Origin of the sequence: Nonomuraea sp. SBT364, assembly GCF_001083785.1 — a bacterium.
In the GTDB taxonomy this organism is placed as follows: domain Bacteria; phylum Actinomycetota; class Actinomycetes; order Streptosporangiales; family Streptosporangiaceae; genus Nonomuraea.
In genome coordinates this window covers 110,083-160,343 of the sequence record NZ_LAVL01000005.1, presented here as the reverse complement: position 1 = coordinate 160,343, position 50,261 = coordinate 110,083, and the positions used below count along the sequence as shown (strand labels likewise).

52 protein-coding genes, 2 tRNA genes and 1 riboswitch are annotated in these 50,261 nt (G+C 71.0%); of the genes, 25 read left to right on the top strand and 29 right to left on the bottom strand.

Annotation, left to right across the window (positions count from 1 at the left end; all coding sequences use genetic code 11):
- On the bottom strand, positions 1-1,560 hold a 1,560-nt coding region (locus ADY59_RS04800), incomplete at its 3' end, for an AAA family ATPase (RefSeq protein ID WP_156325299.1).
- 133 nt (positions 1,561-1,693) lie between these two features.
- Positions 1,694-2,131: a hypothetical protein gene (locus ADY59_RS04795; RefSeq protein ID WP_156325298.1), complete on the bottom strand. Its 438-nt coding sequence runs from the start codon at positions 2,129-2,131 to the stop codon at positions 1,694-1,696.
- 219 nt (positions 2,132-2,350) lie between these two features.
- On the opposite strand from ADY59_RS04795, the gene ADY59_RS04790 reads away from it, so the two are divergent.
- Positions 2,351-2,887 carry a peptidylprolyl isomerase gene (locus ADY59_RS04790; protein WP_049558074.1) on the top strand — a complete coding sequence of 179 codons (537 nt, stop codon included), beginning with the start codon at positions 2,351-2,353 and terminating at the stop codon, positions 2,885-2,887.
- 98 nt (positions 2,888-2,985) lie between these two features.
- Entirely contained in the window at positions 2,986-3,855 is an 870-nt protein-coding gene (locus ADY59_RS04785; RefSeq protein WP_082309857.1) for a rhomboid family intramembrane serine protease, read from the top strand.
- 36 nt (positions 3,856-3,891) lie between these two features.
- On the opposite strand, the gene ADY59_RS04780 is transcribed toward ADY59_RS04785, so the two are convergent.
- On the bottom strand, positions 3,892-4,137 hold the full coding sequence (locus tag ADY59_RS04780) for a cell division protein CrgA (RefSeq protein WP_049558072.1): 246 nt from the start codon (positions 4,135-4,137) through the stop codon (positions 3,892-3,894).
- A 147-nt stretch (positions 4,138-4,284) separates the two neighbouring features.
- Between ADY59_RS04780 and ADY59_RS04775 the strand changes: the two genes are divergently transcribed.
- From ADY59_RS04775 to ADY59_RS04770, 3 genes are read left to right on the top strand one after another with little or no spacing between them, the layout of a single operon-like run.
- Positions 4,285-4,887, top strand: a complete 603-nt coding sequence (locus tag ADY59_RS04775) for a class E sortase (protein ID WP_063780557.1) — start codon at positions 4,285-4,287, stop codon at positions 4,885-4,887.
- 1 nt (position 4,888) lies between these two features.
- On the top strand, positions 4,889-5,047 hold the full coding sequence (locus tag ADY59_RS51065; protein WP_197093434.1) for a hypothetical protein: 159 nt from the start codon (positions 4,889-4,891) through the stop codon (positions 5,045-5,047).
- Positions 5,044-5,616 (top strand): anthranilate synthase component II, encoded by a 573-nt coding sequence (locus ADY59_RS04770; protein ID WP_049558070.1) that lies wholly within the window; start codon positions 5,044-5,046, stop codon positions 5,614-5,616. The genes ADY59_RS51065 and ADY59_RS04770 overlap by 4 nt, the downstream gene beginning before the upstream one ends.
- A 121-nt stretch (positions 5,617-5,737) precedes the next feature.
- Here ADY59_RS04770 and pknB read toward each other — a convergent pair whose 3' ends face one another.
- The 7 genes from pknB to ADY59_RS04735 all read right to left on the bottom strand — a co-directional run bounded on the left by pknB (position 5,738) and on the right by ADY59_RS04735 (position 14,444).
- Positions 5,738-7,606: a Stk1 family PASTA domain-containing Ser/Thr kinase gene (pknB, locus tag ADY59_RS04765; protein WP_049558068.1), complete on the bottom strand. Its 1,869-nt coding sequence runs from the start codon at positions 7,604-7,606 to the stop codon at positions 5,738-5,740.
- Positions 7,607-7,691: 85 nt separating this feature from the next.
- Positions 7,692-9,059: a serine/threonine-protein kinase gene (locus ADY59_RS04760; RefSeq protein WP_049558063.1), complete on the bottom strand. Its 1,368-nt coding sequence runs from the start codon at positions 9,057-9,059 to the stop codon at positions 7,692-7,694.
- A gap of 24 nt (positions 9,060-9,083) precedes the next feature.
- On the bottom strand, positions 9,084-10,544 hold the full coding sequence (locus ADY59_RS04755; protein ID WP_049558061.1) for a peptidoglycan D,D-transpeptidase FtsI family protein: 1,461 nt from the start codon (positions 10,542-10,544) through the stop codon (positions 9,084-9,086).
- Positions 10,541-11,935 (bottom strand): FtsW/RodA/SpoVE family cell cycle protein, encoded by a 1,395-nt coding sequence (locus tag ADY59_RS04750; protein ID WP_049558057.1) that lies wholly within the window; start codon positions 11,933-11,935, stop codon positions 10,541-10,543. The genes ADY59_RS04755 and ADY59_RS04750 overlap by 4 nt, the downstream gene beginning before the upstream one ends.
- The gene (locus tag ADY59_RS04745) at positions 11,936-13,219 is read right to left on the bottom strand and encodes a Stp1/IreP family PP2C-type Ser/Thr phosphatase (RefSeq protein ID WP_049558055.1); all 1,284 of its coding nucleotides are present in this window, start codon (positions 13,217-13,219) and stop codon (positions 11,936-11,938) included.
- The gene (locus ADY59_RS04740; protein ID WP_049558051.1) at positions 13,216-13,686 is read right to left on the bottom strand and encodes an FHA domain-containing protein FhaB/FipA; all 471 of its coding nucleotides are present in this window, start codon (positions 13,684-13,686) and stop codon (positions 13,216-13,218) included. Before ADY59_RS04740 ends, ADY59_RS04745 begins: the two co-directional genes overlap by 4 nt.
- A 17-nt stretch (positions 13,687-13,703) precedes the next feature.
- The gene (locus tag ADY59_RS04735) at positions 13,704-14,444 is read right to left on the bottom strand and encodes an FhaA domain-containing protein (RefSeq protein WP_049558150.1); all 741 of its coding nucleotides are present in this window, start codon (positions 14,442-14,444) and stop codon (positions 13,704-13,706) included.
- Positions 14,445-14,643: 199 nt separating this feature from the next.
- Here ADY59_RS04735 and ADY59_RS04730 point away from each other — a divergent pair.
- Positions 14,644-14,726 (top strand) — tRNA-Leu (locus ADY59_RS04730).
- 326 nt (positions 14,727-15,052) lie between these two features.
- Here ADY59_RS04730 and ADY59_RS49625 read toward each other — a convergent pair.
- From ADY59_RS49625 to ADY59_RS04715, 3 genes are all read right to left on the bottom strand, one after another.
- A complete protein-coding gene (locus ADY59_RS49625; RefSeq protein ID WP_197093433.1) occupies positions 15,053-15,733 on the bottom strand; it encodes a TetR/AcrR family transcriptional regulator in 681 nt (226 codons plus the stop codon).
- Positions 15,734-15,813: 80 nt separating this feature from the next.
- A complete protein-coding gene (locus ADY59_RS04720; RefSeq protein ID WP_049558049.1) occupies positions 15,814-16,830 on the bottom strand; it encodes a hemolysin family protein in 1,017 nt (338 codons plus the stop codon).
- Complete coding sequence (locus ADY59_RS04715) at positions 16,827-18,173, bottom strand: hemolysin family protein (RefSeq protein ID WP_049558044.1); 1,347 nt, start codon at positions 18,171-18,173, stop codon at positions 16,827-16,829. The genes ADY59_RS04720 and ADY59_RS04715 overlap by 4 nt, the downstream gene beginning before the upstream one ends.
- 247 nt (positions 18,174-18,420) lie before the next feature.
- On the opposite strand from ADY59_RS04715, the gene ADY59_RS04710 reads away from it, so the two are divergent.
- Positions 18,421-19,713: an LCP family protein gene (locus tag ADY59_RS04710; protein WP_231618546.1), complete on the top strand. Its 1,293-nt coding sequence runs from the start codon at positions 18,421-18,423 to the stop codon at positions 19,711-19,713.
- A gap of 4 nt (positions 19,714-19,717) precedes the next feature.
- On the opposite strand, the gene ADY59_RS04705 is transcribed toward ADY59_RS04710, so the two are convergent.
- Entirely contained in the window at positions 19,718-20,353 is a 636-nt protein-coding gene (locus tag ADY59_RS04705) for a GOLPH3/VPS74 family protein (protein ID WP_231618545.1), read from the bottom strand.
- Positions 20,354-20,382: 29 nt separating this feature from the next.
- On the opposite strand from ADY59_RS04705, the gene ADY59_RS04700 reads away from it, so the two are divergent.
- Positions 20,383-20,988 carry a TenA family protein gene (locus ADY59_RS04700; protein WP_049558034.1) on the top strand — a complete coding sequence of 202 codons (606 nt, stop codon included), beginning with the start codon at positions 20,383-20,385 and terminating at the stop codon, positions 20,986-20,988.
- A gap of 39 nt (positions 20,989-21,027) precedes the next feature.
- Complete coding sequence (locus ADY59_RS04695) at positions 21,028-21,906, top strand: Fpg/Nei family DNA glycosylase (protein ID WP_049558032.1); 879 nt, start codon at positions 21,028-21,030, stop codon at positions 21,904-21,906.
- A 1-nt stretch (position 21,907) separates the two neighbouring features.
- On the opposite strand, the gene ADY59_RS04690 is transcribed toward ADY59_RS04695, so the two are convergent.
- On the bottom strand, positions 21,908-23,305 hold the full coding sequence (locus tag ADY59_RS04690; protein ID WP_049558026.1) for an MFS transporter: 1,398 nt from the start codon (positions 23,303-23,305) through the stop codon (positions 21,908-21,910).
- Positions 23,306-23,385: 80 nt separating this feature from the next.
- On the opposite strand from ADY59_RS04690, the gene ADY59_RS04685 reads away from it, so the two are divergent.
- Together ADY59_RS04685 and ADY59_RS04680 are read left to right on the top strand one after the other, a co-directional pair.
- Positions 23,386-23,817 (top strand): winged helix-turn-helix transcriptional regulator, encoded by a 432-nt coding sequence (locus ADY59_RS04685; protein WP_049558024.1) that lies wholly within the window; start codon positions 23,386-23,388, stop codon positions 23,815-23,817.
- Positions 23,814-24,137, top strand: coding sequence for a rhodanese-like domain-containing protein (locus ADY59_RS04680; RefSeq protein WP_049558020.1), 324 nt, complete (start codon positions 23,814-23,816; stop codon positions 24,135-24,137). The genes ADY59_RS04685 and ADY59_RS04680 overlap by 4 nt, the downstream gene beginning before the upstream one ends.
- A gap of 3 nt (positions 24,138-24,140) precedes the next feature.
- On the opposite strand, the gene ADY59_RS04675 is transcribed toward ADY59_RS04680, so the two are convergent.
- Positions 24,141-24,917 (bottom strand): hypothetical protein, encoded by a 777-nt coding sequence (locus ADY59_RS04675; protein ID WP_049558018.1) that lies wholly within the window; start codon positions 24,915-24,917, stop codon positions 24,141-24,143.
- Between the two features lie 588 nt (positions 24,918-25,505).
- Positions 25,506-25,618, top strand: a riboswitch (TPP riboswitch).
- Here ADY59_RS04675 and ADY59_RS04670 point away from each other — a divergent pair.
- The gene (locus tag ADY59_RS04670) at positions 25,609-26,952 is read left to right on the top strand and encodes a purine-cytosine permease family protein (protein WP_049558013.1); all 1,344 of its coding nucleotides are present in this window, start codon (positions 25,609-25,611) and stop codon (positions 26,950-26,952) included. (Overlaps the previous riboswitch by 10 nt.)
- Here the strand turns inward: ADY59_RS04670 and ADY59_RS04665 are convergent.
- Positions 26,927-27,487, bottom strand: a complete 561-nt coding sequence (locus ADY59_RS04665) for a methylated-DNA--[protein]-cysteine S-methyltransferase (protein WP_049558010.1) — start codon at positions 27,485-27,487, stop codon at positions 26,927-26,929. The two genes, ADY59_RS04670 and ADY59_RS04665, sit on opposite strands and share 26 nt — an antisense overlap.
- Positions 27,488-27,620: 133 nt before the next feature.
- Here ADY59_RS04665 and ADY59_RS04660 point away from each other — a divergent pair, with 133 nt between their 5' ends.
- Positions 27,621-29,444 (top strand): ATP-binding protein, encoded by a 1,824-nt coding sequence (locus tag ADY59_RS04660; protein ID WP_231618544.1) that lies wholly within the window; start codon positions 27,621-27,623, stop codon positions 29,442-29,444.
- Positions 29,445-29,586: 142 nt separating this feature from the next.
- Positions 29,587-30,021 (top strand): ATP-binding protein, encoded by a 435-nt coding sequence (locus ADY59_RS04655; protein ID WP_231618543.1) that lies wholly within the window; start codon positions 29,587-29,589, stop codon positions 30,019-30,021.
- On the opposite strand, the gene yidC is transcribed toward ADY59_RS04655, so the two are convergent.
- From yidC to ADY59_RS49620, 3 genes are read right to left on the bottom strand one after another with little or no spacing between them, the layout of a single operon-like run.
- A complete protein-coding gene (gene yidC / locus ADY59_RS04650; RefSeq protein ID WP_049558005.1) occupies positions 30,005-30,652 on the bottom strand; it encodes a membrane protein insertase YidC in 648 nt (215 codons plus the stop codon). The genes ADY59_RS04655 and yidC overlap by 17 nt on opposite strands.
- Positions 30,653-30,698: 46 nt before the next feature.
- Entirely contained in the window at positions 30,699-30,920 is a 222-nt protein-coding gene (locus ADY59_RS04645) for a DUF6412 domain-containing protein (protein WP_049558002.1), read from the bottom strand.
- Positions 30,917-31,090 carry a hypothetical protein gene (locus ADY59_RS49620; protein WP_156325295.1) on the bottom strand — a complete coding sequence of 58 codons (174 nt, stop codon included), beginning with the start codon at positions 31,088-31,090 and terminating at the stop codon, positions 30,917-30,919. The genes ADY59_RS04645 and ADY59_RS49620 overlap by 4 nt, the downstream gene beginning before the upstream one ends.
- 94 nt (positions 31,091-31,184) lie before the next feature.
- On the opposite strand from ADY59_RS49620, the gene ADY59_RS04640 reads away from it, so the two are divergent.
- Both ADY59_RS04640 and ADY59_RS04635 read left to right on the top strand, forming a co-directional pair.
- Positions 31,185-31,874, top strand: coding sequence for a response regulator transcription factor (locus ADY59_RS04640; RefSeq protein WP_049558142.1), 690 nt, complete (start codon positions 31,185-31,187; stop codon positions 31,872-31,874).
- A complete protein-coding gene (locus ADY59_RS04635) occupies positions 31,871-33,022 on the top strand; it encodes a sensor histidine kinase (RefSeq protein WP_231618542.1) in 1,152 nt (383 codons plus the stop codon). Before ADY59_RS04640 ends, ADY59_RS04635 begins: the two co-directional genes overlap by 4 nt.
- On the opposite strand, the gene ADY59_RS04630 is transcribed toward ADY59_RS04635, so the two are convergent.
- Positions 32,982-33,383, bottom strand: a complete 402-nt coding sequence (locus ADY59_RS04630) for a hypothetical protein (RefSeq protein WP_049557999.1) — start codon at positions 33,381-33,383, stop codon at positions 32,982-32,984. The two genes, ADY59_RS04635 and ADY59_RS04630, sit on opposite strands and share 41 nt — an antisense overlap.
- A 274-nt stretch (positions 33,384-33,657) precedes the next feature.
- On the opposite strand from ADY59_RS04630, the gene ADY59_RS04625 reads away from it, so the two are divergent.
- The 3 genes from ADY59_RS04625 (at position 33,658) to ADY59_RS48355 (ending at position 36,301) form a co-directional block, all read left to right on the top strand.
- Complete coding sequence (locus ADY59_RS04625; RefSeq protein ID WP_082309855.1) at positions 33,658-34,005, top strand: STAS domain-containing protein; 348 nt, start codon at positions 33,658-33,660, stop codon at positions 34,003-34,005.
- Positions 34,002-34,721 (top strand): glycosyltransferase family 2 protein, encoded by a 720-nt coding sequence (locus tag ADY59_RS04620; RefSeq protein WP_049557996.1) that lies wholly within the window; start codon positions 34,002-34,004, stop codon positions 34,719-34,721. Before ADY59_RS04625 ends, ADY59_RS04620 begins: the two co-directional genes overlap by 4 nt.
- 68 nt (positions 34,722-34,789) lie before the next feature.
- On the top strand, positions 34,790-36,301 hold the full coding sequence (locus ADY59_RS48355; RefSeq protein ID WP_156325294.1) for a hypothetical protein: 1,512 nt from the start codon (positions 34,790-34,792) through the stop codon (positions 36,299-36,301).
- Here ADY59_RS48355 and ADY59_RS51060 read toward each other — a convergent pair.
- Positions 36,189-38,930, bottom strand: coding sequence for a hypothetical protein (locus ADY59_RS51060; protein WP_197093432.1), 2,742 nt, complete (start codon positions 38,928-38,930; stop codon positions 36,189-36,191). The genes ADY59_RS48355 and ADY59_RS51060 overlap by 113 nt on opposite strands.
- Before the next feature lie 60 nt (positions 38,931-38,990).
- Between ADY59_RS51060 and ADY59_RS04605 the strand changes: the two genes are divergently transcribed.
- The 3 genes from ADY59_RS04605 to serS are packed head-to-tail and all read left to right on the top strand — an operon-like array spanning position 38,991 to position 42,441.
- Positions 38,991-40,214 (top strand): glycosyltransferase 87 family protein, encoded by a 1,224-nt coding sequence (locus ADY59_RS04605; RefSeq protein ID WP_049557990.1) that lies wholly within the window; start codon positions 38,991-38,993, stop codon positions 40,212-40,214.
- Between the two features lie 2 nt (positions 40,215-40,216).
- Positions 40,217-41,137 (top strand): prephenate dehydratase, encoded by a 921-nt coding sequence (gene pheA, locus ADY59_RS04600; RefSeq protein ID WP_049557987.1) that lies wholly within the window; start codon positions 40,217-40,219, stop codon positions 41,135-41,137.
- A gap of 41 nt (positions 41,138-41,178) precedes the next feature.
- Positions 41,179-42,441, top strand: a complete 1,263-nt coding sequence (serS, locus tag ADY59_RS04595; RefSeq protein ID WP_049557984.1) for a serine--tRNA ligase — start codon at positions 41,179-41,181, stop codon at positions 42,439-42,441.
- 30 nt (positions 42,442-42,471) lie between these two features.
- Here the strand turns inward: serS and ADY59_RS04590 are convergent, their stop codons facing one another.
- The 3 genes from ADY59_RS04590 to ADY59_RS04585 all read right to left on the bottom strand — a co-directional run bounded on the left by ADY59_RS04590 (position 42,472) and on the right by ADY59_RS04585 (position 44,227).
- Positions 42,472-43,251, bottom strand: a complete 780-nt coding sequence (locus tag ADY59_RS04590; RefSeq protein ID WP_049557981.1) for a hypothetical protein — start codon at positions 43,249-43,251, stop codon at positions 42,472-42,474.
- 444 nt (positions 43,252-43,695) lie between these two features.
- Entirely contained in the window at positions 43,696-43,863 is a 168-nt protein-coding gene (locus ADY59_RS49615) for a hypothetical protein (RefSeq protein WP_156325293.1), read from the bottom strand.
- Positions 43,864-44,023: 160 nt separating this feature from the next.
- Positions 44,024-44,227 (bottom strand): cold-shock protein, encoded by a 204-nt coding sequence (locus tag ADY59_RS04585; RefSeq protein WP_043619750.1) that lies wholly within the window; start codon positions 44,225-44,227, stop codon positions 44,024-44,026.
- A 222-nt stretch (positions 44,228-44,449) separates the two neighbouring features.
- Between ADY59_RS04585 and ADY59_RS04580 the strand changes: the two genes are divergently transcribed.
- A complete protein-coding gene (locus ADY59_RS04580) occupies positions 44,450-45,256 on the top strand; it encodes an HAD family hydrolase (RefSeq protein WP_049557977.1) in 807 nt (268 codons plus the stop codon).
- Here the strand turns inward: ADY59_RS04580 and ADY59_RS04575 are convergent.
- Positions 45,247-45,759 (bottom strand): bacterial proteasome activator family protein, encoded by a 513-nt coding sequence (locus tag ADY59_RS04575; protein ID WP_049557975.1) that lies wholly within the window; start codon positions 45,757-45,759, stop codon positions 45,247-45,249. The genes ADY59_RS04580 and ADY59_RS04575 overlap by 10 nt on opposite strands.
- Positions 45,760-45,764: 5 nt before the next feature.
- Positions 45,765-46,721 carry an NAD(P)H-quinone oxidoreductase gene (locus ADY59_RS04570; RefSeq protein WP_049557972.1) on the bottom strand — a complete coding sequence of 319 codons (957 nt, stop codon included), beginning with the start codon at positions 46,719-46,721 and terminating at the stop codon, positions 45,765-45,767.
- A gap of 111 nt (positions 46,722-46,832) precedes the next feature.
- Between ADY59_RS04570 and ADY59_RS48350 the strand changes: the two genes are divergently transcribed.
- The gene (locus tag ADY59_RS48350) at positions 46,833-48,746 is read left to right on the top strand and encodes a MinD/ParA family ATP-binding protein (RefSeq protein ID WP_231618541.1); all 1,914 of its coding nucleotides are present in this window, start codon (positions 46,833-46,835) and stop codon (positions 48,744-48,746) included.
- 1 nt (position 48,747) lies between these two features.
- On the opposite strand, the gene ADY59_RS04560 is transcribed toward ADY59_RS48350, so the two are convergent.
- Positions 48,748-48,834 (bottom strand) — tRNA-Ser (locus ADY59_RS04560).
- Positions 48,835-48,885: 51 nt separating this feature from the next.
- On the opposite strand from ADY59_RS04560, the gene ADY59_RS04555 reads away from it, so the two are divergent.
- A complete protein-coding gene (locus ADY59_RS04555; RefSeq protein ID WP_197093431.1) occupies positions 48,886-49,212 on the top strand; it encodes an STAS domain-containing protein in 327 nt (108 codons plus the stop codon).
- Here the strand turns inward: ADY59_RS04555 and ADY59_RS04550 are convergent.
- On the bottom strand, positions 49,195-50,040 hold the full coding sequence (locus ADY59_RS04550; protein WP_049557965.1) for an NUDIX hydrolase: 846 nt from the start codon (positions 50,038-50,040) through the stop codon (positions 49,195-49,197). The genes ADY59_RS04555 and ADY59_RS04550 overlap by 18 nt on opposite strands.
- Positions 50,041-50,261 lie beyond the last annotated feature (221 nt).

The following is a 50,261-nucleotide window of genomic DNA, read 5'->3' as shown; positions in this document are numbered from 1 at the left end:
TAAGAGCCAGACCAACCCCCCGCCAGCGCCCCCTTCCGGGGTCCACGCCCCCTCCGGGACGCGCGGCCCTTCAGCAGCGCCCGGCCCTTGCGGGAGATGCGGCCCCTCTGCGCCCCGCGAACCCCCCGAGGTAAGTCGCCCCTCGGAGGCGCGCGGGCCTGCAGGGGGGTGCCGCGCTTCAGGGGGACGCGGCGCCTCGGAGGCGCGCGGGGTGTCCGATTCGGTGGGTGTGGTCGGTAGGAGGCTTTCCTCGGTGGGGGCGTGCGCTTCTGCCAGCGTGCGGGCCTCTGCCAGGTAGGTCTGCGCCTGGCCCGGGCGGCCGCCGAGCCAGGCCGCCTCGGCCGCTTCCTTGTAGCGGAGCGCGCGGGTGAGCGACTCGGGGGTGAGCTCCGCCGCCCTCGCCAGAGCGGTGGCCGCGTCCCCGTACCCGCCCCTGGCCTGCGCCCGGGCGGCCGCCGCCGCCAGCGCGCCGGCCACCGACTCGTCCCGCCCCACGGCTGCGGCGGCCAGGTGCCATGCCCGGCGATCCGCGTCCACCAGCCCTGCCAGTACGCCGTGCGCCCGTCGCGATTCGGCGGGCCCGGCGGCGGCGTGCACCGCCGACCGGACCAGCGGGTGCCGGAACCGGACGACACCTCCGGACGCCACCACCAGCCCGGCCGCCTCCGCCTCGTGCAGCCCCGCCTCGTGCGCTGCCCTGGCGTGCGCTCCGCGGTCTTCGGCGACCGGTGTGGCGAGGGCCTCGGCGGCGTTCAGGATGAGCGAAAGGTCGCTCTCCAGGGCGGCCACGAGCAGGACCCGCCGGGCCGCCGCCGAGAGACGCGCCACCTGGTCACCGAAAAGCTGCTCACCCCCGGGCAGCGGGTCGGGCAGCGGCGCCCGCCCGGCGAGCTGGTCCGCCGTGAGCACCGCCACGGCCTCACCGAGCACGAGCGGGTTCCCGCCGGTGAGCGACACGAGCCGCGACCGTACCCCGGGCGCCACCACGGCCCGGGCGTCCAGCAGCGCGTCCGCGCTGTCGGCGTCCAGCCCGCCCACCGGCAGCTCGGGCAGTCCCTTGACCGCCGCGTCCCCGCGTACCGCCAGCACCATCCCGACCCGCTCGGTACGCAGCCGCCTGGCCGCGAACAGCAGCGCGTCGGCCGACGCCCGATCCACCCACTGGAAGTCGTCCACCAGGCAGACCAGCCCGCCCTCCGCCGCCGCCTCCACGAGCAGCGAGAGCACCCCGGCCGACACCAGGAACCGGTCCTCGCTGGGCGCCGCCATCCCGAACGCGCCCGCCACGGCGTCACGCTGCGGCCCCGGCAACGCGTCCAGCAGCCCGATCACCGGCCACACGAGCTGGTGCAAAGCCGCGTACGCCAGATCCGCCTCGCCCTCGACACCCCCGGCACGCAACACCGTCGCGTCCCCGGCGCGGGACGCCGCCTGGTCCAGCAGGGCGGACTTGCCCACCCCCGCCACACCGCGCAACACCAGTGCCCGCCCGTCACCGGCCAGCGTCGATCCGATCAGTTCGTCGATCGCGGCAGTCTCCGCGGCTCTGCCGTACAGCATGCTCGTGACCATATAGGGCCCTCAACCACCCGAAACCCACCCACCCTGACCCCGGCGAGCGCTCCGCCGTACGCGGGTGGGCGGGAACGCGAAAGCGCGCCCCCGGATGTCGGGGGCGCGCTTTCGGCGCCGATCACGGCCTCTTGCGAGAGACCTCGTCCGCCTTGTCGGACACCTTCGCGCCCGTGTGGTGCACGGTGTCCGCAGCCCTGTCGGACTTCTCGCCGACCCAACGCGACGCGTCGGAGGCGGAGTCCTTCATGTGCTCGGTCCACTGCTGGGCGTTGCGGCGATAGACCATGTAGCCCACCGCCCCCACAGCCAGACCGGTCATCAGGACGAGCATCGGCCAGCGCCGCGACTTCGGCTGCGCGGGATTCACCTTGTAGGCGGCCGAGTTGAGCATCGAGCTCACGGCCGGGGCGAGTTGGTCCTCGACCCGGTGCGCGGCGTTCTCTAGTCTTGGAGCAGCCCAATAGCGGGCGTCTTCGACTCGCCGGTTGGCGACCAGTTTTGCCTGGTCGGCCATCGGCGCCATACTGCGGCCGGTCTTCACGGCCTGGGCCTTCATCCGGCCCATCCACGTGGTGGGAACTTCTATGGCCACGCGGCGTCTTCCTAGTGTCAGGGACACGACTACCTCCCCTGTCGTTGGGGCCCCGCGCCTGACCTTCCCGGTACAAGGCGGCTCAATCATGACGAGCCGTGGGAGGATGGCACCGGAGGCCGTACGGCCATAGTCAACAAACACCACAAACCAACCCGGTGCATAGAGGAAGGCAGCTGTCTCGTGGCTGAGAAGCTGATCGCTAACCTGCAGACCAATCACGGCAATATCAAAGTAGAGCTCTTCCCCAACAAGGCTCCCAAAACGGTCCGAAACTTCGTCGAGCTCGCCGAGGGCAGCCGCGAGTGGACCCACCCGGGCACCGGTGAGAAGAGCACCAACCGCTACTACGACGGCACGATCTTCCACCGCATCATCCCGGACTTCATGATCCAGGGCGGTGACCCGCTGGGCCAGGGCATCGGCGGCCCCGGCTACGAGTTCGACGACGAGATCCACCCGGACCTCTACTTCAACCGGCCGTACCTGCTGGCGATGGCCAACGCGGGCATCCGGTTCGGCAAGGGGACCAACGGGTCGCAGTTCTTCATCACCTCGGTCGTGACGCCGCACCTCAACGGCAAGCACACGATCTTCGGCGAGGTCGTGGAGGGGCAGGACGTGGTCGACGCGATCTCCAAGGTCCGCACCGGGCGCAACAACCGGCCGGTCGAGGACGTCGTCCTGGAGAGCGTCACCATCGAGAGCATCCAGGCGTAGGCCCTTCGGGGGGTTGCGGTAGTTACGGCGCCGGGACGACGGCCCACGGGCGTGAGCTGGGGGGCGCGGTGGGGGCGGGGAGGTCATAGGCTGCGGTCATGACCGCCCAGCCGCCCAGCACGCCTCCGCAGCCCGAGCAGCCCGCCGAGGCGGTGCCGACGTGTTACCGGCATCCCGACCGTGAGACGTGGGTGCGCTGCCAGCGCTGCGAGCGGCCCATCTGCCCTGACTGCATGAGGGATGCCGCCGTCGGGTTCCAGTGTCCCGAATGCGTGGCCGAGGGAAACCGGGGGATCCGGCAGGCCAGGTCGGCCTTCGGCGGGGCGGTGGTGCGCACGCCGTACGTGACGTGGACCCTGCTGGCCGTCAACGTGCTGGTGTTCGGGGCGCAGTTCCTGACCGGGACGACCGTCACGAGCATGCTGGGCATGCATCCCGGTGTGGTGATCGTGAACGGCGACTACTACAGGCTGCTGTCCGCGGCGTTCGTGCACGACGGGCCGTTCCACATCCTGTTCAACTGCTGGGCCCTGTACGCGGTCGGCCCGTATCTGGAGCGGGCGTTCGGGCATGTCCGGTTCGTGGCGCTCTATCTGGTCAGCGCGTTCGGCGGGTCGGTGCTGGGGTTCTGGTTCGATCCGCTCGACACCTTCACCGTGGGCGCGTCCGGAGCGATCTTCGGGCTGTTCGGCGCCGTGTTCGTGGTGGGGCGCAGGCTGAACCTGGACGTGCGCGGCATCGCCGTGCTGCTCGTGATCAACCTGGCCATCACGTTCATCGTGCCCAACATCAGCTGGACAGGGCACATCGGCGGGCTGATCACGGGGGCGGCGCTGGCTGCCGCGCTGGCCTACGCCCCCAAGAACAACCGGACCCTGTGGCAGGTGCTGGCGATCGCGGCAATGGTGGTGCTGCTCGTGGCGCTCGTGGTGACCAGAACGGTCACCGTGCTCAGCGCGCTGAACTGACGTCGTCCCCAGGTGTGGAAAAGACTGTGGAAAGAACTAACGCCAGCGAGTGGAAAGCACCACACCGAAGATGATGAAAACAAACCCGATCAGCAGATTCCAGTTCTGCAGATCGCCGATGAAGGGCGCCCGGGGGGCCACGTAGTAGGTGGCGATCCACAGGATGCCGATGAGCCAGGCGGCGACCATCGTCGGCGCGAGCCAGCGCGGGCTGACCTTCACCTGCTGAGACTTCTGCGGCGGGGTGTAAACCGCCTTCTTGCGGGCCTTCGACTTGGGCACTGGGTTAACTCCTGCTGAGGGCCTGGGCTTCCGGATCGTCCGCAGGCTCTTCGTTTAGGTTAGTGCCCCAGGATAGTCGCCACGCGCACGACATGGCGATCCCCCGGGTCACGGTTCGTACCTGCTTACTCTGGGGCGGTGCGGGCCATGCTGCGGGCCGTGGGGGAGCTGAGCGTCACCGCGGGCCTGATCCTGATGCTGTTCTGCGCCTACCTGCTCTGGGGTACGGGCGCGTACACCCAGAGCCAGCAACTGGCGCTCCAGCGCGAGCTGGCTGACAGGAGCACCGGCCGGCTGGCGAGAATCGAGCTGGGCGAGGCCGTGGCGCTGCTGCGCATCCCGAAGCTGGGTCGCGGCTACCGCTACGCGGTGGTGGAGGGGGTGGACGCCGAGCACCTCAAGAAGGGGCCGGGCCACTACCCGGACAGCGCCATGCCCGGCAAAGTGGGAAATTTCGTGGTCTCGGGTCACCGCACCACGTACGCGGCCCCGTTCAACCGTCTGGACGAGCTCGAACGCGACGACGAGATCGTCGTGGAGGCCCGCGAGGCCCGCTATACCTACCGGGTGACCTCGCAGGACATCGTGGAGCCCGACGAGGTCGAGGTGCTCGCCCCAGTGCCCGGCAAGCCCGACATCCGGCCCATCCGTGCCTTCATCACCCTGTCGACCTGCCACCCCGAATACTCCGCCGCCCAGCGTCTCATCGTGTACGGGGTGCTCAAGGAGACCGAGCCCAGGAAGGAATGACATGTACGGCTGGATCTGGCGCAAGCTCCCCGGCAGTCGAGGCGCCAAGCTGGCGGGGGCCGTGGTGCTGGCGGCGGTCGCGGTGGCCGTACTCTGGTATGCCGTGTTCCCGCTCCTGGAGCCGGCGGTGACGCTCGACGAGGTGACCGTACGCCGATGACCCGTGTCCTCGTGGTGGACAACCACGACAGCTTCGTCCACAACATCGTCCAGTACCTCAAGGAACTGGGCGCCGAGTGTGACGTGCGCCCGCGCGACGAGGTGCGGGTGGACGACGCCGACGGGTTCGACGGCGTCCTGATCAGCCCGGGGCCCGGCACGCCGGAGGCGGCCGGGGTGAGCGTCCCGCTCGTTCACCACGCGAGGCTGACCGGGCGGCCGCTGCTCGGCGTCTGCCTCGGCCACCAGGCCATCGCCCGCGCGTTCGGCGCCGCCGTCGGCCGTGCTCCCGAGCCGGTGCACGGCAGGACCAGCGCCGTCGAGCACGACGGCCGGGGGGTCTTCGAGGGGCTGCCCACGCCCGTGCGGATGACCCGCTACCACTCCCTGGCCGTGCTGCCCGGCACGGTCCCGGACGTGCTGGAGGTGACCTCTCGCACCGGCGACGGCGTGATCATGGGCCTGCGGCACCGTGAGGCGCCCATCGAGGGCATCCAGTTCCACCCCGAATCGGTGCTTTCGGAGTACGGCCACCAGCTCCTTATGAACTGGTTGCGTGGATTCGTGTAACAAACGCCGGCCAGCGAGCGACTCCTAGATGAGCGTCCCCGCCGTTGCCCCCGAGCGGCGGGGGCGCTTCTTCATGCGAAGGCCGCCACCCCGCGGGGGATGGCGGCCCTTTCACGCCTGGTCAGCCGTTGAGGCCGCCGTCGAGCGGACCGTCGTCGCCCGGCGGCTCGTCCTCGGTCGGGAAGTCGTCCGTCGGCGTGTCGGTCGGGAAGTCGTCGGTCGGGAAGTCGTCCGTCGGTGTGTCGGTGGGCGTCGCGGCCGGGCCCTCCGAGACCACGATGGTGACCGTCATCTTCGGTGCGAGCTTGGCGCCCTCACCCGGGTTCTGCTGGATGACGGTGCCCGCGGCCTGCTCACTGGGCTGCGGGACGCTCTTGACCTTGAAGCCCTCGGACTCCAGCAGGCCCTTGGCCTCCTGCTCGGTCATGCCGAGCACGCTGGGCACGGTGGCCAGGGCCCTGGGGATGAAGAGCTTGACCGTGCCGCCCTTCTCCACCTCGGCGCCGGCCTTCGGGTCGGTCTGGAAGATCTTGCCCTGGGCCTTGGCGGACGACTTGGTCTCGACCACGCCCTTGAGCCCGAGCTCGCCGAGCAACTGGTTGGCCTCGTCGACACCCAGGCCGACGAGCCCGTCCGGCACCGCGACCTTCTCCGTACCCTTGGACACGAACAGCGTGACCGTGGCGCCCTCGTCGACCTTGGCGTTGGCGGCCGGGTCGGTCTTGATGACCGTGCCCTTGTCGAACTCGGCGCTGAACTCCTCGACCACCTTGGGGGTGAGCCCGGCGTTCTTCAGCTGGGTCTCGGCGTAGTCCTGCTCGGTGGAGACCAACTCGGGCACGGTGATCTGGGCGTCGGTGGGGGTCTGGCCGCCGCCGCCGCTGAGCACCACGTAGCCGATGGTGATGAAGGCGCCGATGATCAGCAACGGAATGACGATCCACAGAGCCGTCTTGACCGCGTTGTTGCCGCCGCCGTTGCTCGCCCGGCGCCGCCCCCGGCCTCCGCCGCCGCCACCCTCTTCGTAGTCGTAGGGCGGGATCGTGCTGGACCGCTGGGTGGCCGGGCCCTGCGCGGCCTGGGTGGCCGTCATCATGCGGGTGCCCTGGCCGTAGTTGCCGGTCACCGTCATCGTCTGCGCGTCGACGGGCATGCCCGACATGGCGCGCTGGATGTCGGCCCGCATCTCGCCCGCGCTCTGGTAGCGGTGGGCGGGGTCCTTGGCCATGGCCTTGAGCACGATGGCGTCGGCCCACGCCGGGATCTCCGGGTCGATCTGCGACGGCGGGATCGGCTCCTCGCGCACGTGCTGGTAGGCGATCGCGACGGGCGAGTCACCGGTGAACGGCGGCTGACCGGTCAGCAGCTCGTAGAGCAGGCACCCGGTGGAGTAGATGTCGCTGCGCGCGTCGACCCGCTCGCCGCGGGCCTGCTCCGGCGACAGGTACTGGGCGGTCCCTATCACCTGCGCGGTCTGCGTCATCGTCGCGGCGGAGTCGGCCATCGCGCGGGCGATGCCGAAGTCCATCACCTTGACGTCGCCCGCCCGCGTGATCATCACGTTGGCCGGCTTGATGTCGCGGTGCACGATGCCGCCGCGGTGGCTGTAGTCGAGGGCGCGCAGGATGCCGTCGACCAGCTCGACCGCGCGCTCCGGGAGCAGCCGGCGATCGGCGCGCAGTAGGTCGCGCAGCGTCCGCCCGTCGACGTACTCCATGACGATGTAGGGCACGGGAGTGCCGTCGGTGACGTCCTCGCCGGTGTCGTAGACGGCGACGACCGCGGGGTGGTTCAGCGACGCCGCCGACTGCGCCTCACGGCGGAAACGGGCTTGGAAGGTGTGGTCACGAGCCAGATCCGACCGGAGGGTTTTGATCGCGACGACCCGGTCAAGCCGGATGTCCCGGGCGCGATACACCTCGGCCATGCCGCCGCGTCCGACGACACCGTCGAGCTCGTAACGACCTCCGAGTTGCCGAGGCTGAGTCATTTCCTGCACTGTCCCTTACCGTTCATCTTGGTGCCGGCCTGCGCGGGGGGCGGCCGCCGGTGTCCATCATCGACCCGTTGGCACGTCACGTCTGCTCCTTCGTCGGGCTCGTCTCACCCGGGTCCGGTGTGGCCGACGTCGTCGGTGTCGGCGTGGGCGTCGGCGTCGGGGTCGGTGTGGGGGTCGGGGTACGGGTGGTGGTCGGGGTGGGTTTCGGCGTCGGCGATTTCGTCGGTGTTGCTGACTTGCTTACCGTAGCCGACCGCGAGGGTACCGGCTTAGTCGACTTCACCGTAACAACCGGGGGCCGACGGGTCTCCTTCTTGCCGGGCGACGGTTTGGGCTTCACGGGCCCAGCGGTCCGGGAGGCGGGCTCGGTGACCGGGGGCGGCGCCTGGACCGGGGCCCGGGCCGGCGCGAACGCGAACGCCCCGATCCCGACCGCCGCCGCGCATCCGGCCCCCGCGACCAGCGCCAGCGCGCGGCCACGCCGCCGCCGTCGCGCCGCGGGGACGGGCTGGTGCAGCACCGTCGAGGGGCCGTCGCCCAGGCTGTCGGTGGTCCGCTCGTCCTCAGGGTCGGGCGGGCGCACCTTGAAGCCGGACGGGTCGGTGAACATGCTCAGCTCGGCGCCCCCGTCGCCGCCGCCCGCCAGCGACTCCCGCAGCACGTACGCCCGGTCCGCGATCTCCAGCGCCGAGCCGGGCCGCTGCGCGGGGTCCTTGGCCAGCAGGGCCATGACCAGCTCGCGCACCGGGGCCGGCACGTCGACGCCGAGCGGCGGCGGCGTCTCGTTCAGGTGCAGCAGCGCGATCGCGACCGCGCTGTCGGCCCGGAACGGGGTGCGCCCGGACAGGCACTCGTAGGCCACCACGCCCAGCGAGTAGAGGTCGGTCGCGGGCGTCAGCGGCAGGCCCTGCGCCTGCTCGGGGCTGACGTACTGGGCGGTGCCGAGCACGGTGCCGGTCTGCGTGACCGGCGCGGCCTCCAGCGCGCGGGCGATGCCGAAGTCGGTCACCTTGATGGCGCCCTCGGGCGTGACGAGCAGGTTGCCCGGCTTCACGTCGCGGTGGATGATCCCCGACGCGTGCGCCACGTGCAGCGCCCTGGCCGTCTGGTGCAGCACGTCGAGCGTCACCTCGGGGCCGAGCGAGCCGTTGCGCGCCAGGATGGCCGACAGCGGCTCACCGTGCACCAGCTCCATCACCAGGTAGGCAAGGTCGCTGTGCTCGCCGTAGTCGAAGATCTGGGCGATGCCGGTGTCGGCCAGCCCCGCCGTGATGCGGGCCTCGTTGCGGAAGCGCTCACGGAAGGTGTGGTCGGCGTAGACGTGGCTGCGCAGCACCTTGACGGCCACCTCGCGGCCCAGCAGCTCATCGCGGGCACGCCAGACCTCCCCCATGCCACCGGCGGCGATGCGGGAGATCAGCAGGTAGCGGTTACCGAGCCGCATGGTCCTGCACGTTACAGTCCCTCACTACTTCAGCACCGCCTCCATCACGGTCCGCGCGATCGGGGCGGCGGTGCCGCCGCCCGTCGCCTCGGCGCCGACCCGGGCGGCGCCGGACTCCACCAGCACCGCCATCGCGATCTGCGGGTCGTTCGCCGGCGCGAAGGAGATGAACCACGCGTGCGGCGCCTGCCCCTCCGCCGTCTCGGCGGTGCCGGTCTTGCCCGCTACTTGGACGCCCGCGACCTGAGCTTGGTTCGCGGTTCCGTTCTGGACGACGCTGACCATCATGTCGCGCAGCTTGCCCGCCGTCTCCGGGCTGACCGCCTCGGTCAGCTCGTCGGGCTCGGCCTCGTCGATCGTGTCACCCTTGGAGTCGGTGATCTTGTTCACCAGGTACGGCTTCATCACCGTGCCATCGTTGGCGATGCCCGCCGCGATCATGGCCATCTGCAGCGGCGTCATCTGGTTGCTGCGCTGGCCGATCGAGGCCATGGCGACGGCCGACTGGTCCTCGCGGGGGCCGAAGTCGCTCTTGGCCGCCGGCATGGGAACGGCCAACGGCACGCCCATGCCGAACCGCTCCGTCTGCTCGCGCATCTTGTCGTAGCCGAGGTCCATGCCGATCGAGCCGAACGGCGTGTTGCAGGACCTCTCCAGCGCGTACACGAGCGTGACCTGGCCGGAGCCGCAGGCCGCGCCGCCGTAGTTGGGCAGGCCCACGGTGGTGTTGGGCAGCTTGAGCACCTGCGGCGCGTCGACCACGGTCTGCGGCGTGCGGCTGGGGTCGTCCTCCAGGAACGCCGCCGCCGTGACCACCTTGAACGTCGAGCCCGGCGGGTAGGTGCGGTCGATGTTGCGGTTGAGCAGCGGCTGGCTCTTGTCCTTGGCCAGCTCGTCATAGCGGCTGAACACCGAGCCCTTGTCGGTGCCCGACAGCTCGACCGGGTCGTAGGTGGGCAGCGAGACCATCGCCAGGATGGCGCCGGTCTTCGGGTTGATCGCGACCACGGCGCCGCGCTTGCCGCTCTGCCGCAGCGCGTCGTAGGCGGCCTTCTGCGCCCTCGGGTCGATCGTCAGGTCGACGTTGGCGCCCCTGGTCGGCTCGCCCGTGAACAGGTCGATGCCGCGCTGCAGCAGCAGGTCGGCGCTGGAGCCGTCGAGCAGGTCGTTGCGGTAGTGCTCGATGCCGGCCTCGCTCTCGGGCGAGAAGAAGCCGGTCAGGTGCGCGTAGAGCTTGCCCTCCGGGTACTGCCTGACGAACTTGAAGTCGTTGCTGTCGGTCTCCTTCGACTGCGCGAGGATCACCTTGCCACCCGCCGTGATGCGCCCGCGCTGAACGGCGTAGCGGTCGTAGAAGTTGCGGGTGTTGCGGGCGTCGTCGCTCAGCTTCTCGGCGCGGACCGTCTGGAGCACGTTGACGTTGATCATCAGCAGCGCGAACATGGCCAGACAGGCCACGGCCGCACGCTTGATCGTTCCGTTCATCGCTGGAACACCTGCGTCATTCCCTCGTTCTGGATCGCCTGGGGCGGGGGGCGCCGAGCGGCATCAGACATGCGTACCAGGAGCGCGATAAGGATCCAGTTAGCCAGCAACGCCGAGCCACCCTGTGACATGAACGGGGTGACCAGGCCGGTCAGCGGGATGAGATTGGTCACGCCGCCGACGATGATGAAGACCTGCCAGGCCAGCAGGAACGACAGGCCGCCGGCGAGCAGCTTGGAGAACGGGTCGCGGGCCGCGAGCGAGGTGCGCAGGCCGCGCTCCACCAGCAGCGCGTAGATCATCAGCAGCGCCATCAGGCCGGTCAGGCCCAGCTCCTCGCCGGTGGCGGCGAAGATGAAGTCGGAGAAGGCCAGCGGGATCAGCTCCGGGTGGCCCTGGCCGAGCCCGGTGCCGAGGATGCCGCCCGACCCCATGGCGAACAGGCCCTGCATGAGCTGCCCGCTGCCGCCGATCTTCTCGTATAGCTCGGCGTCCGCGGGGTTGAGGAAGACCTCGAAACGGGCCTGGACGTGGTCGAAGAGCATGCCGGCCAGCATGGCGCCGCCGACGAAGAGCAGGATGCCGATGATCACCCAGGAGCTGCGCTGCGTGGCGATGTAGAGCATCACGATGAAGGTGCCGAACAGCAGCAGCGACGAGCCCAGGTCCTTCTGCATGACCAGGATGCCCAGGCTGACGCCCCAGGTGATGAGCACCGGGCCGAGGTCGCGGGCGCGCGGCAGGTCGATGAACAGCAGCCGGCGCCCGGCGAGGGCGAGCACGTCGCGCTTGGCCACCAGGTAGCCGGCGAAGAAGACGACCAGGGCGAGCTTGGCGAACTCGGCGGGCTGGAGCTGCCCGAGACCGGGGACGCCGATCCAGATCCGGGCGCCGTTGATCTCCTGGCCGAGGAACGGCGTCAGCGGCGAGATGAGCAGCACCAGCCCGAGCGCGCCCGCCGTGTAGGTGAGCCGCTGGAGCGCGCGGTGGTCGCGCATGAAGATCAGGGTGACGCTGAAGAGCACGACGCCCACGAGTGTCCACAGGATCTGCGAGCTGGGTGAGGCCAGCGTGGCCGACGGCAGCTTCGAGGGAGACTCGGACAACCGGAAGATCATGACCAGTCCGAGCCCGTTGACGACCGTGACCAGCGGCAGGATCAGCGGATCGGCCCACGGGGCGAACTTGGCGAGCACCAGGTAGGCGGCCAGCATCAGCCCGCCCAGGCTCAGGCCGTACGTCAGCATGCCCGACGGGATCTCCCCGTTCATCGCCAGGCCGACGTTGGCGTAGGCGCCCATGGTGATGACGACCGCGAACGCGAGCATGACGAGCTGGGCCACGCGTCGCTTGGCGGGCATGGGCACGGGGGAAGCGGCCACTTCGCTCATTTATTGAGGTTTCGTCTTCGTCGGCGTGGTGGATGGCGTCGGGCTCGCGGTCGCGTCAGGGGTGCTGGTGGCCTTCTGGTCGGCGAAGTTCAGGCTGTTGATCCTGGTGAGCCCCTCGGCGACGTTGGTGACCTCGATGCCGTCCTTGATGAGGGCCTGGTCGGGGGGAGACAGCTCGGACACGGAACGGCCGGTGCGCTCGGCGACCTTGAAGAACTGCAGCGGGCCGACCTCCTGCTGGATTCCCTGGAACACGACCACCTCGTCGTTCAGGGTGCCGACGAAGAACTGCTCCTGGGTGTACTGCCAGCCGAAGTAGCCGCCGACGCCCACGATGGCGGCCACGGAGAACGCCGAGGCCAGCACGGGCCACATGCGGCGGCGGCGCGCCGGCCGGCCGGCCGCCTGGGCGATCGGCTCCTCGAAGTCCTCGTCGTCGCCGATCACCGGCTGCGGGGCGGTCACCGCGCCGGCCCGCCCCGGAGAGGTGTCTTCCGATCTGATGCGGCTCATGCCCGCCGCGCCGACGACCGCCGCCTCCATCGGAGGCTGATGCTCGTCGCCGATCTCCAGCACGTCGGCGAGCACGCAGGTGATGTTGTCGGGCCCGCCCCCACGGTTGGCCAGGTCGATGAGCTGGCGGACGACCTCTTCGGGGTCGTCGAGGTTGGTGAGGGTCGCGTGCAGCGTCTCCGCGCTCACCACGCCGGACAGCCCGTCGGAGCAGAGCAGGTAGCGGTCGCCCACCTGGGCCTCGCGCAGCGTGAGGTCGGGGTCGACCTCGCCGCTGCCGTCGAGCGCGCGCAGCAGGATCGAGCGCTGCGGATGCGTCGCGGCCTCCTCGGGCGTGATGCGGCCGTCGTCGACGAGCTGCTGCACCAGGGTGTGGTCGTGGGTGATCTGGTAGAGCTCCCCACGTCTGAGCAGGTAGGCGCGCGAGTCGCCGACGTGCACCAGCGCGACCTGGGCGCCGCTCCACAGCATGGCCGTGAGCGTGGTGCCCATGCCCTTGAGGCTGGGATCGCGACCCACCATCTCGTGGAGCTTGCGATTGGCGTCGCGAACGGCCGCCTCGATGGCGTTGAGCAGGTCACCCCCCTGCTGGGCCTCGTCCAGGGAGGCCATGGCGGCGATGGCGACGGAGCTCGCCACCTCGCCGTGTGCGTGCCCGCCCATGCCGTCGGCGACGGCGAGCAGGCGGCCGCTGGCGTACGCCGAGTCCTCGTTCCCTTCGCGGAGGAGGCCGACGTCCGAGCGGGCGGCGTAGCGGAGTGCGATGGTCATTTGCGCAATTCAATGACTGTCTTGCCGACGCGGATCGGAACACCGAGCGGCACCGGGGTCGGACGGGTGACTTTCGAGCGGTCGAGATACGTGCCGTTGGTAGAGCCGAGATCTTCCACGATCCACTGACCGTCCTGAGGGAAGAGCCGGGCATGGCGGCTGGATGCGTAGTCATCGCTGACGACCAGCGTCGCGTCGTTGGCCCGGCCAATGGTGATGGGCGTCTCCGTGAGGTTAATGGTGGTGCCTTGCAGTGGGCCACCTGTCACGATGAGCTGGCGTGGCTCGCCCTTCTTGTTCTTGGGCTTCGCCATGGGTTTGGCGGGTTTGACCCCCTTGCGCGGGCTGGCGGGAGCAGTGCGTGACCCGAACAAGTCCGTCCGGATCACGCCGACTGCGGCAATGACGAAGAACCACAGCACCGCCAGGAAAGCGAGCCGGATCAGCAGCAGCGTGAGCTCGGACATGGACCGTTTGTCTACCCCTAATCGCGCCGGAACACCAGAGTCGTACGCCCCAAGGTCACTCGCGTGCCGTTCTGGAGCTCGATTCTGCGTACCGGCTGGCCATTGACGAAAGTGCCGTTCGTCGATCCGAGATCGACGAGCGCGACCTGCTGACCCTCGACGCGCAACTCCGCGTGGTGACGCGACACGCCGGGGTCGACGAGACGAAGATCGCAGTCGGTGCCGCGCCCGAGCAAGGTCACCGGAGTGGTGAGCTCGTAGGAGCGGTCGCCCTGCGGGTCGTCCTGAGTGGAGACGAGCAGCCGGGGCCGCCCGCCGAACGCGTTGGGCCTGGACGGGGGCAGGTCGCTCGCCGGTTGGCGGATCTCGTCCTGCTCGACCGTCGCGCCACGGATGACGCCGGACCTGATGCGGAACAATCCCACGGCCAGGTCGCCGGCGGTCTCGAAACGGACCCGGACCGGTCCCACGAAGGAGTAACCCTGCTCCTTGGCATACTCCCTGGCGAGGTTGGCCAGCTCGTGGCTGATGCTGTCGGCGTAGACCTCAAGCCGCTCGCTGTCGGTCGTCGACAGCTCAACCACGAAGTCGTTGGGCACGAGGGTGCGACCCTGGGCGACGATCGCCGCCCGCTCGTCCATCTCCCGCTGCACCGCGCTGGCGACCTCGACCGGCTGAAGGTCAGATTTGAACGCCCGCGCAAAGGCCCCCTCAACCAAGCCTTCGAGCCGTCGCTCGAAGCGCTGAAGGACTCCCACCGGGTACCTCCCTTCCTCCGTGCATATGATCGCGGCCCCCAGACGCTCGTGGCGCCCGGTCTCCGCTCGTCCCACGGTCACGGCGATCCTGGCGCTCGTCGGCTGTCGCGCCCAGCTCCTCCGCTCCCGTGTCTTATGCGATCGTATCCGGGTTCAGTACCAGTGGCTGTTCCGTGCTACTGTTTCTCCGCACCCACAAGGGCGGGTGGCGGAACGGCAGACGCGCACGGTTCAGGTCCGTGTGTCCGAAAGGACGTGAGGGTTCAAATCCCTCCTCGCCCACCTCGGTCTTACCGATGAAATCGGCAGACCCACACTGGCGAAAGATAGCCCCGGTTGGCAAGAGCCGGGGCTACTTCTTTCTCACAGGCTGGTAGAAGCGGCCGCTTTCCGCAGGGATGACGCTAGATCTCCCCACTTTCAGATCACTTTCGGGTGGCTTGCGTGATTTAACGCACATTCAGTCCGATAGAGCCGAGCCAATCGAAGTGCCCACCGAGTACGGGCCGCGCAGGCGGACGCCGGGCGCGTCGCGGCGTCGGTCAGGCGGACCAGGCGGCGCGGAAGCCCGGGGGGCGCCGGGGGGCCGGCCGCGACGAGAGGGCCGGTCACGATCCGGCTCCCTCACGAGAGCCCGCGGCGTGTATCTGGTCCAGGCCGTCCAGCAGGGCCGCCTTGCCGGTGGCGAGAGTGGCGTCGGGCGGCGTCAGGGCGCGGCCGAGCAGGTCCGCCAGCGTCTCCAGCACCTCCTCGGCCGACGGCTGGTCAGGCTCGCCCCGCGTCAGGAAGACGTGGCGCAGGGCGGGCGTGAGCGCGTCCAGGATGAACGCCAGCGCCCTGATGTCGACCTCGGGACGCAGAGTGCCCGCCTCCCGCATCAGCAGGAGGAACTCGCGCATGCCGAAGGTGTTGGGCCGGGTGGCGAACAGGCTGCCGGGCTTGCGGAGGTATTTGCCGAAGACCTCCGGGTCCCTGGCGCTGATCGCGGATGCCAGCGGCAGGGTCTTGAGCACGTGGACCATCGCCCGGTAGACGCCGGCCACGTCGCCGCCGCGCGGATCGGCCTCGACCCGCGCGCGCCAGGTCTCGGCGTAACGGTCCAGCTCGCGGACCAGGACCGCCTCGACCAGCTCGTCCTTGGACTTGAAACACAGGTAGACCAGGCCCCGGTGCAGATCCACGGCCTCGGCGACGTCGCCCATCGTCAGTTTGTTGTAGCCCAGGCGCAGCAGCAGGCCGGCCGCCGCGTCCAGGATCGCCTGCTCGCGTTCGAGCTCGTTCACTCCCACGGTTGTCAGCTTGACATACGCGGACAACTCGTCAACGACCAATGACGCCCGGCCGGTCGGAACCGGCCGGGCATCGTCGGTCAGGCGGCCAGGGCCCTCGTGTCGAGGAGCTGGCCGAGCAGGTCGGTCAGGCTCACCATGCCGATGACGGCGCCACCCGCCCCGGTGACCAGCGCCAGGTGCGCGCGGGCCTCCTGGAGCGCCGTGACGGCCTCGGGCACCTGCGTGACGCACTCCAGGCGCGGCACCGGCCGGGCGAGCTCCCCGGCGGTGCGGCCGGGCTCCAGGAGGGCGTCACGGGCGTGCAGGACGCCCTCGACGCCGCCGGGCGTGCTCACGAGCAGCCTCAGGTGCCCGCTGCGCGCGGCCGCCTCCCGGATCTCGGCGGTGCCCGCCGACGGCGCCACGCTGACGACCTGGTCGATCGGCACCATCAGCCGCTCGATGCCCTCGGCCTCGAACCGCAGCGCCCTGGTCAGCAGGTCGTGCTCCTCGCGGTCGAGCAGGCCCATCCGGCCCGACTCGCCGACCAGCATGGCGAGCTGGCGGGGCGTCCTGGTGGTGGCCAGCTCGTCGCGCGGCCGCACGCCGAACAGGCGCAGCAGCAGGTTCGTCAGGCCGTTGAGCGACGACAGCAGCGGCCGCATCACCCAGGTGAAGGCCCGGAACGGCAGCGTGAGCAGCAGCGCCGCCCGCTCGGGGTGGGTGAGCGCCCACGACTTGGGCGCCATCTCGCCCACCACCATGTGCAGGAACGTGACCAGCGCCAGCGCCAGCGTCAGCGCGATCGGCATCCGCAGCGCCTCCGGCACGCCGATGGCGGCGAAGACCGGCTCAAGGTAGTGCTCGATGGCCGGTTCGGTGACCTGTCCGAGGCCCAGCGTGCACAGCGTGATGCCGAGCTGGGCGCCGGCCAGCATGAGCGAGAGCTGGCGGCTGCCGCCCACGGCGGACCTGGCGGCGACCCTGACCAAACGGTTGCCGCCGCCCGCCATCTCCTCCAGCCGGTGCCGGCGCGAGGAGACGAAGGCGAACTCGGCCGCCACGAACAGCGCGTTGAAGGCCAGCAGCGCGAGGCTGATGAGGATCATCGTCATCGGGCCGCCTCCGCGTGCCGGACCGGGGCCAGCCGTACCCATTCGGGCACGCGGCGGTTGAGCGACATCACGGTCAGCTCCGCCAGGGGCGGCTCGGCGTCCTCGGCGAACGGGTCGGCCTCGGGGATGGTCTCGACCGTCACCGTGTCACCCGCCTCCGGCATCCGGCCGAGCTTGGCCAGGATGAGCCCGCCGAGCGTGTCGTAGTCGTCGCTCTCGGGCAGCGCGACGCCGGTGGCGCGCTCGACCTCGTCCAGCCGGAGCCGTCCGGGCACCTCCCAGACGCCGCCGGCCTGCTCGACCGCGCCGACCGGGTCGGGGTCGTTCTCGTCGACGAGCTCGCCGACCAGTTCCTCGGCCAGGTCCTCGACGGTGACGACGCCCGCGAGGCCGCCGTACTCGTCGATGACGCACGCGATGTCGTCCTTGGCCACCCGCATCCGGTCGAGCACCGCGGGCAGCGGCAGCGAGTCGGGGACCAGCACCGGCGGCCGGGTGATGGCCGCGACGCGGCCCTCGTCGAGCCCGGAGGCGAGCAGTTCGCGCACGCCGGTCACGCCCAGCACGTCGCCGTCGGCGCCGAGCACCGGGTAACGGGAGTGGCCGCATTCGCGCATGGTCTCCACGAGCTCGGAGATGGGCTGCGAGGAGCGCAACGCGACCACCCGGGGGCGCGGCACCATGATCTCCTCGGCCGTGTGGTCGCCGAACTCCAGTGCCCGCTCCAGCAGCTCCGACAGGCGCGGCGGCAGCTCGCCGGCCTCGGTCGACTCCTCGATGATGCGCGAGAGCTCCTCGGGCGTGGCGCCATGCTCCACCTCCTCGACGGGCTCGATGCCGACCTTCCTGAGCAGCCCGGTGGCCGCCGAGTCGAACAGGCGGATGACGGGGCCGACGACGGCCAGGTAGGCCAGCGTGGAACCGGCCAGGAACTTGGCCACCGGCTCGGGCCTGGCGATGCCCAGGTTCTTGGGAGCCAGCTCGCCGAGCACCATCTGCACGATGGTCGCCACGAACACGCCGATGGCCACGGACAGGCCGGTGATCAGCGTCTCGGACAGCCCGGCCTCGGTCAGCCAGGGGCGTACGAGCACCGCGATGGCGGGCTCGGCCAGGAAGCCGACCAGCAGCGCGGTGACGGTGATGCCGAGCTGAGCGCCCGACAACATGAACGACAGGCGTGAGGTGACCCGGAGCGCCTTCTCGGCGGCCGGATCGCCGGCGGCGGCCTGCTCGCGCAGGACACCCCGGTCGGCGGCGACGAAGGCGAACTCCTGGGCGACGAAGTAGCCGGTCGCGGCCGTGAGCAGGAAGAGGGCCAGGAGGCCCAGATAGGCGCTCACCGTTGCGAGCTCTCAGGGGTACCCGTGCTCAAGCACGGGCGAATACTCCATGAGTCCGGAGCGGACACGATCTTCCCTTCGATAGAGGTCGTCCATAAACCTAACGACGCTGATGGCGTCTGTGTTTCCGGAGGGGGGCCAGGAGCGCGTTACGCGTACTTTTCCGTAGGAATTCCTTGGCGAGAAGTCTGCACTGGTGGGGCGATCGACGTAGCGTCTATGTCAAGCGAAGGGAAGAAGAAACCACGTGTCTGAGGACGACCGGACGCGGGCCATGCGCTCGCCAGGTGACGGCCGCCCGCTGCCTCCCCGGCATGACGACGGGTTGCGCGCGGCGGGAGCACCGGCGCACCAGTTCCCGCAGGGGCGGCCGATCCCGGGCGCCGACGAGGCGACCAGGGTCAACCAGCCGCCGCAGGGAGAGCCCCGCAAGGGCTCCTCGCGGGTGTATGGCAAGCAGCGGCCGGGCAACAGCCCGATCAGGCCGCTGCGCGGGCGTTCCGCGGACGCCGCGCCCTCCGGACCTTCGGGGCCGTCGGGACCATCGGGGCGCTCGGGGTCCTCGGGCCCCTCGCGCCCCAGGAAGCCGCGCCGGCGCCTGATCATCACGATCATCGCGTCGGTCCTGGTGGTGCTGCTCGTCACGGCCGTCGGGATGCTCTTCTGGATCGACGGCAGGCTGTCCGGCATCGACGGCGTGCTCGACGAGTACGAGGGCCGCCCCGCCGACACGCCGGGCACCAACTGGCTGCTGGTCGGCTCCGACAGCCGCAAGGGCCTGACGGCGGCCCAGCGCCGCAAGCTCGCCACCGGCCGCAGCGCGGGCCAGCGCACCGACTCCATGATGCTGCTGCACCTGCCCGAGGGCAGCGACCGGCCCACGCTGGTCAGCCTGCCGCGCGACTCCGCCGTCACCATCCCCGGCCAGGGCCGCAACAAGCTCAACGCCGCCTACGCGATCGGCGGGCCCAAGCTGCTGGTGCGGACCGTCGAGAACGTCACCGGCCTGCGCATCGACAACTACATGGAGATCGGGTTCGCCGGTTTCGTGGACATCGTCGACGCGGTCGGCGGCGTGGAGATCAACGTGCGTGCCGCCGTCAACGACCCCAAGGCGGGCCTGAAGCTCAAGAAGGGTCCCCAGACGCTCACCGGCGGGCAGGCGCTCGGCTACGTCCGCACCCGCAAGGGCGGCGCGCTGCCCGACTTCGAGCGGACCAAGCGGCAGCGCCAGTTCCTCGGCGCGGTGGTCAAGAAGGCCGCCAGCCCGGGTGTCCTGATCAACCCGTTCACCTCGATCCCGCTGGCCATGAGCGCCACCGACGCCGTAGCGGTCGACACCGGCACCGGCGTGTTCGACATGCTGTCGCTGGGGCTCGCGATGGGGGACAGCCCGGTGACGACGGTCGTGCCGTTCGGCGGCAACGAGATCGCGGGCGGCGGCACCGCCGTCAAGTGGGACCGGACCAAGGCGCTGGCGCTGTTCGACGCCCTCAAGGCGGACAAGCCGGTGCCCAAGGACATCATCGACGCGAACTGACGGGTCAGCTCGTGGCCGTGACGGTGGCCGCGGTGACGGCGACCGCCACGGCCGCGTTGACGGCCGCGATCGTCTGAGCCACGGCCTCGGCCGCCCAGGCGCCTTCGGAGATCTCCTTGACGCGCGCCCTGTCGGCTCCGGGGAACGCCTTGCGGTCGAGCTTGGCGGCGTGCATGACGGCGACGAGCACGGCGGTGCGCGCCGACGGTTCGGCCCCGCCCAGCGCGGCGGCGACGCGTTCGCGGATCTCCGCCTCGGCCCGGCCGTCGGCCTCCGGCCAGCGCGTCGTGGGGAACAGCCCGAGCACCTTGGCGCGCTCCTCGGCCAGCACCCCGGCCCGGGCGAGCCGGGTGAGCAGGCGGGTGCGGAGCTTGCCCGACTGCAGCTGCTGCACCCACGAGGCGGCCTTGCGCTGCTTGCCCTCGGCGATCGTGGTGAGTGCGGCGTCGAGCTCCTTGTCGCCGAGCGGTGTGGTGTCGATCACCTGGACCTTCTTGTCGGTCAGCCGGACGCGTTCGCTGATCGCCAGCTCGGCCAGGAGGGCGCCGCCGAGCGCGGGGTCGAGCTGCATGGAGGTGATGATCTGTTTGCCGTCGTCCTCGCTGTGGGCGAGAAGGAGGATCTCTTCCGCGATCGTCATTGCCATCCTTCGACACTAACGTTCCGGCCATGGCTATCTCCGAGAAGTTGCACGCGATCGGCCGGCCGCTGCTGGAGGCCCAGCTCGCCCATCCCACGGTGGTGGGCATCGGGCGCGGCGACCTGCCCGAGCCGGTGTTCAGGTCGTGGCTGGAGCAGGACTACCTGTTCCTGATGGACTACGTGCGGGTGTTCGCCCGGCTGGCGTGGCAGGCGCCCGACGGGCATCTGGGCGATCTGGTGGACCTGGCGCACGCGACCTTCCACGAGGAGCTCGACCTGCACCGGTCGCTGTCGGCCGGGTTCGGCGCGGACCTCGACGGGGCGCGCAAGGGGCCGGCGTGCGCAGCCTACACGGCGTTCCTGCTGGAGTCCGCGCGTTCGTACGGGGAAGGACTCGCCGCCCTGTATCCGTGTATGTGGGGGTATTCGACGCTGGGCCGGATCCTGGCCGCGAACCCGCCCGCGGAGCCGCGCTACCGGGCGTGGGTCGACACCTACGCCGATCCTGGGTTCGCGGCGCTGGCGGCCAGGATCGCGGAGATGATCGACGAGGCCGATCCCGACCCGGATCGGGCAGAGGCGATGTTCACCGAGGGCATGGCGCACGAGCTGGCGTTCTGGGACGTGCCGTAACCGTCCACAGCCTGTGGACGGGAATCGTACTCTGGTGACATGCCGGAACTTCCCGAAGTCGAATCGCTCGCCGCCTTCCTGCGGGAGCGGGCGGTGGGCCGCGCCGTGCTGGGCGTCGACGTGGTGGCCATCCAGGCGCTCAAGACGTTCGATCCGCCGGTCACCGCGCTCGGCGGGCTGACCATCACCAGCGTGTCGAGGCACGGCAAGTTCCTCGACTTCGACTGTGACGGGCTGCACCTGGTCATCCACCTGGCCCGGGCGGGCTGGCTGCGCTGGCGGGACGACCTGTCGGGCGCCAAGCCGGTGCGGCCGGGCAAGGGGCCGCTGGCGGTCCGGGTGCGGCTGGCGCCCGACGAACTGGGCCTGGCGCCCGGGTTCGAGTTGACCGAGGCGGGGACGCAGAAGCGCCTGGCCGTCTATGTCACGAAAAATCCGGACGACGTGCCCGGCGTCGCCGCCCTCGGCCCCGATCCGCTCGCCGACACCTTCACCGTCGACGCGCTCAAGGCCATCGTGGGCGGCAACCGTACCCAGATCAAGGGCCTGCTCCGCGACCAGAAGGTGATCGCCGGCATCGGCAACGCCTACTCCGACGAGGTGCTGCACGCCGCCAGGATGTCCCCGTTCAAGATCGCTTCGTCGCTGACCGACGCCCAGATCGCCGACCTGCACGAGGCCATCGTCACCACGCTGCGCGAGGCCGTCGAGCGGGCGCGCGGGCTGGCGGCCAAGGACCTCAAGGCCGAGAAGAAGTCCGGCCTGCGCGTGCACAACCGGGCCGGCCAGCCCTGCGACGTGTGCGGCGACACGATCCGCGAGGTGTCCTTCGCCGACTCCTCGCTGCAATACTGTCCGACCTGCCAGACGGGCGGCAAGCCGCTGGCCGACCGCCGCCTGTCCAAGCTGCTGAAGTGAGTCAGACCTCCACGGGCACGGGCGTCCGGCGGCGCAGCCCGGAGGCGACCACGACCGCCGAGACCAGCGTGGCCGTCACCGGCACCACCAGGGCCGCGCGGATGGCGTCGATGCCGCTCGCGCCGCCGTCGAGCGCCGCCACGTTGACCACCGTCACCATCGACAGCCCGAGCGCCGCGCCGAACTGGAACGAGGAGTTGATCAGCCCGCCGGCCAACCCCTGCTCGTGCTCGGCGATGCCCTCCGTCGCCACGATGGTCACGGGCCCGTACACGAAGGCGAACATCAGCCCGATGAGCAGCATCGACGGCAGCATCGCGGCGTAGGTCCAGTCCATCCCGACGCCGAGGAACAGCGCGAACGCCGTCAGCCCGGCCAGCAGGCCGCCGAAGATCACCCGGGCGTTGCCGTACCGGTTGACCAGCACGGGGGTGAGCGTCGGCGCGAGCAGCACGTCGGCGGCGGCGATCAGCAGCGCGAGTCCGGTCTGGATGGGCGTCCAGCCGCGCAGCTCCTGCAGGTAGAGGGTGACGAGGAACTGGAAGCCCATGAACGAGGCGGTGAGCAGGGCGGCGACCACGTTCGCGCGCACCAGCGGGGCCGACCTGAGCACGCCCAGGCGGATCAGCGGGTCGGCCGAGCGCCGTTCGATGGCCGTGAACGCCGCCAGCAGGGCCAGCGCGCCGGCGAACGCCCCGAGGGTCCAGCCCCAGCCCTCGCCGGGGTGCTCCAGCCGTATGACGCCGTAGACGAGCAGCATCATGCCGCCGGTCATGGTCACCGCACCCGGCACGTCGAAGCGGCCGCCGGCCGGACGCGGCGCGGCGGGCTCCTCGATCAGCGGGAACGCCACGAGCAGGATGATCGCGGCCAGGATCACCGGCGCGAAGAACACCCACCGCCAGCCGACCGCCGTCAGCAGCCCGCCGATGACCAGGCCGAGCGCGAACCCGGCGGCGCCCGTCCCGGCGTAGATCAGCAGCGCCTTGTTGCGCTGCCTGCCCTCGGCGAACGACGTGGTGATCAACGAGAGCCCGGCCGGCGTCATGAACCCGGCGGCCACCCCGGTCACGAACCTGGCGACCAGCAGGACCCACCCCTCGTTCGCGAACCCGCCGAGCCCCGAGAAGACCAGGAACACCGCCAGCCAGAACAGGAACATCCGCCGCCTGCCCAGCAGGTCGGCCGCCCGGCCGCCGAGCAGCGTGAACCCGCCGTAGCCCAGCACGTACGCGGTGACCACGCCGCTCAGCATGCTGGTGGACACGCCGAGGTCGGCGCGGATGGCGGGCAGCGCGACGTTCAGCATGGCCACGTCGATGCCCTCAAGGAAGATCGTCCCGCACAGCACCAGCAGGACGCCCAGGGGGCGGCCGGTCAGCCGTTCGGATGCGTGCATGAGTCCACTCCAGCCGGTTACATTTCTGCATGTCGGTTATCTCTTGTAACCGTCAGAATCATGCGGCAGCATGGATCGGCATGGAAGACGGCACTTCGAAGTCACCTGGTTACTGCTGCGAAACCGCCCCCGACTTCGACGTCCGCCAGTGGGACGTCAGGGAGGGCTGCGAGGTCAGGCAGATACTCGACCGCGTGGCCGACAAGTGGTCGCTGCTGGTCATCGCCCTGCTCGACTGTGAGAGCCTGCGCTTCTCCCAGCTCCGGCGCGAGATCGACGGCGTCAGCCAGCGCATGCTGAGCGTGACCCTGCGCCAGCTCGAACGCGACGGACTGGTGAGCCGCACCGTCCACCCGGTGGTGCCGCCCCGGGTGGACTACGCGCTCACGCCGCTTGGCCGCACCCTGCACGAGACCATCAAGTCGCTGGTGACCTGGACCGAGACACACCAGCGGGAGATCGCCGAGGCTCGTGCCGCCTACGACGCCCGGCACGAGATGATGGACTCATGACGGTTCCCGAAGTCGAGGCGCGCGACGTCCCTGAAGGCGCTTACCTGCTCGACGTGCGCGAGCAGGACGAATGGCGGGCGGGCCACGCCCCCGAGGCGGTCCACATCCCGATGACGCAGATCCAGGCCCGCGTCGAGGAGGTGCCCGCCGACCGTCAGGTCTACGTCGTCTGCCGGGTCGGCGGCCGGTCGTTCCAGGTCGCCGCCTGGCTCAACCAGCTCGGCCGCGACGCGGTCAACGTCGACGGCGGCATGCAGGCGTGGGCCCACGGCAAGCGCCCGATGGTCAGCGAGACGGGGCAGGCTCCCTTCGTGGCCTGAAACTCATGAACGGTCGTTCGGCGCGGAGAGGATGCCGTAGCGGTTCTTCCCGCGCTTCACGCCGTTTTCTTCCAGTGCTCGATAAACTGTCTGCCGGGCGAGCCCGGTGAGCATCGCCAGGCGGCGGATGTTCGTGTCGCCCGCGTAGTACAGGTCGAGTGCTATCTGTTTGCGCAGCCCGGTGGACGCCCCGGAATTCTTCGCCTCCAGCGCTCTGGCCTCCAAAGCGTTGCGATTGGCCGCCGTTTCGTCAAGCTCGTCCCGGGGCGCCCTGGGGATCACCGTGGTCGTTTCGATGTTCAACGCCTGAGTCGCCAGGACCGAGGCCAGGAGGTCCCGGAGGTCTGTCTCCTGGGCGTGTTCGAGTTCGGGCTTCTTGTCCAGCAACGCCATGAGCAGATAGGCCAGACAGGAAGCCGCCTGCGTGGCTTCTTCGTAGACCCACGAGCCTGACATCTCCGCCACTTCCGGGAGAAATCCCTGGACCTCCCAGACTTTGGCTGCGTTTTCGATGGTTCGGGATGTCGTGCGACGGCCGACTCTTTCGATGCCTTGCTCGTCCTGATAGTCGTATTCCACTACCTGGTACTCTTCGCTGAACTGGACAATCACGTAATGTCGCAGAAGTACCGGAAATTTACCGCGATGTACCTCCAGGGAGCCGACCCTGACCTCATCTGCGTGATCGAGGGCATCCCTGGACTTGGTGGATAGTTCAGCCGCATTCCGGGCGGCGAGGATCCGTGCGCGAGAGAATTCGATGTCATCGTCGGTTAACATGACTCACTTTCCCGAGGGGCTTGGCTGGTCGCGGGAAGCAAGTGTCCACGATTGGACATGGCAAGACGAGTCACTCTTGGTGGCCCGGGTGTCTTTACTTCTCCCCCGGGAGCGCTGGTTTCCGTCCGGGAATAAAAGACCTGTAACTAGGGCACGAGATCCCGGACTGGCGCCGATCGCGATCCACCCATACGGTTTAGCCCGGCACCCCATCAGGTGGCGCATAAACCCGTAAAAGGGAGGAGAACTCATATGTCAGATGGCGAGCCCGGCTTGCGGCAGCTGCTGGCGAAAGAAATGGGGAGGACGGTGCGGGTAGCGATTGGATGCCGTAACCGCACCGTCCACCTCTGCATCCTGCTGATCGCCGTCTCGATAGCGGTATCGCTAATCCTGGCGGTCTACAAGATGACAGTAGGTTAGCCGCATGTGAGGGAGAGGGCCAGGTTTTCGACCGCTGTATTCGGGCCGTCCTCCTGGTCCTCTCCCAGTTCAGGCCCAGCCTCATGATCCGCCCCCGGTGGTAGCTCAAACCGGGCGAATAGTGCATCATGGGGGCGCCGGCCGGGGTTGATCCCGGCTGTGCAGACGAACCGACGCGGGAGCTTGGGGCAACCAGGCTGAGAGGGCAGCTACTGCTGCTGCCGACCGCATGAACCTGTCCGGGTAATGCCGGCGTAGGGAGTGTGCGATGGCGCATGACGTCCGTGACGACGAAGTTCCTCTCACCCTCGAAGGGGTCGCCCCCAAGACCCTGGGCGTGCTCGACCAGGGGGCGCTCTGGGCCAACCTGGCCGTCAGCCTCCTGGGCTTCTCCGGCGCCCTGTTCCTGCTCGACCCGCTGGGCAACGCCCCGCTCAGCCTGACCGCCGCGCTGGCCGCCGCCGTCGTCGGCAGCCTGATCGGCACCGCGATGGTCGGGCTGTCGGCCATCCCCGGCACCCAGACCGGGCAGCCCGCCATGGTGCTGCTGCGCGGCCTGTTCGGGGCCCGCCTGTCGTACGTGCCCACCGTCCTCAACATCGTGCAGATGATCGGCTGGGGGTCGTTCGAGCTCTGGGTCATCTCCCAGGGCGCGATGGCCATCTTCGGCGACGCGGTGCCGTACGCGGTGTGGGTGGTCGCCGCCGGGCTGCTGACCACGGCGCTGACGATCTGGCCGCTCGGCTCCATCAGGCTGCTGCGGCGCTACATCACGGCGGCGGTGATCGTGTCGCTGATCTGGTTCACCTTCCAGTTCCTGGGCGACGCGCCCGCGCAGAGCGGCGGATCCTGGACGGCGTTCGCGCCGGCGGTCGACTACGTGATCGCGCTGTCGGTTTCGTGGGTGCCGCTGGCCGCCGACTTCGCCCGGCACTCCCGCTCCAGCCGGGCCGCGTTCACCGGCGTCGTCGGCGGCTACACGCTGGCCCAGGTCGCCTGCCTGGGGCTGGGCGTCTACGCGGTGGCCATCGCCGGGTCCGCCGCCGTGCTGGACGACAGCACCGCGGTCTTCGGGCCGTTCGTGGCCGTGCCGCTGGGCGCGGTGTTCTTCGCCATCCTGGTGCTGCGCGAGGCCGACCAGTCGTTCGCCAACGTGTACTCGACCACGGTCTCCCTGCAGAACCTCATGCCCCGGGTGGACCGGCGGATCCTCAGCGTCGTGATCGGCGTGCTGACCGTCGCCATCGCGCTGGTGGTCGACGTGACCTCGTACGGCGCGTTCCTGGGTGTGATCGGCGCGGTGTTCGTGCCGATGTTCGCGGTGCTGGCCGTCGACTACTTCCTGCTCGGCGGCGCCACCCGGTGGAACACCGCCGAGGACGCGCCCGCCCGCTGGTCGATGCTGGTGCCGTGGGCCCTCGGCTTCGCCGCCTACTGGCTGACCACGTCCACGCCCACCGTCGCCCCGTGGGACGGGATCTGGACCACGGTGCGCGAGGCGATCGGCTTCGAGCGGCAGCCGTGGATGAACGGCGCGCTCGGCGGCGCCCTCGTGGCCGCCGTGGTGACGCTGGCGATCGGCGCGCTCAGGCGGCGCGGCGCTCGACGTTGAGCAGGTGGCGCTTGGCGGCCTCGCCTCCCGCGTAGTCGCCGAGCCCGCCGTCGTCACGCACCACCCGGTGGCACGGCACCACCACGCACACCGGGTTGGCGCTGAGCGCGTTGCCGACCGCGCGCAGCGCGCGCGGCCTGCCGATGAGCTCGCCGATGCTCTCCAGCGTCGTGGTCGTCCCGTACGGCACCGCCATCGTCTTCTGCAGCACCGTGCGCGCGAAGGGGGTGGCGAGGGACAGGTCGACCGGCGTGGCGAAGGCCCGCAGCCGCCCCGAGAAGTAGGCGTCGAGCTCGCGGCGCACCGGGTCGAGCCGCCGGGCGTTGGGGCCGATGTAGCGGCCCACGTGGTTGGAGACGCGCTCGTACACGTCGTGCTCGTCCTCGAAGCTGCACGAGATGACGCCCCGGCCCGTCACGGCGATCACCAGCCTGCCGACGGCGCCGTCGTAGGTGCCGAACGCGACCTCGGGCGGCCCTTCGCCCCGATAGCTGGCGGAGGTCACCCGCAACAGGGCGTCGATGTCGTCCGACATGCCTTCACCCCCTGTTGGAAACGCCGTGACCGCAGCGTATCGGACGGATCGCCCGACAAGGCCGCCACGCCGGGGGCACTATGGAGTCGTGGGGGACGAATGGGCTGGGAGTGACGATGACATAGCCCGTGCCGTGCTCGACAGCTCGCCCAACGCCGTCGTGGTCCTCGACCGGGACCAGACCGTGCTGGTCTGGAACGCGGCCGCGGAGCGGCTCTTCGGCCTGACGGCGGCCGCGATGCTGGGCCGCAGGGCGCCGATCGTGCCGGACGAGCTGACCGCCGAGCACCACGCGGTGCTGGAGCGGGTGCGCACCGGCGGGCAGGTCTCGCTGCGCACCAAGCGTGTCCGCGGCGACGGCGAGGTGCTGGACGTCCGGGTCGACATCAGCGCGCTGCGCATCGGCAGCGCGGTCGCCGGTTACGTGTGCGTCCACCACCTGGTCCAGGCCGACGACGCGGCCAAGAACCGGATGGCCCGCCGGGCCCGGCTGGTGCGGCGGCTGACCGACGTGGTCGGCGACATCAACGCCGAGCTGGAGCTGCCCGCCGTGCTCGACCGGATCGCGGCCAGCCTCACCGAGCTCACCGGGGCCGACGCGGGCGGGTTCGTGCTCATCGAGGGCGACCGGCTGCGGCTGGTCAGCACCTACCAGCTGCCCGACGTGCCCAAGGGCACCACCACCGACCTGCACAACAGCCTCGTCGGCAAGCTGCTGCGCACCGGCAGGACGGTGCTGCTGGAGTCCGAGGGGCTGGACGACCTGGTGTGGGCCAGGCTCAAAGGGCTGCACACGGTCGCGCTCGGCCTGGCGGCGGTCGGCGGCAGACCGTACGGGGCGCTCTACGCGATGTTCGCCAGGCGCAAGCCCGGCCACCTGGAGCTGGAGCTGCTGGAACTGCTCGCCGGGCACGCCGGCATCGCGGTCGGCAACGCCGTGGCCTATCAGGAGGCGGTGCGGCAGCGGGCGCACGAGCGGGCGGTGTTCGACGCCAGTGCCGACGGCATCGCCGTGCTCGACGGCGCCGGGCGGGTGCTGCGCTGGAACCCGGCGGCGGCCCGGCTCACCGCAGTCCCGGCCGAGGACGCCGTGGGGCGGCCGCCGCCCTTCCCGCAGCCCGCCCCGGGCGAGAAGCTGACGGTCCAGCTGGCCAACGGGCGCTGGCTGGACGTGGTGGGCGCGCGCATCGAGGAGACCGGGGAACTGGTCGTCGACTTCCGCGACGTGACCGCGGCCAAGGAGCTGGAGGAGGCCAAGGACCTGTTCCTGGCCACGACCAGCCACGAGCTGCGCACCCCGATCACGATCGTGCGCGGCTTCGCCAGCACGCTGGACGCGCGCTGGGACAAGCTGAGCGATGCCGAACGGCGCTCGGCGGTGCACACGATCGCCGAGCGGTCCAGGTCGCTCGGGCAGCTGATGGACCACTTGCTGCTGGGCGCCCGGGCGGGCGCGGAGGAGCAGGTGGTCAGGGACGAGCCGTTCGACCTGGCCGAGCGGGTGCGCGCGGCCACACTTGGCTTACCCGTGCTGTCCGACAGGCACCGGGTCGAGGTGAGCATCGCCGACGGGCTGCCGCTCGCGATGGGCGACGCGCTGGCCACCGACATCGTGCTGGCGCAGTTGCTGGAGAACGCCTTCAAGTACTCGCCGAAAGGCGGCCTGATCAGCGTCTCGGCGCGGCCCGAGAACGACGCGCTGGTCGTGGTGGTCGACGACGAGGGCGTGGGGATCGCGCCGGCCGACCGGGAGCGGGTCTTCGAACGGTTCGTCCAGGTCGACAGCGGCGACCGCAGGCGGTTCGGCGGCGTCGGCCTGGGGCTCTACATCGTCCGGAGCCTGGCCAGGGCCCAGGGCGGCGAGGTCAGCGCCCATCCGGGGCCCGGCGGCGGCACCCGGATGAGGCTCGTGCTGAAACGCGCTTCTTCTATCGGATCCGACACACCGATGCGGTAACGAGGTGGTCACGGTTGAGCTGATCTATCGTCCGATGTGTACAAGCTGTGATCGAGATGCGGTTTCTGGGATTGAGTAACGGGGCATTTCGGTCGTACCGGGGAGTGTTCCCGCGGGGGGCACTGGGAGCGGGGAGGTGGGTGTGTCAAGCGTGGTGCTGCTGCCGTACGCGCCGTCCAGCGTCGCCGTTGCCCGCCAGCGTCTGAGCACCGACCTGCAGGACTGCGGGGTGTTCACCGCCGCGATCGACGACGCCGTCCTCGTGGTGAGCGAGCTGCTGAGCAACGCGTTGAGGCATGCGCATCCGCTGCCGTCGGGCATGGTGAAGGTGACCTGGCTGCGCAGCGACGGCCACATCGAGGTCGCGGTGAGCGACGGGGGAGCGGCCACCGAGCCGCGCGCGGGCCGGCCGGCGCTGTCGTCGCTGGGCGGCCGTGGGCTGGGCATCGTCGAGTACGTCGCGGAGAGCTGGGGGGTACGCCACGACGGCGACACGACCACGGTGTGGGCGATCCTGCCCGCGCCCACGGGGACCGTGAGCAACGGGCAGGTGCACGCGCTCAGAGAGGCCGGGTAGCCAGCACCGCCCGCTCGCCGGCCGTCCAGGCCGTCGACACGAGCAGGTAGAGCCCGGCGGCCAGGGGAAGCACCGCCGCGGCGAGCAGCGAGCCGAACGGCAGCAGCGGCATGAGCTTGCGCATGAACTCCGGCTGCTCCTCGGGCATCGTGGCCTTCATCCTGTGTGACATCCACCACGCCACCAGCGCCATCAGAGTGATGACGAGTGTAAAGACCAAAACTGGCATGCTGAACAGACCGTAATTCGCCGTCAATGCGGCCACGTGATGGCCGAGCGGCGCGCCGAACAGGTCATGACCCGCCAGCGCAGTCGGATGCGTCGCCACCCGGTACATCAGCCACATGAACGGCAACTGCGCCAGCCCCGGCAGGATCCCGGCGAACGGCGAGGTGCCTTCCTTGGCGTAGAGCGCGCTCGTCTCGGTGGCCAGCTTCGCCGGATCGCGCCCGTAGCGCTTCTGGAGCGCGCGCAGCTTGGGCGCGAGCCGTTCCCTGACCCGCGCGCTGCGCGCCTGACGGATGGCGAGAGGCAGCAGCACAAGCCGGACGAGCAGCGTGAACAGCACGATCCCGAGCGCGGCGTGGCCGCCGGACATGCCGATGACGAACGTGACGAGAGAGTCGATCATGAGCCCTTCTCAGGAGAGAGATTCTCAGGGCTCTGGTGAGCCCCGCTTATCCGGAAGCGGGGCGCGCCGATGGCGCTCGTGGCCGGGGCCGCCCGGCAGCGTCAGGATCGCGCTGGCGCTGGAACGCCGTGCGCCGCGCGTAGACCAGGGGGAATCCGGCCGGCTCACCGCCGAGGACGGGCAACAGCCTGGCGGCCCAGGAGGCCAGCAGCAGGACCGCCATCATCGTCACGGCGATGAGCCACGGATCGAACAGGAAGAGCGTCACCGTGTCGACGACGACTTACCGACCATCGTGACCACGATGAACACCAGCAGGGCCACGACCCCGATGATGAGAGCGATCTTCAGCAGCCCGAGAACCATCGGGATGATGAAGGTGAACAACACGAAGAGCGCCAGCAGAGCGCCCAGCACGAGCATGATTACTCGACCCATGAGGCCACCGTACGTCCTGCCGGGACGATCTGCGACCCTTACGAACCGATGACGCGGGTGCCGCCCGGCCGTGCCCGCGCCGTACCGTGCAGAGGTGAGCACCCGCATCCTGGTGGTCGAGGACGATCCGACCGTGTCCGAGGTGGTCGCGCGCTACCTGGAGCGCGACGGGCACGAGGTCGAGTGCGTCGGCGACGGCGCCGAGGCGCTGCGCCGGGCGCTGGCCAGGCCGCCGGACCTGATGGTGCTCGACCTGATGCTGCCCAAGCTCGACGGGCTCCAGGTGTGCCGGAAGCTCAGGGAACGCTGGCCGGTGCCGGTGATCATGCTCACCGCGCTCGGCGAGGAGATCGACCGCGTGGCCGGCCTGGAGACCGGTGCCGACGACTACGTGACCAAGCCGTTCAGCCCGCGCGAGCTGGCGCTGCGCGTCCAGTCGGTGCTGCGCCGCGCCCGCGGCGCCGCCGTCACCGGCGGCACCGGCGTGCTGCGCGACGGCGACCTGGTGGTGGACGTGGGCGCGCACGAGGTACGGCTCGGCGGCGCGGAGGTGATGCTGACCGCCCGCGAGTTCGACCTGCTCGCCTACCTGATGCGCAACCCCCGCCAGGCGTTCAGCCGCTCGGCGTTGCTCGACCAGGTGTGGGGATGGTCGTTCGGCGACTCCTCCACCGTGACCGTGCACGTCAGACGGCTGCGGGAGAAGATCGAGCCCGACCCGACCGAGCCGCGCAGGATCGTCACGGTGTGGGGGGTCGGATACCGCTACGAGCCGCTGTCGTGACCGGCGACCTGGGCATGATCGTCGCGGTCACGGCCGGGCTCGGCCTGCTGGTGGCCGGGCTGGGCGTGGCGGTGATGGGGCGGCTGCGGACCCGCTCGATCGGCGTGATGCTGGCGGTCGTGGTGGTGGTCGCGGTCGTGGCGACCCTGGCCGGCGTGGTGGCGATCACCATGCGCATGATCATCGACGGCCCCGCGCGCGACATCGTGCTCAGCGTCGTGGCGGTGGGCGGCCTGGTGGGGCTCGGGGTGGCGTTCGTGCTGGCCAGGCGGGTGGTGGGGGAGAGCAGGCGGCTCGTCGCCGCCGTCCGCGAGGTGCCGTTCAGCGCGCCGCAGGGGCTGCCGGCCGAGCTCCAGACGATCGCCGGCACCCTGGAGGAGGCGTACGCGCGCGAACGCGCCCTTGAGGGAGCCCGGCGCGAGCTCGTCGCCTGGGTCAGCCACGACCTGCGCACGCCGCTGGCCGGGATGCGCGCCATGGCCGAGGCGCTGGAGGACGGGGTGGTGTCCGACCGCGAGACGGTCGGCCGCTACCACGCCCAGATCAAGCTGGAGGTGGAACGGCTGTCGGCCATGGTGGACGACCTGTTCGAGCTGTCCAGGATCCACGCCGGGGCGTTGCGGCTCTCGCGGGCCAGGATCGGGCTGGCGGACCTGGTCGCCGACACCCTGGCCGGCGCCGAGCCGCTGGCCAGGGCAAAAGGCGTGCGGCTGACGGCGGAGGCGGAGCCGGTGCCGCCGGTGACGGCGGACGCCGGAGCCCTGGGCCGGGCGCTGCTCAACCTCGTGGTGAACGCGATCAGGCACACGCCGCCGGACCGGAGCGTGGTGCTGCGCGCCCGGCTCGACGACGACATGGCGTGCCTGTCGGTCTCCGACTGCTGTGGCGGCATCCCCGAGGAGGATCTGCCGCGGGTCTTCGACGTGGCGTTCAGGGGCGAGGCGGCGCGGACGCCGGCGGCGGACGGCGGGGCGGGCCTCGGGCTGGCCATCGCCCAGGGCATCGTCGAGGCGCACGACGGGGCGATCGGGGTCGTCAACGAGGGCGCGGGGTGCCGGTTCGAGATCCGGCTCCCGGTGGAGGGGGGAGGACCCGCTCTCGGCGCCGTCAGGCCGACTCCGGGAGGACGGTCTCCGGAGACGCGCTGAAGGAGTCGGATATCGCGCGGAAGGTCGGGCAGGGCCAGCGCCACATGCAGCTCCGGCACCGCAGGATCGGATGCGCGGCGTCGCTGGTGATGCCGCCGGCGTCACGTGGCTGGTGCAGGTCGAGCAGCCGGAGCCCCAGCTCGGAGAACCTGAGCAGGTCCTCCCGGGCGCCCGCCAGGAAGTCGAGGTCCACGCCCGCCAGCCGGGTGCGGACGGGCACGTACCCCTCATGGTTGACCAGGCCGCGCAGCCGCGCGGCCTCGTCATGCCACGAAGTGGCCTTCTCGGAGCGGATGAGGATGGCCTCCAGGTGTTCGCGGAGCCTCTGACGCTGCGGATCTTCGAGTCGGTCTGTGTTCATGGACGATCGGGCCCGCGGGTTCCAGCCCAGCCCCTCCTCCTGAGTGATGTGGGGCCGTCACCGGTCCCCAAGGTTTCGCACCGTCAAGTTTCGCGTACTCTCCGTCGCCGTGAAGCCCAAACGGCGACTCTCGTCCGACCCGCTCGGCGCGCGGACAAAGTCTCTCGCGAGCCTCGGCCAAGAACCCGTCGTTTCCCGGCGTCGCTCCATACCGGTCGTCGCCCTATCGGCGTGACAACGTGACCCGGGGCGCTCGCGCCGCTAGCCTGCCCATGTGGAGCTCAAGGTCTCGACTCGATCACATGCCGGCCACGCACTCGTCGTGATCGCCGGTGAAATCGACCTCTATACGGCACCTCACCTGCAGTCGGAGTTCACGCGACTGCTGCAGGAGGGGCCCAGCCGGGTGGTCATCGACATGTCCGCCGTGGATTTCTGTGACTCCACGGGGATGAACGTGCTGCTTTCGGCGCTCAAACGGATGAAGGAGCAGGGCGGCGCGCTCGACGTCGCCGCACCGCGCCCCGCCGTGCGCAAGATCCTGCAGGTCACCGGGCTCGACTCGGTCTTCACCGTGCATGACGAGGTGCCGCAGGAGTTCCTCATCGCCGAGGGCTCATGACGGCCGACACCGCGGTGGTCATCCCGGCCAAGAACGAGGCCGACCGCATCGGCCTCACCGTCGAGTCGGCCCTCACCCTGCCCGGGGTCGATCTCGTCGTGGTCGTCGACGACGGCTCGACCGACCCGACGGGCCGGGTGGCGCGCGCCGCCGGGGCCAGGGTGGTGCGGCACAGCCGCAACCGCGGCAAGGCCGCCGCCATGGAGTCGGGCGCCGAAGCCGTCCGCCTGCTCGACGGTGAGATCCCGCGCCACCTGCTGTTCCTCGACGCCGACCTGGCCGGCACCGCGCGGGCCGCGGCCCCGTTAATCGAGCCGGTCCGCACCGGCGAGGCCGACATGACCGTCGCGGTCTTCGCGACCCGGGTCAAGCTCGCCGGCCACGGCATCGTCGTACGCGTCTCGCGCGACGGCATCCGCCGCGCGACCGGTTTCCAGGCCACCCAGCCGCTCAACGGGCAGCGCTGCCTCACCCGCGACGCCTTCGAGGCCGCCCGCCCGCTGGCGCACGGCTTCGGCGTGGAGACCGCGCTGACCATCGACCTGCTGCGCAAGGGCTTCCGCATCCGCGAGGTCGAGGTGGAGATGGCCCACCGGGCGACCGGCTCCGACTGGCGGGCGCAGCTGCACCGGGCCCGGCAGTTGCGGGACGTCGCGCTGGCCCCGGCCGGCCGCGAGCCGGTGGTCGTGGACAACCTCGCCAAGCTGCGGCGTTAGCCGGCACGTTATCCACAGGCTGGTGATCGGCGTCCGGGCCGGCGTGGTTGGTGTGCTGGAATTTGCGGGTGACTTCCGAGACCCGGAGTGCCGGGACCGCCGCCGCGCCGGCCGCCGGGCCGGTGGCCGGCCTGGCCATGGCGGCGATCGTCGCGTCGATCCTGCTGACGATCACCATCGGTCTCCTCGGCCCGTCCGCCATGGTCCCCGCGCTGACCGGCGCGGCCTGGCACCCGCCGTTCTCGTTGTCCGCCCGGCCCGACCCGCACCTGGTCATCGCGATGGCCGCCGCCGCGCTCGCCCTGGGCGCCGCCGGGCTGCTCGCGGGGCTGACCGCCCTGCCGCCCCCCGGCGTCCTCGGCCGCCGCCTCGTGGTGCTCGGATGCCTGGCCGCCGGGGTGCTGGCGTTCCTGCCGCCGTCCGGCTCGGGTGACCATCTCAACTACGCCGCCTACGGGCGCATGCTCACCCTGGGGTTGAGCCCCTACACGCACGGCGCCACCGATCTGCCCGGTGATCCCATCGCCGATGCGGTCGAGGAGCCATGGCGGGAGGAGCCCAGCGTCTACGGGCCCGTGGCGACGGCGGCGCAGGCACTCGCCGGCTGGGTCGGGGGTGACTCCCTGCGCCTCACGATCTTCGTCCTGGCCCTGGTCAACGTCGCCGCCTTCGTCGCGACCGGGCTCCTGATCGACCGTTTCACCAGGCACGACCCGGCCAGACGCACCCGGGCCGCGCTGCTGTGGACCGCCAACCCGCTGCTGCTCCACCAGCTCGTCGCGGGCATGCACGTCGACACGCTGGCCATCGCCTGCGTGGTGGCCGCCCTCCTGGCGGGCGGGCTCTCCACGGCGTCCGGGTCCACGAGACGTTCCCTGGCCGGCGGTGCGCTGCTGGGGCTGGGGGTCGCGGCCAAGGTCAACGTCGGGCTGGTGGCCCTCGGGCCGGCCTGGGCGCTGCGACGCCGCCCGGGGCGGCTGGCGCTGGTGGCCGGGGCCGCGCTCGCGGTGGTGGTCGCGGGCTACGTCCTCGTCGGCGCCGAGGCGGTCGGGCCCGTGACCCGCACCAGCAAGTCGATCTCCCATGCTTCTCCGTGGAAGCTCGTCCAGGGCTGGCTGCAGTCGATCGTCGGCACCGGCAGCGCCTACCGGGGCGAGATCCAGATCGGGTCGCTGCTGCTGCTCGCCTTCATCGCGTGGTCCCTCTTCCGGCTCACCGCCGACCGGGCACCTCAAGGGCAGGGAAAGCTGGTGGGGGAGTCCGCCGTGGTGGTGGCGCTGGTGCTGGTCGTGGCCTACCTGTTCGCTTCGCCGTACGTGCTGCCCTGGTACGACGGGCTGGCGTTCGGGCTGCTGGGGCTGGTCGCCGCGTCCACGCTGGACCGGTTCCTCGTCGTCCACCTGCTCGTGCTGTCGCTGGCCTATCTGCCGGCCCGGGTGGCGGGCCAGCCGGACGACCTCGCCTGGCTCAGGACCGTCGTGCGGGGTCAGGTGACGCCGTGGGTGCTGCTGGCGCTGACCTCGGCCCTGCTGTGGTGGGCTTGGCGAGCTGCAAGGCCCTTACGCACGACGCGAGCGTGAGCGGCACCGCCACGGTCAGCGCCATGGCAGGGATGGCGATGCCCGAGTCGTTCATGAGAAACCCGATGAGGGCGCACGTGAGCGCGCCGATCAGCCCGGCACGCAGCGCGGGCGCCTGCGCGTACGCCTGACCGAGCGCCGAGGCGCCCCACCGCGACGGCCGGTTCAGCACCAGGAAGAGGAAGGCGAGGGCGACCAGCGACAGGAGGGTCAGCGACCAGTTCCCGACGGTCACGCCCACCATGGCACCGAACTTGCGGGCCACGACGGTCAACGCCTGGCCGTCGATGATCTGCTGGACGAACGTGCCCAGATGGGTGCGCTGGTTGTCGGGGCGCAGCCAGTCGAAGACCGCGATCGCGCCGATCAGCACCGCCCCGGCCAGGCCGACCAGCAGCAGCTTCACGATCGACACCCGGCGGCCCGACAGGAGGATGACGAACACGGCCAGCCCCACCACGAAGGCCGGCACCCCGCCGAAGTCGGCTCCCCACGACGGCCACCCGTCGGCGAACACCGCCAGCCCCCCATAGGCGGCGCACACCGCCATCACGACGATCCTCGGCGTGCCCCGGCCGCTCAGCCACTGCGCGACCCCCGCCAGGCCGAGGATCGTGCCGGTGGCGTAGATGGCGAAGGCGATGTTGCTGAACCCGTAGAAGCGGCCCCCGGTCACGGGCTCGTAGCCGGAGACGGCGTTCACCTGGAGGGTGGAGCCGGTCATCACGTCGACCAGCATCGCGACGGACGTCACGGCCGCGACCACGGTCAGCGGGCCCAGCACGTGCGCTCGCCACGGGCCCGCGAAGGCCAGCACGGTGACGAGGCCGGCGATGGCCAGGATGGTGCCGATCAGCGCGGTCATCGGCGCCGGCAGGCTCCACCACGGCACCAGTTGCGCGAGGAACGTGGACACGGCGATGGCCCCGCTCACCACCGACACCACCTGCACGGCCACCAGCAGCCGGGAGGCACTGGCCACGTCGATCCCCGCCCGCACCGGCCCGTCCCGGCCCGGCCGCTTCTCGCCGGCGGGAGCCGGGTGCCCTCCGGAGGTGCCCTCCGCGTGCGCCGGATGCGTGGTGCGGTCCGGCACGGCGGGGCTGCCCGCGCCGGTCCCCTCGGTGCGCGCCGGACGGCCCTCCGGTACGGGAGCCGCCGCACCGTCGGCGGCACCGCTTCCTGCCGCGAGGCCCGCCCCGCCCGCAGAGGCGGTGTCTGCGGCGGGCGTCGTGCCGCCCGTGGGGGCGGGTTCTGCGGCGGGCGCCGCGTTGTCAGTGGGGGTGGTGTCCGCGGTGGCGGCTGTGCCGTCGGCGGAGGTGGGTTCTGGTAGGTGCGGCGTGCTGTCGGGGGCGGTGATCTGTGCCGTTCGTGTTGGGTGGTTCTGTTCGGTGGTGGGTGGGGTCTGGGGGTGTGCCGGGCGGGGGGTGGAGGTGCGGCGGCGGCGGAGGGCGAGGGCGGCGAAGGCGTAGAAGAGGAGTTGGACGGCGACGAACACGGCGAAGAAGGGGCCGCGGACCTCGCGGAGGACCTGGCTGGCCAGGTCGGCGTCCGCCAGGCCGGCGACCGTGTCGGCCGGGGTGGCGGCGGCGCCGTCCGGCTGCCAGGGGCGGCCGAAGTCCGGTCTGGGGGGCTGGGCGCCGGTGAGCTGGATGGCGGTGGCCGTCAGGTCGGAGATGGTGACCAGCGCGTCCTGCCGGGTGGAGGTGGCGGTGAGGTGGCCGGGCCCGTACGGCTGTCCCGTGGGCGAGGGGCCGCGGGCGATGGCCACGTGGAGGTGGGCGCTGGGGGTGACGTCCGAGATGCCCGCCACGAGGGTGGTGAAGCCGGACGGGAGGGTGGCGAGGAACGCGCCGATCCGCCGGTCGGCCTCCGCCGCCGCGGCCCGCCGGGTGGCCGCCGGCATGGAGGTGGGGACGCCGTACTGGTCGAGGGGCTGACGGGCCCAGGCGGCGGCGAGCTCGGGGGCCTCCAGGACGATCAGGTTGTAGGCGGAGGGGTCCGCGAGGGACTCGGGCGCTTCAGCGTATTGGGCGATATTTCCGGACTTGTCGGCGGCGGCGAGCGCAGCTCCGGGGCCGATCGCGGCCGTCCGGCCGCCCGCCTCGGCGATGCTCTGGCCGAGGGTGCCCAGCTGGGCGGCGTAACCGGTGTCGGCCTGGTGGGCGGACAGCCCGGCCCAGCCCGGTACGGTGGCGCCGCCGTCCGGCGTGGCCCGGGGGATCGGGGTGGGCGGGCAGCCCTTGCCGGGCGTGCCCGCGCGCTGACCCGCGGAGACGGTGAGCCAGCCGGCGACGGGACAGGTGATGCCGCGGTCCGGCGGCGGGACGGCACGGGTCGACATGGAGGCCGAGCCGCCCTCGGCGGCGAGTTTCCACAGGTTCGGGGTGCGGGACTCGTCGATGTCGCTCCACTCCAGGCCGGGGACGCCGACGAGGGCCACACGGCCCTGGGCGGCGGAGGCGGCGGCGGAGGCGGGGAGAGTCAGGAAGGCGGCCGGCACCAGCGTGAGCAGCAGGGCGGCCAGCACACGCAGGGCCGGTCGCCGTACTCGTCGCGCCGAGCTCCACCGCACGGGATGCTCGCCGCACCGGCGCTGGTGGGGCGCGCTGAAGGTGGCTTGCGGCATGTGCGGAACCCCCGGTGTTGGCGCGCTCGGTGAACAACAGCCACGGTAACGTGCCACACCGTGACGAGTGTCGAGGCGCCGTGGCGGCGGCAGTGGTGGGCATGGGCCGTGGCGGTGCTGGTCGCGGCGGCGGCGGTGGCGCCGCTGGTGCAGCAGTGGCTGACGAACCCGGACGACCAGCGCCTCGTGGACCTCGACGTCTACCGTACCGGCGGGCAGATGCTGCTCGACGGACGGCCGGTCTACGACTACTTCACGCCGGCGCCGCAGTTGCTGCCCTTCACGTATCCGCCGGTGGCGGCGATGCTGGCGACGGGGCTGGCGGCGATGTCGTGGGAGACGGCACAGTGGGCGTGGACGGCCGGGATCTTCGTCGCGCTGGCCGTGGCCGTCGGGTTCGCGTTCCGGCGGGTGCTGGGCGGCAGGTACGCGCCGTGGGTGTTCGCGTTCCTGATGGTGGCGTGCACGTACCTGATGCCGATCCGCGACCAGGTGCGGTTCGGGCAGGTCGACATCCTGCTGGTGGCGCTGTGCCTGGCCGACTGCGTGGCGCGGCGGCCGTGGTGGCCGAGGGGGTTCCTGATCGGGCTGGCCACGGCGGTGAAGCTGACGCCGGGCGTCTTCCTGATCTATCTGCTGGTGACGCGGCAGTGGCGGACCTTGTTCATGGCGTCGTTCGTGACGGCGCTGCTGACGTTGCTGCCGTTCGCGGTGGTGCCGCAGGACGCGGTGGGCTTCTGGTTCGGGGCGCTGCTCGACTCCGAGCGGCTGGGCGCCAACGCCGCCACCACCAACCAGTCGATGCGCGGCATGCTGATCCGCCTCTACATGCCCGACGCGCTGACGACCGTGATCTGGCTGGCGCTGGTGGCTGTGGTCGGGTGGTACGGGTTCCGCGCGGCTCGTGAGGCGTACCGGGCGGGCGACGGGGTGCGCGCGGTGGCGCTCGTGGGGCTGATGGCGGTGCTGCTCTCGCCGGTCGCCTGGATCCACCATCTGGCCTGGGTGGTCGTGGTGCTGGGGGCGATCGTGGGCGACGGGCGCGATCCGGTCAGGCTGCGGGTGGCGGCGGGGGTGTGGCTGTACTACGTGGTGCCGGTCCCGTGGTGGGGGGTGTCGCTGAAGGCCGCCGAGATTCCGGTGGTCAGCCCGGTCCTGGGGAAGATCGTGCAGAACGGCTTCGGGCTGGGGGCGCTGGCCCTGGTCTGGCTGCTGGGCTGGTGGCTGCCGAAACGGCGTTCCGCAATACCCGACGCGGCGCGTCAACCTGCGGATACCCTGTAAGCATGCCCAGACTCGCGTATCTCGGACCGGAGGGGACCTTCACCGAGGAGGCCCTGCGGCTGCTGGAGCCCGGTGCCGAGCGTCTGCCGTGCGGCACCGTCCCGGCCGCGCTCAACGCGGTCCGCAGCGGGGAGGCCGACGGGGCCGTGGTGCCGCTGGAAAACTCCCTTGAGGGCGGCATCACGACGACGCTCGACGAGTTCGCCTGGGGCGACCCGCTGCTGATCACCGCCGAGCTGCTGCTGCCGGTGCGGTTCTCGCTGCTGGCCAGGCCCGACACCGAGCTGGTGCACATCAAGCGCGTCTACACGCATCCGGCCGCGATCACGCAGTGCCGGGCGTTCGTGTCCCGCGAGCTGCCCGACGCGGTCGTGGTGTCCGCGCCGTCGACCGCGGCCGCGGCCCAGGAGGTGTCGCTGCCGGGCTCGCCGTACGACGCGGCCATCGCCGCCCGCATCGCGGGCGAGCACTACGGGCTGGTCGAGCTGGTGGGCGACATCGGCGACCGGTCCGACACCGTGACCAGGTTCGTCAGGGTGAGCCGGCCGGGGCCGCTGCCGGAGCCGACCGGCTCCGACCGCACGACGCTGGTCGTCTTCCTGGCCGACGACCATCCGGGCGCGCTGCTGGAGATGCTGACCGAGTTCTCGGTGCGTGGCGTCAACCTGAGCCGGATCGAGTCGCGGCCCACCGGCAACGGCATCGGCCGCTACTTCTTCCACTTCGACTTCGAGGGCCACGTGGCCGACGCGCGGGTCGGCGAGGCGATTTCCGGTCTGCGTCGCATCTGCGGCGAGGTGCGCTTCCTGGGCAGCTATCCGCGCGCCGACGGGGTGGCTCCGCAGATCAAGCGGGGCACGGCCGACGCGGAGTTCGCCGAGGCCGAGGGCTGGCTGGCCCGGGTCCGCGCCGGCGACGTCTAATCCGGGAGCGGGTGAGGTGCCCGCGCCGGTAGCCTTTCCTTGTGATTGACCTGCGTACCCTTCGTGAGGATCCCGACCGGCTACGGGCGTCGCAGCGTGCCCGCGGTGAGGACGACTCCGTCGTCGACACGCTGCTCGCGCTCGACGAGCGCCGCCGATCCGCGCTGACCTCGTTCGAGGCCATGCGCGCCGAGCAGAAGAGCATGGGCAAGTCGGTCTCCAAGGCGCAGGGCGAGGAGAAGGCCGAGCTGCTCCAGCGGGCCAAGGAGCTCGCCTCGCAGGTCAAGTCCGCCGAGGCCGAGGCGGAGAAGCTGGCCGGTGAGCTCGACGCGGTCATGCAGACGGTGCCCAACATCGTCGAGGAAGCCGCGCCGCACGGCGGCGAGGACGACTACGTCGTGCTGGAGACGCACGGCGAGCCCCGGGTGTTCGACTTCGAGCCGAAGGACCACCTGGAGCTCGGCGAGCGGCTCGACGCCATCGACATGGAGCGGGGCGCCAAGGTGTCCGGCTCGCGGTTCTTCTTCCTCAAGGGCGTGGGCGCCAGGCTGCAGCTCGGCCTGCTCAACATGGCCATGCAGCACGCGATCGAGCGCGGGTTCACGCCGATGATCACGCCGGTGCTGGTCAAGCCGGAGACCATGCACGGCACCGGCTTCCACGTGGAGCACGACAAGGAGATCTACCGGCTGCCCGACGACGACCTCTACCTGGTCGGCACGTCCGAGGTGTCGCTGGCGGGCTACCACGCGCAGGAGATCATCGGCGGTGACGAGCTGCCGCTGCGCTACGCGGGCTGGTCGTCCTGCTTCCGCCGCGAGGCGGGCTCCTACGGCAAGGACACCCGGGGGATCATCCGCGTCCACCAGTTCGACAAGGTCGAGATGTTCTCCTACGTGCGTCCCGAAGAGGCCGCCGACGAGCACCAGCGGCTGCTGTCGTACGAGAAGGAGATGATGGCCAAGATCGAGGTGCCGTATCGGATCATCGACACGGCGGCGGGCGATCTCGGCATGTCGGCGGCCCGCAAGTTCGACTGCGAGGCGTGGATCCCTACCCAGGGGCGCTACCGCGAGCTGACCTCGACCTCCAACTGCACCGAGTTCCAGGCGCGCCGGCTCGCCGTCCGCTACCGGGACAAGGACGGCAAGCCGCAGCACCTGGCCACGCTCAACGGCACGCTGGGGACCACCCGCTGGATCGTCGCCATCCTGGAGAACCACCAGCAGGCCGACGGCTCGGTCGTGGTGCCCGCCGCGCTTCGCCCGTTCGTGGGGCTCGACGTGCTGGAGCCGGTCAAGTAACCCCGCTGACGGCCCGCGCGCCGCGGGCCGTCACAGGCGCCCCGGCAGGGTGTACGCGTCCGGCTGCGGCCTCCGGGCCTCCAGCAGGGCGCTCCTGCGCAGCATGGCCAGCCCGATCGCGGCGGCGCCGAGCCCGAGCAGCACGGCCGCCGTCAGCGAGAGGCCGTAGTCGTCGGCCAGGCCCTCGCTCCACGCCTTGAACGGCGCCGCCACGCCCAGCCCGACGCCGACGCCCACGCCGGCCGCCCGCCAGACGCCGCGCGAGCCGAGCCACGCGTCGGAGATCAGCGAGGCGGCCACGATCACGGCGGAGATCAGCAGAACGCCGCCCACGAACATGGCTGCCATCCACAGCGGGGTCACGGCCGTGAGCCAGTCGGATGGCCACGGCGCCATGATCAGGGTCCCCGCGGTGCCCAGCGCCACGACCGCCCAGGGGCGGGTCCGGCGCACGGGCCTGACCACCTGGATCGCCAGGGCGGCCAGGGCCGCCAGGACGGCGGCGAGCGCCGCGACCCGCATCTCGGCGCCGGTGTCCGCCGCCCGGCTCAGCGGCACGGCCGCGGCCTCCGACAGCTCGCCCCCGGGGGCGAGGCCGAGGCGCCGCCAGGTCCCGCGCACGTCCCGTACGGCCACGCCGTCGCGGCCGTTCGCCACGACGACCACATGCCCGTCGCGCCTGGCCTGGACGGCCAGCGACAGGGACGAAACGGGGGCGCCGTCGGACAGGGCGCGTTCCAGCATCTTGGCGCGCCCCGGCGACACCTCCCAGCCGACGGCCCAGGTCTCGCCGCCGTCGTCGGATCGCATGACCTTCATCGCGCCCGCGACGATCTGGTAGCAGTGCTCGCGCAGGCAGGCCGCGCGCTGCCCGGGCCCGAGCCGCTGGGTGCCGGCCCAGGCGGTCCACGTGCGGCCGCCTGGGCGACGATGCGCGGTCGGCCATGCCGGGCCCGCTCACCACGATCTGGTCGCCGCGCACGACGACGGCCGTGGCCCGGGGTGGTCCGGGCGACGCCGCGGTGGCCGTGACCGCGAGTACGGCCAGCGGCACGGTGACGATCACGAGCCGGCGCCGCGGATCGCCGGTGCCGGCGCGCTGCCGTACCCACCAGGCGAGCGCGAGCGCCGGGAGGGCGAGCAGGTCCGTGGGATCGGCCAGGACGCGCGATGGGCCCGCCAGGGTGGTCCAAGCATGGGAGGCGGCCTCAGCGCCCGTCTCCGTGGTTTTCACGAGCGTGAAGAGCACACCTGTCAGGAGGGTGGCGGCCAGATCGGCGCGCCGGCACAGCAGCAGGGCCGCAGAGGCGGCGCGACCACCAGCCCGGCCACGTCGCTGAGCTTGCCGGTGACCGGGCCCGGCCAGGCGTGTTTGAGCAGATGGTCGTTGAGAAGCAGAACCAGCGCCGCGACCACGGTCACGGGGTGAGATAACCACGCGTGCCTCATATATGACTCGATGTCGATAAAGGCCGCGCGGTTCGGCGCCGATGTGAATCGAGTCACACTCGTGACGGGAGCCGGACATGCGAAAGGCCGAGGCCCGCTGGAAGCGAACCCCGGCCTGTCTCGCTGCTACAGGTCAGATGGCACGGACCTGGGAGGCCTGCGGCCCCTTCTGTCCCTGCGTGATCTCGAACTCGACCCGCTGGCCGTCTTCAAGGCTGCGGTAGCCGTTGCCGACGATCTCGGAGAAGTGCACGAACACGTCCGGCGCACCGCCGTCCGGGGCGATGAAGCCGAAGCCCTTCTCAGCGTTGAACCACTTGACGGTTCCCTGAGCCATAAAAGCTCTCCCTCAGGATGTGAATCTATGGGACCCACACCTCGTGGGTCCCGGTGTGTCGTACAGCAAGCACCCGGGGTGGCTCAGACAATGTCATGCTGGTTTTCACTACGGGATCAGCTAATACAACGCTTCCACATCTAACACCATTCTGGCGCGTTGGTGTTCCGTCGGTAGGAAGATTTCTGGCCGGTCGCATCACCGGGCAAACTGGAACCTGTTATGTACAGCCTTCCCACGCCGCGTCTTGTGGCCACCGACCTGGACGGCACCGCCCTGCGCACCGACGGAACCGTGTCTCCCCGTACGGCTGCCGCGTTCGCCAAGGTGGAGGACGCCGGAGCCATGCTCGTGTTCGTGACCGGGCGTCCGCCCAGGTGGATGGGCGGGGTGGCCGGCGCGCTGCGTCACCGTGGCCTGGCCATCTGCGCCAACGGGGCGCTGATCTACGACCTGCATACCGAACGGATAGTTGAATCTCACCTCATCGACGCCGAGGTGCTGGGGCAAGTCGTCGATCAGCTTCGAGCGAACGTGCCCGAACTCGCCTTTTCGGTCGAGTACGAAGGCGGTTTTGCGCATGAGTCAGATTTCCCGCTCGGGAGCTGGGACCGCTCGGCCGTCCAGGGGCGCGACGCCGGCTGCGAGACGCTCACCACGCGTCCCTGCGCCAAGCTGCTGGCCCTGCACCCCGCGATGGACCCCGACACGCTCCACGCCACCGTTCACGGCCTCGTCGGGCATCTGGTGACCGCGACGCACTCCAGCGGCCGGGGCCTGATCGAGATGAGCGCGCACGGCGTGACCAAGGCCACCGCGCTGGCGACGCTGGCCGAACGGCACGAGATCAAGGCGTCGGAGGTCGTGGCGTTCGGAGACATGCCGAACGACCTGCCCATGCTGAGCTGGGCAGGCACGTCCTACGCGGTCGCCAACGCGCACCCCGGCGTGCTGGCCGCGGTCGATCACGTGACCGCGGCCAACGACGACGACGGCGTCGCGCGGGTGCTGGAGGAGCTTTACAGGTAGGGGCCCGAGCCGCCGTGCGGCCGGGGCTGCTCCTCGCCCGGCACGCCGGGCAGCGCCCTGCGCATCTGCTCCAGCTGGGCCCTGGCGGCCATCTGCTGCGCGAACAGCGTGGTCTGGATGCCGTGGAAGAGGCCCTCCAGCCAGCCCACGAGCTGGGCGTGCGCGATGCGCAGCTCGGCGTCGCTGGGCACGGCGCCGTTGTCGTCGGTGAAGGGCAGCGACAGCCGCTCCAGCTCCTCGACCAGCTCCGGCGCGAGGCCGTCCTCGAGCTCCTTGATGGAGGACTCGTGGATCTCCTTCAGGCGCTTGCGGCTGGCCTCGTCGAGCGGGGCCGCGCGGACCTCCTCGAGAAGCTGCCTGATCATGCTGCCGATGCGCATCACCTTGGCGGGCTGCTCGACCAGGTTGGTGACCGAACGCTCTTCCTCGCCGTTATCGCCCTGACCTTGGAAGTCGGGGCCCACCACCACGATGTGGGGGGTGTTGTTGTCCTCAGCATTCATACGTCTCACCGTACTAGCAGGATCTTCCCGACGTGCTCCCCGGAATCGACCAGCCGATGCGCTTCCGCGGCCTCGGACATCGGCAGCTCGGCGTACACGACAGGGCGCACGGCCCCGGCGCTGACCAGCGGCCATACGCTGTCGACGACGCTGCGGACGATGGCGCCCTTCTCGTCGACCGGCCGGGAGCGGAGCGTGGTCCCGTGGACGGCCGCGCGTTTCGCCAGCAGCGCACCCAGGTCGAGCTCGGCCTTGCGGCCGCCCTGGAGGCCGATGACGACGAGCCGGCCACCCGTCCGCAACGCCCGGATATTTCCGGACAGGTACTTGGCGCCCATGATGTCGAGGATCACATCCGCCTCGACCTTGTCCGCGAAGTCCTCCTCGCGGTAGTTGACCACCTCGTCGGCGCCGAGCTCCCTGACCCGCTCGGCCTTGGCCGCCGAGCCGACCGTGGCGGCCACCCGCGCGCCCATCGCCTTGGCCAGCTGCACCGCGAACGTGCCGATCCCGCTCGCCCCGCCGTGCACCAGCAGCGTCTCGCCGCGCCGCAGCCGCGCGGTCATGAACACGTTGGACCACACCGTGCACGCCACCTCGGGCAGCCCGGCCGCCTCGGCCAGCCGAACGCCCTGCGGCGCCGGCATGACCTGCTGCCACGGCACGCTCACGCGCTCGGCGTAACCGCCGCCGGCCAGCAGCGCGCACACCTCGTCGCCCGCCTTGAACTGCTCCACGTCCGCGCCGACCTCGGCCACCACCCCGGACACCTCCAGCCCCGGGTAGGGCGGCGCGCCCGGCGGCGGGTCGTAGCGGCCCATGCGCTGGTGCACGTCCGCCCGGTTGACCGCGGAGGCGGTCACCTCGATGAGCACGTCCCCGCGATCGGGCCGCGGGTCGGGCACCTCACGCCATTCCAGCACCTCTGGCCCGCCGCTGCGGGTGATCTCGATGGCTCGCATGCGATCCACGGTAACGGGGCAAAGAAGTTGTGGGTTGGCGGCGTTACCCTCAACTCTTGACGTTAACCTGCAAAGTATTTGCTGCCCCTTTAGACCCACAGGGGGAACACGGTGGCGAGACACGACCGAGAAGAATCTCTCGAGGAACAGCTGGCCTGGCTCGACGCCATCAAGGAGACGGAGGAAGCTCCGGTCAAGGTCAGCGCGTCGTCGGCGCCCGCCGACGACACCGTCGTCGTCTCGCCGTACCCCCAGGACCCGTGGCTCTCGGTCCCGCAGCACGACACGCCGACCCCGCCGCTGTTCCGGGCCGCGGTCGACTCGGTGTACGGGGCCGCCGCGGCCGAGGAGTTGCCCGAGGCCGAGAGCGAGGCGGGGGAGTGGCTCGACAAGGCCGAGCCCGCCGCCCGGCCGGTGCCCGCGGACGACGCCTTCCTGGCGCCGCTGCGGCCGCTGCCCCGGCCCGGCGAGTCGGCGCCGGAGCGCGCCGAGGAGCAGACGGAGGAGAACCTGCCGTGGCCGGTGCCCCCGGCATGGCGTCCTGCCGAGTCCCGCGAGGACACCGCGCCCCAACCGGCCGTCCCCGACACCCCGGCCGCGAAGGACACCGCGCGCCCGGCCGAGCCGGAGGAGAAGGCGGAGACCTCCGACCGCCCGGTGTGGACACCGAGCGAGCAGCCGCCGGACGCGCCCGTGCGGCTCGGCTGGGGATCGGGCGAGCACGAACGGCCCTTCGGCCGTCCCGAGCAGCCGTCGCCGGAGGGGCCCGACAGGTCCGGCTGGGCGTCGGGGGAGCACGACAGGTCGTTCGGCCGGCCCGATCGCCAGGCGGAGGCGACCGACCGCCCCGGCTGGGGCTCGGGCGAGCACGAGCGCCCGTTCGGCCCGTCTGAAGGGTCCGGCTGGGGCTCGAGCGAGCACGAGCGGCCGTTCGGCGGTCCGGCGCAGGCCGGCGCGCTTCAGCGCCCGCCGGAGGCGACGGAGCCGAGGCACCGGCAGAGCCCAGAGTTCCAGCGGCCGGCCGAGCCGCGCCGCCGCCCGGCGCCCGCGCCGGTCTTCAACGCGCCGCCGAGGCCGCCGGCCACCGGCAGGCCCACGGCCGACAGCCTCGACCCCGAGACCCTGCTGCGCGGCCGGCGCAACGCGCCGTCCAAGGGCTGGCGCCGCCTGGTCTACAAGGCGTCCGGCGGCTGGATCAAGCCCGGCGAGCCCCCGGAGGTCAGGCGCCGCCGCGAGCTGATGACCAGGGCCCGCACCCCCGTCGCCGCCGGCCACCACCGCGTGGCCGTGCTGAGCCTCAAGGGCGGCGTCGGCAAGACCACGACCACCGTCGGCCTGGGCGCCACACTGGCGCAGATGCGCGGCGACCGGGTGATCGCCATCGACGCCAACCCCGACCGCGGCACCCTGTCCGACAAGCTGGTGCTGGAGACCTCCGCCACCGTGCGTGACCTGCTCAACGAGCGCGAGCAGGTCAAGCGCTACGTCGACATCAGGGCGTTCACCTCGCAGGCGCCGTCACGGCTGGAGGTGCTGGCCTCCGACCGCGACCCGTCGGTGTCTGAGGCGTTCAGCGGCGCCGACTACCAGTCGGTCTCGCAGGTGCTGGAGAACTTCTACTCGATCTGCATCACCGACTGCGGCACCGGCCTGCTGCACTCGGCCATGGGCGGGGTGCTCGGCCTGGCCGACCAGATCGTTCTGGTCAGCTCTCCCTCGGTCGACGGCGCGCGGGCGGCCTCGGCCACGCTCGACTGGCTGGAGGCGCACCACTACGGCGACCTGGTGCGTGAGGCGACCGTGGTGCTTTGCAGCGTCAGGCCGCGCTCGAAGTCGGCGGTCGACATCAAGAAGCTGGAGGCGCATTTCGCCGCCCGCTGCCGGGCCGTGATCCAGGTGCCTTACGACCCGCATCTGGAAGAGGGCGCCGAGATCGACCTGGACCGGCTCCAGGAAGACACGCGCGAGGCGTTTCTGCAGGTCGCGGCCTGCGTGGGCGACGGCTTCGCGGGAAGCCACGAGTGAGCGGAGGGTGTGGGATTCGAACCCACGAGGCCATCGCTGACCTGGCCGCTTTCAAGGCGGCTGCACTCGTCCACTATGCGAACCCTCCAGTGCGCACACCACGATAGCGGCTGCGGTGGCACCGGTGTACGTTCAGGAGGTGGCGGATCTCAGCGTCGAGGTGGAGCGCGGCGAGGGCGTCACCACCGTGCGCCTGGCGGGCGATCTCGACAAGCTGACGGCCCCCGGGTTCAAGGAGTGTCTGGCGTCGTTATCCGATGAGGGCCGGTTCGACGTCGTGGTCGACGCACTCGGGCTGGAGTTCTGCGACTCCAGCGGTCTGTGGGTGCTGGTCGAGCTCCAGCGGGCGGTCGGCGAGCGGGGCGGCGGGCTGCAGCTCACGGGCGTGCACGGGGTGCTGCGCCGCGTGCTCGACGTGACGGGGCTGAAGGCCGTCTTCGACGGCGTGCTACCCGCTCAGCTGTGACAGCAGCCAGCGTGGCCCGGCGGTTTCGGCGCCCAGCTCGGCGACGCGTTCCTTCAGCGCCCGGTCGGCGGTGACCACGAGCATGCGCTCCCACCGTTTGGCGTGCGCGACCACGTCCACGATCGCGTCGTCGCCGCTGCCGGTTGCCGCGACCACCTGGATGCCCGGCACGTCGGGCACGCCCCTGGCGGCGCCCTCGACCACCGCCACCATGCGCGGGAACCACTGCGCCAGCACCGGGTGGGCCAGCCGCAGCCCCGACACGTCGTGCAGCAGCCGGGTGGCCGCGCCGAGCCGGTCGTTCCACCAGCCGTGCTCGTGGCGGGCGCCGACGATGTTGGCCACGTCGAGCACCACGGTCTCCGGGCTGAGCGCGCCCTGGATGTCGGCCCACGTCTCGGCGAAGCCGGGGTGCAGCTTGCGGCCGGGCACCTCGGGCAGCGGCACCCAGCACAGCTCGTCGCTCTCGCCGTTGGCGCACACGGCCGCCAGCCGCTCGGCCGACTCCGCGATCACCGTCTCGAACTGCCATCCGCCGTGGTCGTCGAGGTAGACGCCCTGGACCCGCAGGCCCTCCGAGCCGAGCGCGGCCTCCTCGCGAGCCTCGCGCAGCGCGGACGCCACGGCGTCCTCGTGGCTGTCGCGGGCCCCGCCGGGCAGGCCCCAGGTGCCGCCGTGGTGGCTCCACCAGGACCGCTTCTGCATCAGCACATGCGGGATGCCCAGGTCGTCATGATGTACGGCCAGCAGTCCGGAGGCGCCGTGCAGCCCCCAGTGCCTGTGCCCTCGTCCGCATTCGGTCCAGCCGTCGCCGTCCTTGTCCGCCATGTCGAGATTGTCGCAGCCCTTCGCGCTTCGGGAAGATGGTCACAGCCATCTTACGGGCCATCTGACCTGCGGTAACTTCGGCCGTACTCTGCGTGAAGGCTGCGTGGGCACGTTTGCGCCGCCAACAACGAATTTCCGCCATCTTGATCTGCTTACTGCCGATCTCGCGAGCTCTCCTTGCTTTCGCGGGAACCGCCGTGCTGGGCTGTCTTCAGCACCCC

Excerpts from the sequence above, each read along its gene's own strand:
- ADY59_RS04795 (WP_156325298.1), bottom strand. The coding sequence starts at position 2,131 with ATGAAGGCCCAGGCCGTGAAGACCGGCCGCAGTATGGCGCCGATGGCC.
- ADY59_RS04785 (WP_082309857.1), top strand. The coding sequence starts at position 2,986 with ATGACCGCCCAGCCGCCCAGCACGCCTCCGCAGCCCGAGCAGCCCGCC.
- ADY59_RS04775 (WP_063780557.1), top strand. The coding sequence starts at position 4,285 with ATGCTGCGGGCCGTGGGGGAGCTGAGCGTCACCGCGGGCCTGATCCTG.
- ADY59_RS51065 (WP_197093434.1), top strand. The coding sequence starts at position 4,889 with ATGTACGGCTGGATCTGGCGCAAGCTCCCCGGCAGTCGAGGCGCCAAG.
- ADY59_RS04770 (WP_049558070.1), top strand. The coding sequence starts at position 5,044 with ATGACCCGTGTCCTCGTGGTGGACAACCACGACAGCTTCGTCCACAAC.
- pknB (WP_049558068.1), bottom strand. The coding sequence starts at position 7,606 with ATGACTCAGCCTCGGCAACTCGGAGGTCGTTACGAGCTCGACGGTGTC.
- ADY59_RS04760 (WP_049558063.1), bottom strand. The coding sequence starts at position 9,059 with ATGCGGCTCGGTAACCGCTACCTGCTGATCTCCCGCATCGCCGCCGGT.
- ADY59_RS04755 (WP_049558061.1), bottom strand. The coding sequence starts at position 10,544 with ATGAACGGAACGATCAAGCGTGCGGCCGTGGCCTGTCTGGCCATGTTC.
- ADY59_RS04750 (WP_049558057.1), bottom strand. The coding sequence starts at position 11,935 with ATGAGCGAAGTGGCCGCTTCCCCCGTGCCCATGCCCGCCAAGCGACGC.
- ADY59_RS04745 (WP_049558055.1), bottom strand. The coding sequence starts at position 13,219 with ATGACCATCGCACTCCGCTACGCCGCCCGCTCGGACGTCGGCCTCCTC.
- ADY59_RS04740 (WP_049558051.1), bottom strand. The coding sequence starts at position 13,686 with ATGTCCGAGCTCACGCTGCTGCTGATCCGGCTCGCTTTCCTGGCGGTG.
- ADY59_RS04720 (WP_049558049.1), bottom strand. The coding sequence starts at position 16,830 with ATGACGATGATCCTCATCAGCCTCGCGCTGCTGGCCTTCAACGCGCTG.
- ADY59_RS04705 (WP_231618545.1), bottom strand. The coding sequence starts at position 20,353 with ATGACGATCGCGGAAGAGATCCTCCTTCTCGCCCACAGCGAGGACGAC.
- ADY59_RS04700 (WP_049558034.1), top strand. The coding sequence starts at position 20,383 with ATGGCTATCTCCGAGAAGTTGCACGCGATCGGCCGGCCGCTGCTGGAG.
- ADY59_RS04695 (WP_049558032.1), top strand. The coding sequence starts at position 21,028 with ATGCCGGAACTTCCCGAAGTCGAATCGCTCGCCGCCTTCCTGCGGGAG.
- ADY59_RS04690 (WP_049558026.1), bottom strand. The coding sequence starts at position 23,305 with ATGCACGCATCCGAACGGCTGACCGGCCGCCCCCTGGGCGTCCTGCTG.
- ADY59_RS04685 (WP_049558024.1), top strand. The coding sequence starts at position 23,386 with ATGGAAGACGGCACTTCGAAGTCACCTGGTTACTGCTGCGAAACCGCC.
- ADY59_RS04680 (WP_049558020.1), top strand. The coding sequence starts at position 23,814 with ATGACGGTTCCCGAAGTCGAGGCGCGCGACGTCCCTGAAGGCGCTTAC.
- ADY59_RS04675 (WP_049558018.1), bottom strand. The coding sequence starts at position 24,917 with ATGTTAACCGACGATGACATCGAATTCTCTCGCGCACGGATCCTCGCC.
- ADY59_RS04670 (WP_049558013.1), top strand. The coding sequence starts at position 25,609 with ATGGCGCATGACGTCCGTGACGACGAAGTTCCTCTCACCCTCGAAGGG.
- ADY59_RS04665 (WP_049558010.1), bottom strand. The coding sequence starts at position 27,487 with ATGTCGGACGACATCGACGCCCTGTTGCGGGTGACCTCCGCCAGCTAT.
- yidC (WP_049558005.1), bottom strand. The coding sequence starts at position 30,652 with ATGATCGACTCTCTCGTCACGTTCGTCATCGGCATGTCCGGCGGCCAC.
- ADY59_RS49620 (WP_156325295.1), bottom strand. The coding sequence starts at position 31,090 with ATGGGTCGAGTAATCATGCTCGTGCTGGGCGCTCTGCTGGCGCTCTTC.
- ADY59_RS04630 (WP_049557999.1), bottom strand. The coding sequence starts at position 33,383 with ATGAACACAGACCGACTCGAAGATCCGCAGCGTCAGAGGCTCCGCGAA.
- ADY59_RS04620 (WP_049557996.1), top strand. The coding sequence starts at position 34,002 with ATGACGGCCGACACCGCGGTGGTCATCCCGGCCAAGAACGAGGCCGAC.
- ADY59_RS51060 (WP_197093432.1), bottom strand. The coding sequence starts at position 38,930 with ATGCCGCAAGCCACCTTCAGCGCGCCCCACCAGCGCCGGTGCGGCGAG.
- pheA (WP_049557987.1), top strand. The coding sequence starts at position 40,217 with ATGCCCAGACTCGCGTATCTCGGACCGGAGGGGACCTTCACCGAGGAG.
- ADY59_RS04590 (WP_049557981.1), bottom strand. The coding sequence starts at position 43,251 with ATGCGATCCGACGACGGCGGCGAGACCTGGGCCGTCGGCTGGGAGGTG.
- ADY59_RS04585 (WP_043619750.1), bottom strand. The coding sequence starts at position 44,227 with ATGGCTCAGGGAACCGTCAAGTGGTTCAACGCTGAGAAGGGCTTCGGC.
- ADY59_RS04580 (WP_049557977.1), top strand. The coding sequence starts at position 44,450 with ATGTACAGCCTTCCCACGCCGCGTCTTGTGGCCACCGACCTGGACGGC.
- ADY59_RS04575 (WP_049557975.1), bottom strand. The coding sequence starts at position 45,759 with ATGAATGCTGAGGACAACAACACCCCCCACATCGTGGTGGTGGGCCCC.
- ADY59_RS04570 (WP_049557972.1), bottom strand. The coding sequence starts at position 46,721 with ATGCGAGCCATCGAGATCACCCGCAGCGGCGGGCCAGAGGTGCTGGAA.
- ADY59_RS04550 (WP_049557965.1), bottom strand. The coding sequence starts at position 50,040 with ATGGCGGACAAGGACGGCGACGGCTGGACCGAATGCGGACGAGGGCAC.